Origin of the sequence: Arthrobacter sp. CAN_A1, assembly GCF_015751665.1 — a bacterium.
Lineage (GTDB): Bacteria > Actinomycetota > Actinomycetes > Actinomycetales > Micrococcaceae > Arthrobacter_D.
Genome location: NZ_JADOUR010000003.1, coordinates 226,248 through 283,918, shown reverse-complemented (window position 1 = coordinate 283,918; position 57,671 = coordinate 226,248). Strand labels below are relative to the sequence as shown.

Below are 57,671 nucleotides of genomic sequence, written 5' to 3'. Positions count from 1 at the left end.
TCCTACGACAACATCTTCCACCTGAACTCGCTGCGCTACATTCTCGATACAGGATCCGGTTCGTCCCTCACGCTGGGCAACCTCACCAATGGCGGAACGGGGTTGAGCTTCTACCCAGCGGCGTGGCATGACCTCATCACCCTGGTTGCCCTCACCACCGGTGCTCCGATCGCTGGGGCAGTGAATGCCGCAAACATCGCTATCGGCGCCGTCGTCTGGCCACTGTCCGCCTTGTTCATGGTCACCCGTATTGCCGGGGAGAAGCCCCTGCCGATCCTGTTGACCGGGGCTCTGGCGGCCGCGTACCCCACCTTCCCCTACCTGATGGTGGACTTCGGCGTTCTGTACCCGTATCTCCTCTCCATTGCTCTTCTTCCCGTCGGGATAGGACTCGCGGGCACCATGCTGGGTGTGGTCCAGGATCCGCTGAATGGCCGTTTGCTGGCGGGGATGGGTTTGTTGGCTGTCCTGCCGGCGATAGCCCTGTCACACCCGAGCACCATGATCGCCCTCTTCCTCTTCGTCGTCCCGCTGGCCGCTCTCGTGTTGTGGCGCACCACCCGGCATCTGGTCCGCCAGGGCGCCCCGTGGTACCGCCACCTCACTCCCCCGGCCATGTTTATCGCCTATCTGGCGTTTACCTACTACTTCTGGACTGCTTTTCGCCCGTCGCTGCAGAACTCGCTGTGGGCACCCTTCCTGAGCACCACGCACGCCGTCGGAGAGGCGCTCGCCGTCGCACCGATGCGTGGTGAGATCAACTGGATCATGCTGGTGCTCACCCTCGTGGGCCTCGCGGCGACCATCAACGCCCGCAGATACTGGTGGGTGCTCGGTATCTACGCAGCCAGCGCCCTGCTCTATGTGAACGTTGCGAGCGCTGAGCAAGGCGAGCTGCGCCACTTCTTTACCGGCCTCTGGTACAACGACAGCAACCGGCTGGCTGCCCTGCTGCCCGTGGCGGCCATCCCTCTTGCGGTCCTGGGCGGAACCGCCATTCTCTCGGCGTTCGTCCGCCGGACCACCAACTGGCGGACCCAACAGGTGGCCACCTGGCTGGTGATCATCGTCGGTTGTACAACTGTCGGGTTCCTTGGTCAGGCGCAGGCCGTCGAGAATGCGCAGGCGAAAGCCCGGGGCGAGTACGTTCTTGACCGTACCTCGGAGCTGATTACCAGCGACGAACTGACCCTCATCGAGCGGCTGGACCAGTCAGTTCCCGAGGGCGCCGTGGTGGTGGGCAACCCCTGGACCGGCGCCTCCTTGGCGTACGCGCTGGGTGACCGAAATGTTCTGCTGACCCACGCATCGAGCCGTGCTACTGGCGACGCCGAGCTGCTGATGAACCAGTTGGATGAGGCGGCAGCGTCACCCGAGGTGTGCCGGGCGGTACAGGAACTGGGCGCCTTCTATGCCCTCGACTTCGGCGACAATGAGCTGCACGACGGATCCCACCCGTACCCGGGGCTGGACAACCTTGCCACTGCACCCGGGGTCGAGTTGATCGACCAGGAGGGACAGGCAAGGCTCTACGAGATCACTGCCTGCCGGTAGGCGCCGGTAGGCGCTGGTAAGCCTGACGACCGTAGTTAGGCGCGCATCCTCGACACCACGTCCGCGACGGGGGCGTCCATGACGATGCGACCGTGTTCGAGCAGCACACCGCGCTCACAGACCTGCGCGACGAGGTCCAGGTCATGACTGACCACCACGAGGGTCTTGCCCGCTGCGGCGAGCTCCATGATCTTGGCAATGCACTTCTTCTGGAAAGGCTCGTCCCCCACCGCGAGGATCTCATCCACCAGGAAGACCTCGGGATTGGTATGTACGGCCACCGAGAAGGCCAACCGCAAATACATGCCCGAGGAGTAGAACTTCACCTCGGTGTCAATGAATTGGCCGATCTCGGAGAACTCGACGATCGATTCGAACAGGTCGTTGATCTGCTGTTCGGTCATGCCGAGGATCGCACCGTTGAGGTACACGTTGTCGCGTCCACTGAGGTCAGGATGGAAGCCGGCACCCACCTCGATGAGGCCGGCCACCCGCCCCCTGGTCCGTACTGTGCCGCTATCCGGCAGCATGACCCCCGAGATGTGCTTCAGCAGGGTCGATTTTCCCGAACCGTTCAGGCCCAGCAGCGCCACCGACTCACCCTGGCGGACGTCGAGCGTGACGTTATCCAGGGCATGGAACTTCTGGGACAGATCGCCCTTGCGTCCCTTGACCAGCCAGACGAAGGCCTCCTTGATGGAGCGCGTGTGGCGGAGCACGAACTGCTTGGAGATTCCACGTACTTCAATAGCGGTTGTCACGGGTTACAACTCCTGGGCAAAGCGGCCCTCGAGCCGCCGGAAGGTCCACTGGCCCAGAACGGTCACCAGCAGGGCGGTCACCAGTCCGATGGGGAGCCACATGTCGAGCAGGTTCGGAGGAGCAGCGATCGCGGGGTCGGTGAGCTCGGAGGTGGTGGGGAGCCAGAACGCGAAGTGGAACAACTCCACCGCAATGGTGAGCGGGTTTGCCTGGTAGATCACCAGGAGGACTGACGCGGTCCCCGCCGAAAATGCCGTCGCCAGCCCATCCCGGACCATGGTCCAGGTATAGAGCACTGGTGAGGCCCAGGTGGCGATCATCAACAGCATGTCGACGAAGTTCTCGCTGTCCCTGAAATACACGTTCGCAGCGCCGAAGAACAGGCCAAGTCCCGTGGCCAACAACGCCACAATCGTGAAACCCGCCACCGCGGCGAAGATCTGGAACACCCCGGGGGTCCAGCCAGCGAAAAGGCACGCCACCAGGAGCACCAGGAGTTGCGGCAGGAAGTGCACCGCGGACACCCACACCGAGGCCACGGGGAAGAGCTCCCGGGGCAGGTAGATCTTCTTGATCAGCCCTCCGTTGCCCACCACTGAGCGGGAGGCATTGCCGAGCGCCTCGTTAAAGAAGTTGATGAGAACAATCCCGGAGAACAGGTAAATCGCATAGTTCTCGGTGTTCCGGTTCATCCCCAGGAAGACTCCCAGCGCAAACCAGAACACCAGGAATTGCACTCCCGGTTTGACGTAGGACCAGAGGATCCCGAGCACCGAGCCGCGATACCTGACCTTGAGTTCCTTGGCGACCAGGAGCTTCAGGAGGAAGCGGGACCGCAGGACATCGCGGAGACCGGCACCCAGACCGGGTGTGGTGAGTTCGCTGGTGCTCAACCGCTATCCGCTCTTCTCGGAGTTTTCTTCGAAGGTCTTCTTCCACGCTTCAAAGGAGGTGATCTCCTCGGCTGCTGCCTTGTACCTGGCGCTCAGCTGCGGCCAGTTCCGGAGAATCTCGGCGTTCAGACGCCCAGCTTCGGTGAGCATCGCACGCAGCTTCTTGGGATCCCGCTGGTACCAGGATGCCCCGCTGCCCTCGGCGTTGGACACCACGGCACTGTCGTACTGCGACATCCGCCACCATTTGTTGTCCTGGTGGGCGACAAAAGCCTGCGGGCGTTCCCGGCTGGAGTCCTGCACCGGTTTGCTCAGCTGTCGGACGATGGTCTTCGCGGCCCAGGGCACCAGGGTGGCGTAGGACGGCGCGCGGAAGCCCTGCCCCTGCCGTGGCGGCTTGTCCATCCGTGCTCCCGGGAAAGCATCCGGGTCGGTCTTGAACTGGGAGTCGGGGAAGTCCTTGGTCATGCCGCGGATGTCGGTGAGCTTGGTTGGCAGGATCTCGTGGAGCTGCTCCGGGCCCTTGAGGATGTCCTGGAGGGCCATGATCCTGCCGCGGGCTGTGAAGTACTGCATGGAGATCAAGTGCTTGATGTCCATGTACCCTGATTCGCGCACCACGCGACCACCATGCTCATACGGGCTGTGGATCAGCGCAGCGATCATCCGGTTGCGGGTATGGAAGTAGGCCTGCCAGCCCACCAGGTCGTCCTTGTCGATCCAGGAGACGTGCCAGACCGCTGAACCGGGCATCGAGACCGTTGGGTAGCCTGCGGCCTTGGCGCGCAGACCGTATTCGGCGTCGTCCCACTTGATGAACACGGGCAGGGACAGGCCGATGTCCCTGATGACTGCTGTGGGAATCAGGCACATCCACCAGCCGTTGTAGTCGACGTCGACGCGTCGGTGCAGCCATGGGGTGTGGCGAAGGTTCGACCTGACGAAGTCGTGGCCCAGCACCTGGCCGGCCACCGGCTGGTCCGGCTGGAACCGCCACGGGTTTACCGTCTCGCCGAAGGTGTGCAGGACGGTCCTGTTGTACAGGTCAAACATGTGGCCGCCGACGATGGTCGGGGTTTTGCAGTGATCGGCAAACGTCAGCAGCCGGGCAATGCTTTCGGGCTCGATGACGACGTCGTCGTCTAGCAGCAATGCATAGTCGCTGCCGTTTTCAACTGCCTCGTACATGCCGCGGGCGAACCCGCCCGAGCCGCCCAGATTGGCCTGGTTGATGACCCGCAGCTTGCCGTGCAGTGCTGCCTCCACCTCGGCGAATCCCGGTTGGTCCGCGACCTTCTGGGTGCCCTGATCTACGACGAGGATTTCCTTGAGGGGAGCGAGCGACTCGGGGTGGTCGGCGAGGATAGCGAGGTTGTTCAGGCAGAAGTCGGGTTTGTTCAGGGTGGTGATCTCAAGGGTGATCGACCCCTGGTTCTCGACTGAGTGAGGCGCCTGCCACTCGGCCTCATCCAGGACCAGGCTGCCGGAGCCGGCGACCAGGTCGAACCAGTACCAGCCACCGTCGCCGAATGGCGCGAGGGACAGGTCGAAGGTGGTCACAGCCGACTCGGTGACTCGCTTGGTTTCGACGTGCTGCAGGGAACCCCGCGCGTTCGACTTGTACACGCTGATGCCACCGTCGCCCGTGGTGGCAACGCTGAGCCTGACGGACTGGACGGTGGTCCAGCGGCGCCAGTAACTGGCAGGAAAAGCGTTGAAGTAGGTGCCGAAGGACACCCGCTCGCCAGCCCTGACCAGGGTGGAGCGCCGGGACTTGAAGTCCTCTGCGTGGATCTCCTTGGCGTCGCCGCCGCGGGAGGATCCGCCGCCCTGGGTGGAGACGCTGCCGTCCATGGTGTTGAGCTGCACGCTGAGTGCACTTCCCGTATCCATGTAGAGCGGGGCAGTGTCCAGATCGCTCTGGTTGGGCAGGACAACGCGCTGCAGGGTTTGCCAGGCAGCTTCACTGGTGTGGGCTGTTGGTGTGGTGGCGGGGTTGCTCATGCGTCCACTCCTCCGCTTTCGAGCTTGGCGCCGGCAGTGAAGTGCGGCTTGAGTTTGTTGTCATACATCGACAGGGCCGACCCGATGGCCATGTGCATGTCAAGGTACTTGTAGGTGCCGAGGCGACCGCCGAACAGGACCGACTTCTCGCCCTTCGCCAAGTCGCGGTAGGCGCTCAGCTTGGACCGGTCCTCGCTGGTGTTGACCGGGTAATACGGTTCGTCCTCCTTCTCCGCGAACCGGGAGAACTCACGCATGATCACCGTGGCATCCTTGGTGTAGTCCCGTTCAGGGTGGAAGTGGCGGAATTCGTGGATCCGGGTGTAGGCGGCGTCCTCATCGGGGTAGTTCATGACTGAACAGCCCTGGAAGTCCTCAACGGGGAGAACTTCCTCCTCCAGGTCGATCGTCCGCCAGGACAGGTCACCCTCGGCGTAGTCGAAGTAGCGGTCCACCGGCCCCGTGTACACGACGGGGACCTGGCCCAGAGTGGCGGCGCGGGAGAACTCGTGGTTGTCGTCAAAGAAGTCGGTGTTGAGCTGCACGGTGATGTTGGGATGGTCGGCCATCCGCTCGATCCAGGCCGTGTACCCGTCCACGGGCAGACCCTCGTACTTGTCGTTGAAGTACCGGTTGTCGTAGGTGTAGCGGACGGGGAGCCGGGAGATAATCTCGGCCGGCAGGTCACGGGGATCGGTCTGCCACTGCTTGCCCGTGTAGTGCTTGATGAAGGCCTCATAGAGCGGCCGGCCAATGAGCTGAATGCCCTTGTCGTTGAGGTTCTGCGGGTCGGTTCCCGCGAGCTCCCCGGCCTGCTCCTGGATCAGGGCGCGTGCCTCGGCGGGACCGTAGGAGGCCCTGAAGAACTGGTTGATCGTACCCAGGTTGATGGGCATCGGGTACACCTCGCCCTTGTGGCTCGAGTACACCTTGTGGACGTAATTGGTGAACTCGGTGAACCGGCTGACGTAGTCCCAGACCCGCTCGTTAGAGGTGTGGAACAGGTGCGCACCGTAGCGGTGCACTTCGATGCCCGTCTGCGCTTCCTTCTCGCTGTAGGCGTTACCCCCAATATGGTGGCGACGGTCAAGGACCGCCACCTTCAGGCCGAGCTCGGTGGCCGCCCGTTCAGCAATGGTCAGGCCAAAGAAGCCCGACCCTACGACAACGAGGTCAACGTTCACAAACACTCCTGAATTGTTGGGGGCAGCGCCAGCTACTCGGCGCTCTGCCTGCACAAGATTACCGGAGAATCGGGGTGCGGCTTGTATTTGAGGCTGCGCGGGACGCGAACTGTTGAGCTAACTGCGGTCGACGCACCCGGTAAGGGTCAGTTGCCGCCGGCAGCTTCGATAGCCGTTGCGGCCTTCGCCCCCACGCTGGTCAGCGAGTAGTTGTTCTCAACCCATTGGGAGATGCGACGGCGTTCCGTGCTGTCCCGCGGCCACGCCAGCGCTGCCCTCATCGCTGAGGCGACCGCGGCAGCGTCCCAGTCGACGCTCAAGCCGAGCTTTTCCCCGGAGATGATGTCCCTCAGCGGTCCTACCCCCGCATAGATGACTGGTGTACCGCAGCTGAGGCTGACCAGGGCTTTCGTGGCGAAGGCGAAGTCGTAGCCGCGCGACGGACGCACCGAGGCCAGGCCGGCGACACTCCCCCGCAGCGCGGCGGACACCTGCCCGCCGTCGACATTTCCCCTGAATTCGATGGGGGCTGATGCCTCCTGGGCGCGGGTCCGCAAGGCTTCGAGTTCGACACCCTGGCCCAGCATCACCAGCCGGACGTCGGGGAATTCGTCGGCAATCCTGATGAATCCGTCGACAAACACGCCGGCGCCCTGAATCTCGGACATGGTTCCCGCGTAGACGAAGTAGCGGCCCGTGTCGCGGCCGGTCGGCCCGTCCAGGGTGAACTGGCCGGTGTCGACGCCGGTTCCCACATTCACAATCCGGTCGGACGGGCCCACGAGGGAGGCGACAGCGACTGAAACACCCTCGGACACCGTCAGGATTCGGCGTGCCTTGGACAGGGTCCAGCGTTCAATAGCGCGAAGCACCCGCACAACCGCCGGCGAGACGCCGATCCCTTCGGCGGCTACCGAGCTGACGTCGGCGGCAAAGTAGACGAAGGGCTTGCGCCGCAGGGCCGTAGCTACCCGGACGACGACGCCAGTAGTCGGCGGCGGCTCCACGACCACCAGGTCGAAGGCTGGGGCCGTCAGCAGCCTGAAGAACAGGGGAATGTCAAAGCTGGCGTACTGCACATAGCCGCGCACAGCTCCCGCCTTGTCCCGCAGGACCGGCCAGCGACGGACAGTCGGCGACGACTTTTTGCCGCCCGGCGACGAGGTGGTCAGCACGGTGACATGGTGGCCACGTCCTTCCAGGGCTTTCACCATGGCTGCCAACCGGAAAGCCGCTGCCCCCGTCTCCGGGGCATAGATACGCGTAGCGACGAGGATTCGAAGCGGCATACCTAGAGCTTTATCGTTGAGCCGGCGCGGGCGGATTCGATGATGGCTTCTGCGACGCGGAGGGTGTTGAGGCCTTCGCGCATGGTGACGATGGTGTTGGAGAGTCCGAGGACGGCGTCCCTGAAGGCCTCGTGCTCGGACCTCAACGGTTCGCGTTTGGTGAGGGCGAGACGGGTGATGTTTCCTTCGGAGACTCCCCTGAAGTTGGAGACCGCTTCCCATTCGGTGGTGATGGTGCCGTTCTCGAAGAACGTGAGATCGGCGGTGAGGGTGTCAGCGACGAACGCACCCTTTTCGCCGGTGACGACGGTGAGGCGTTCCTTCATGGGTGAGAGCCAGTTCACCAGGTGGGAGGTGATGACCCCGTTCTCCAGCTGGCAGGACGCGGTGACCATGTCCTCGTGCGGGCGGCCGGACCGGGTGCTGGTCAGCGCCGAGACGGAAGCGAAGGGTGACTGCGCCAGCCAGGCCGTCAGGTCAATGTCGTGGGTGCCGAGGTCCTTCACGACGCCGACGTCGGCAATCCGGGAGGGGAACGGGCCCTGACGGCGGGTGGCTATCTGGTAGACGTCGCCGAGGTCCCCGTTCTCAATTCTGGCCCGCAGGGACTGCAGGGCCGGGTTGAACCGTTCGATGTGCCCCACGGCACCGACCAGGTTTGCTTCCTCGAACGCATCGACAAGGCGCTGCCCGCCGTCGATAGTGGACGCGATGGGCTTCTCGACCATGGTGTGGATGCCCGCCGCAGCCAGGGCCAGACCGACTTCTTCGTGCAAGCCGGTCGGGACGGCGCACACGGCCATGTCGATGCCCTGGTCGATGAGTTCCTCGACCGAGCCGCAGACCGGGAGGGACCCGGCGACACCGTGCGGGTCCCCGAACGCGTCAGCGACAGCGACGAGTTCCAGGCCGTCGACTTCCCGGATCACCCGGGCGTGATGACGGCCCATCATGCCGAGCCCGATCAAGCCGACTTTCAGATCCGCCATGCTCAGGCCCCCGCCGTGGTCAACGCATTGACCGCTTCGACGATGCGTTCCAGGTCTTCCTGGTCCAGCGAGGGGTGCACCGGCAGCGACAGGACTTCCTGCGCGGCGATTTCCGTGTTGGGGAGGTCTTCTTCGCGCCTGAAGGACGGCAGACGGTGGTTCGGGATGGGGTAATAGACTCCCGAACCGATCTGGTAGTCCTCCTTCAATGCCGAGGCAAGCTTGTCCCGGGCGGAGGCGCCGCCGTCGACCCTTACCGTGTACTGGTGGTAAACGTGGTCGGCGCCCGGAGCGACGACCGGTGTGCCGACCCCGGTGAGGTGCTCGTCGAGGAACGACGCGTTGGCCTTCCGCTGAGCCGTCCAGCCCATCACCTTGGTCAGCTGGACCCGCCCGATCGCTGCGTGCAGGTTCGTCATGCGGGAGTTGAAGCCCACCAGCTCGTTCTCGTACTGGCGTTCCATCCCCTGGTTGCGCAGCAGGCGAAGATTACGTTCAATGGTCGCGTCACCGGTGGACACCATGCCGCCCTCGCCGGACGTCATGTTCTTCGTCGGATACAGCGAGAACATGGCGAAGTCCCCGAACGTGCCCACCTTGCGGCCGTCCAATCCCGCCCCATGCGCCTGCGCGGCGTCTTCGAACAGACCAAGGGAGTGCTTGTCGGCCAGGGTACGGAACGCAGCAATGTTGGCTGGGTGACCGTAGAGGTGCACCGGCATGATGCCCTTGGTCCGGTCGGTGATCAGCGACTCCACATGCGAGATGTCCAGGCAGTAGTGATCGAGCTCAATGTCAGCGAAGACCGGTGTCGCGCCGGTCAGGGCCACAGAGTTCGCAGTCGCGGCGAACGTGAACGACGGCACAATCACCTCGTCGCCGGGGCCGACCCCGGCAGCGAGCAGGCCCAGGTGAAGCCCGGAAGTCCCCGAGTTCACCGCTACCGCAGCCCGACCATCGAGCAGGACGTCGGAGAACTCTGTCTCGAAGGACGCCACTTCTGCGCCCTGCGCGAGCATTCCCGAGAGCAGCACTGCGTCCACTGCAGCCCGTTCGTCGTCCCCTACAATCGGCTTCGCTGCCGGAATGAACCCTTTACTCATGCCTTTACCCCTACTGGTTTCAGTGTTGAAATCACTGCTGTTGAAATCACTGCTGTTGAATCCGCTGCTGTCGAATCCGCTGCTGTCGTTTCTTCATACTTTTCCCCGGTGGCCGGGCACACCCAGGTGCCAGCCTCGTTGCGCAACGGGTGACCGGCCTTCCCGACCCAGCCGACCCGTTTCGCCGGGACCCCCACCATGAGGGCATACGCAGGGACGTCCTTGGTCACCACGGCACCGGCGGCCACGGTGGCCCACTCCCCGATCGTCACCGGGGCCACGCACACCGCGCGGGCACCAATGGAGGCGCCATCGCCGATCGTGACACCGACCGGTGTCCAGTCGTGGGCACTCTTGAGCTCACCATCGGGTGACACCGACCGCGGGTACGTGTCATTGGTCAGCACCACCGCGGGGCCGATGAACACACCGCGGCCCAGCGACGCCGGTTCGTAGACGAGAGCGTAATTCTGGATCTTGGAATTTGCGCCGATCCGGACCCCGGTACCGATATAGGCTCCCCGGCCCACGATGCAGTTCTCGCCCAGGACCGCGTCCTCACGCACTTGCGCCAGGTGCCACACCTTGGTTCCCTCGCCCAAGGTGGCCTGCGCCGAGACGTCAGCGCCGTCCGCTATGAAACTCATCGAGTCCTTCTTCCGTCGTGGAGCGCGTGTCGCAAGAGATCAGGCCTTGCCGATGACCCGGTACAGAACACCCTCCCAGTGTTCGGCCGAACTCACCCGACGCCCATCAATGAACGCCTTCACCCCGGGAAGGTCAGCAGGACCCAGAGCCGCGTACGACTTGTGGTTGGCCTGCACCACTGCGGCATCGATCGGCTCGCCCAGGTGGTACGCCTCGAAACCCAGCCGCTGCAGTTCCTCATCCGTGTACATCGGATCGTGGACCAACGCGGTGGCACCGCGGGCCTTCAGCGCGTCAACCGCGGCGAACACCCCCGAGAACGCTGTCTCCTTCACCTCACCGCGATATGCGGCGCCGAGCACCACCACCCGCGCACCCTGAAGGTCTCCGTACGCGCCCTCCAGGAGCCCGATCGTGTAATCCGGCATGCCCGCGTTCGCCTCACGCGCAGCACGGACCACCGTCGCGTCAGGGTCATTCCACAGGTACAACCGCGGGTACACCGGGATGCAGTGACCGCCCACCGCGATACCTGGCTGGTGGATGTGGCTGTAAGGCTGCGAGTTGGACGCATCGATGACCTGATAAATGTCAATGCCGGTCGCCGCTGCGAACCGGGCGAACTGGTTAGCCAAGCCAATGTTCACGTCGCGGTACGTCGTTTCAGCCAACTTGGACAGCTCCGACGCCTCAGCTGAACCCAAATCCCAGACGCCATTGCCCCGGGCCAGATCGGGCCGCTCGTCAAAGTCCAGGACGGCCTCGTAGAACTCGACGGCCGTCGCGGCGCCGGCCGGGGACAACCCACCCACCAGCTTCGGGTACTTCCTCAAATCCTCAAAAACCCGGCCCGTCAGCACCCGTTCCGGGGAGAACACCAGATGGAAGTCCTCGCCCTCAACCAGTCCGGAACCCGCCTCAAGCATCGGCTTCCACCGCGTCCGGGTGGTACCCACCGGAAGCGTCGTCTCGAATGACACCAGGGTGCCGGGTGTCAGGTGCTTCGCCAGCTCAGTCGTTGCGGCATCCATCCAGCCAAAATCGGGCTTGGCATCCTCGTCGACAAACAACGGAACCACCAACACCACAGCGTCAGCACCAGGGACTGCGTCACCATAGTCGGTGGTAGCCCGCAGCTTCCCCGCCGGGATCAGTTCCGAAAGCTTTTCCTGCAGATGAGCCTCACCGGGGAACGGCTCAACCCCCTGATTCACCAGTTCAACCACCTGCGCGTTGACATCCACGCCGACCACCTCGTGGCCCTTGGACGCGAACTGCACGGCGAGCGGAAGCCCGATTTTCCCAAGGGCAATAACAGCAATCTTCACGAAACAGTGACCTTCTCTAGTGGCAGGTAATGAACATGTCCAGCCGGACCCAGTAGTCAAGCCTATAGGCAGTCGGGGAAAAACGCCTGATCTGGGATTGTCCACATTCCCGTTCCCGACGGCGACCAGCGGGGCCGCTGGCGGATAGCCTCGGTCGCACCGATAGCAGATCTATCACCAAAGGATCACCGCATGCTACTCCATCTGACCCTGGTCGGGGGCCCTGGCAGTCCGCTGAAACCCACCGGACCGCCAGTTGAGCTGGTCGTTGATACCTCACTCGTCAGTTCACCCCAGGAGCTGATGGATGCTTTGCACAGTGACTTCGGCGTCGGGGAGTACACGGTGGCCGGTGAGCCGCTGGACTCGCTCACGTTCGGCGTGGCGCCGCTGGTGAACGGCTCGGTGGTTGTTGCGGGCGGGACGGGACCTCGCCAACGGGAGCGCGGCCCTAGCCGCTACGCCGGGCTGACCTTCGTCGTCTGCTCAGGACCGGACGCGGGGCAGTTGGTGGCCCTCCGGCGCGGCACGTTCTCGATCGGCAGGTCGGGCACCGACCTGGTGCTCGATGATCCCGAGGTCTCCAAGGTTCATGCCTACCTGACAGTTGAAAAGAACAGTGTCACGCTTCGCGACAACACCTCAGCCAACGGGACCTGGGTCGATGGTGTGCGGATTACCACCGTGCGGATTACCTTCCTTTCCGCCATCCAGGTCGGCGGAAGCCGTTGCCGCCTCGCCCTGCTGGACCAGCCTTCCTGTTCCAGCCCGGTCCCACACTTTACTGATCCGCTCGAGGTGGTGCGGCCGACTCCCCCCATGGCCACGACGCCGATGCTGGCTGCGGCACTATTTCCGTTGGCCCTCGGCATCGGGCTTGCCCTGTCCACCGGAATGTGGGGCTATCTGGGGTTCAGCCTGCTGTCAGCGTGGGCAGGCCTGGCCTCCCTGGCAGCGAGGCGGCGGGCCCTCCGCCTTTTCACGACCGCGGTTGCCGCAGCCTCTGACGAAGACCGCAGCCGAAGGATCGGTGCTGTGCGCGACACTGGGTCGTTGGCACTGTCAGCCTTCGCTTCGCCAGGTCCCGACCACCCCGACCACCCCGACCACCCCGACCACCCCGACCACCCCGACCACCCCGAGGCGGATGCTACCCACAGGTACCTGAGGCTCGGAGAGGGAGTGCAACCCGCTCATCTTGTGGTCAAACCACCCGATCCCACTTGGGCCCGCCCTCTCCTGGACGCCGTCCCGGTGATCATCGAACTCGCGACTGGCAGCACCGCGTCAGCGCCGCCCGAGGTCTATGTGTCGGGTTCCGATGCGGCAGTCCTCGGTCTCGCTCGAATGGTGCTCCTGCAACTCTGCGACACGCGGGGTGGGGTCGTGTGCGTAGGCTCGCCCGGCGAGTTGCCCCCCGAAGCCCGGTTCCTGCCGGGGATCACGCTGACGGGGACGCCGGCAGTGCTGGCTGCACCTTCCTCCGTCTCCTACCCGGTGGCAGTACTGCTCTTTAAATCTTGTGCACTAGGTACTGTGCCGTCGACGGGAACCGCAGGCATTTTCCGGTTTGGGTGCGGCCCCGCGGCCGATCTCCCCCCGCGCCAGCGCGGGGTGCAGCTAATTGTCGACCTTCACGGCAGCCGGGCCGAGCTTCGGGGCGGCGGGCAGGACATCAGCTTCCGACCGGATCTGGTGAGCAGCCGAACCTTCGGACGGATCGCCCGGGCCCTGGGCGGCCGATCAACCCTTTCCGCGAGCGCGGGTGACTCCGGGAATGGTGGAGATTCCGCCATGGTGGGGCGGATCAGTCTCGCCCAGTTGGTCCCGTCGTCGCCCACGCTCGTGGGGCAGGCCTGGGCCCATCCTGAGGCAGGTCTCCGCGCACCCATCGGTCGGGGCACGAACGGCACAGTGCTGTTCGATCTGGTCGCAGACGGCCCCCACCTCGTCATTGCCGGCACCACAGGCTCGGGCAAGTCGGAGCTCCTCCGCACCCTGATCCTGTCCATGGCCCTCCACCACGGTCCGGCCGACGTGAATTTCCTCCTCATTGATTTCAAGGGGGGTTCTGCGCTCCGGCCACTCATCGGCCTGCCGCATTCGGTTGGTCTGCTGACTGACCTCTCCCCGGCAGCAGTTGCCCGGGCGCTCGTGTCACTTCTCGCTGAGGTACGGCGGCGGGAAAACCTCTTCGCCCGGCATCTGGTCACCGATATTGCCGAGTGGCAGGCACATCAGGCGCAGGCACTGCCCCGCCTCGTTGTGGTGATCGACGAGTTCCGGATACTGCTGGAGGATGTCCCCGGTGCCGCACGGGACCTGATCCGCCTTGCCACCCTGGGACGCTCACTGGGCATCCATCTCGTCATGGCTACCCAGCGACCGCAGGGTGCGCTCGGACCTGACATCCGTGCGAATGTGACAGCAAGCATCGCCCTTCGGGTGGGATCGGCGCTGGAGTCCCAGGACATCATCGGATCGGCGGCGGCCGCTGCCATTCCCGTGGATGCGCCCGGGCGTGCCTTCCTGCGGGTGGGCACCGGGCCGACCGCCGAGTTCCAGGTGGCGTCGCCCGGCCCCGAGGAGCACGATGTCGTGGCGGGCGCGGGTATCAGCGACCTGCCCGCTCATCTGGGTCGACCGGTGCGCTCCACCGGGCGCGCGGCGGACCAGGGCCACCCGACGGACGGCATCGAACTGGTTGAGCGGTTGGCGGCTGCAGCAGTCGCCACCGCCGGAGTTGAGGTCACCGGGCCTGTGCACTACCCGGTTCTCCCGCCGCTCCCGGCGACGCTTACTTTGCCTTCCGACGTTGTCTGCCCACGGGGGGCGGTCCAGTTAGGGCTCCTCGACCTTCCCGCAGAGCAGTCCCAGCGCCCGCTTCTCTGGTGTCCTGAGGAGCAGTCCCATCTTGCGCTGATCGGCAACCCGGCCGGTGGCACTGCTGACGCCCTTGCCTCTGTGGTCGATCAGCTGCTGCGGCGGCAGCCTGACCGGCATCTCTACCTGCTGGACGGCGATGGCAGTCTCGGCTGGGCGGCCTCAGCACCCCAGGTGGGCGCCTTTGTGGGGGCGCATGAGCTCAAACGGGCGGCCCGTGTGCTCGGCCGCCTGGCCGAGCAGATCACCATCCGGCTCTCCGGGGCTCAGGACCGCGGTGACCGGAGCGCGGCCACCCCTGCGGTGACAGTTGTCATTTCCGGGTGGGGACGCTGGGTGAGCGCACTCCGAATCAGCCGTTGGGCATGGGCGGAAGGGCTGGTCCAGGATCTTGCCCGGGATGGCGCGCCAGCATCAATCACCCTGCTGATGTCTGGTGCACGCGAGCTGGCCGCGGGACAGGTGTTCCCCCTCCTGCCGAACCGCCTGTACCTGCCGCTGGGCGTAGGTCACGAGTTGCTGCTGGCGTGGCCAGCGCTCCCGCCCCTGGAGGCACTCCCGGGGCGCTGCGTGGCCTACGGCCCAGTCAGCAGCGCTTCGGGCACGGCGGGTGCTGTGGGCCAACTGGTTCTGGGCCCCGACCGGGCAACGGGCGCCAGCCCGGCCAGTGTGAGCCGGCCAGCCCAAGCACCCTTCAGAGTCTCGGCGCTCCCCGCGATAGTCAATGGCTCCGACGTCGCCGACGCTGCGACGCGGGGCCCGCCTCTGCGGGTGCCCATCGGTGTGGGCGGGGACGATCTGAAGGTGGTGTTTCTTGAGCTTCCCGGACGCTCGGTCTTCCTGGCGCTGGGGGGCCCGGGCTCGGGCCGCACCACCTTGATCGAACGGATCGCTGCCGCTGTACCCGATGGCATCGTGTGTCTCCGCCCGGGTGTGGAAGACCCCCCTGACGCCTATTGGAGGGAGATGGCGAGTGGTGGCTTGACCGGAGTATCGCCCGCCGATGCCGTGGTGCTGGTGGATGACGCGGATCAGCTCACCGTGGAAACCCAGCGCCACCTCGACGCATTGTTCGCTGCGGGTCACCGCCTCGTCCTTACTGCGATGGGCGGCTCGTCAATCCAGGCCAGGGTTCCGTTGGCGGCGCATGCCCGCTCGGCCCGGACGGGCATGGTACTCGCCCCGCACCAGCCCACCGACGGCGAGTTTTTCGGCGTTCGGCTGGACTGCGATCCCCGGCCCCACCCCGGCCGCGGGTTCCTGCTGGGCACCCGCGAGCCGCTTGAACTGCAGGTTGCGGTCGGGGGCTAGCCCCGGGGAGCCTGCCCGCGGTCAGTGGCTGAGGGGTAGCTACTAGAGGACGGGCGCGCTGTCAGCGGTGCGTGAGGTGTGGGCAAGGACCGGCTTCGTAAAGAGCAGCAGCACCACTACCGCGGCCGGCAGCAGCAAGGCAAAACCGATTCCCACGATGCCGGCGGACAGGGTGGGTACGGCAATCACCACCATGAACAGCTGGAACACCAGCGCCGCGGACCGGGTCCAGCGGTATCCCGCACTTAGCTTGAGGCCGACCAGGAGCAGCCAGACCGCCAACACCACGAGGAAGACCATGGTGAAAATGGCCCCGCCCAGGGAGGTGGGGGTGCTGTTCAACAGGCCGTAGAGATACCATCCAGCTGCGGAGAGCAGGCCAAGGGCTTCGAGCAGCAGAATGGCGGCGATAACTGTGGCGCCGGGGGGACGGGCACCACCGCTTACGGGTTCCGGTGCCTGGTGGCTCGCTGAGGCATTCACCGGCTCAGCGCCCCTTGGCTATGGTTTGGTTCATTGGGGCGCATTTGCTGCATCACACCATCCGTATCGTTCAATCGCCTGCCTGGACCGGGTACTGCACCAGAGCGTCTTTCCAGTCTCTCGTCCGGAACCCGGATGACTCCAGCTTAGTCAGGTCAAGCACGCTGTTCTCCGGCCGGGGAGCGGCCGTCCGGTCCTTGAAGTAGTCAGCGGCTGACACGTCAACGACCAGGCCGGGGTCCTTCCCCACCCGTTCAAAGACAGCGCGGGCGAGGTCTGCCCAGGTAGTGGGAGTTCCTGAATTGGTCACGTTGTACGTTCCGAAGGGCGCGCGGGATTCGACGAGATGAAGGATCGCCGCTGCCAGGTCATCGGCAAGAGTCAGGCGCCCGGTCTGGTCCTTGACGACGGTTGGGGCACTCCCTCGGGCGGCCAGAGCAGCCATGGTCGCGACGAAGTTCTTCCCTTGACCGATCACCCAGCTGGTGCGAATGATGTAGAAACGACCCGCGGCGGCGGTTACCGCCAGGTCCCCTGCCGCTTTGGACTGGCCATACACGCCGAGTGGACTGAGCGGGGCACCCTCGTCGTAAGGCGCTCCGGCGCCGTCAAAGACGTAGTCGGTGGACACGTGCACCAGGGTGATCCGATGCGCTGCCGCAATCTCCGCCAGCCGGGCCGGCCCGGTAGCGTTGACGGCCCAGGCCAGCCGGCGACCTGCTGCGGTCTCCGCACCGTCAACATCGGTGTACGCAGCAGCGTTGATGATGACCGAGTAGTTGCTCCAGTCTCTGAGGTAGGAAGCGTCGTCAGCCAGGTCGAAGGTCTGCCGGGTAGCAAATTCGGCGTTGGGCAGGGCAGCTCGCAGGGCGCGACCAAGCTGGCCGTCAGCGCCGAGCACCAGAACAGTAGTCGGTGGCATGGGCGTAACGTCCGCCAGTCCGGGGTGGCCACGGTCTTTTGCTGATACCTCGGCCTCCACGAGGGGAATGGGCCAGCCAATGTCCAGCGTCTCGTCGGCAAGGTTCAGCAGCACATACTGGTCAGTGGCATGCGGGCTCCAGTGGTCATTCACCAGATAGCTGTACACGGTTCCGGGGTCGAGTGTCTGGAACGCATTTCCGACCCCGCGTGGTACGAAGACTGCCTGCCCCACATCGATTTCGGCGGTGAAGACCGTCCCGAATCCTGCACCTTCGCGAAGGTCGACCCACGCACCGAAGACCCTTCCGGACGCCACGGTGATGTATTTGTCCCATGGTTCGGCGTGAATCCCCCGGGTGGTGCCAACTGCCGCGTTGAAGGAGATATTGTTCTGCACCGGACCAAAGTCGGGCAGTCCCATCCCGACCATCTTCTCCCGCTGCCAGTTCTCCTTGAACCAGCCACGGGCATCCCCATGCACGGGCAACGAGACAAGCAGCAGACCGGGAATGCGGGTGCCGACGATGCGCGGCCCAGTCATTGGCCTGCGGCCCCGTAGAGAGCCTCCACCGACGCTTTCCCTGGCCGCCACCACGCGGCATGGTCTTTGTACCACTCGACCGTGTCAGCGAGGCCCGCCTCTAGGTCAACGAACCGTGGAGTCCACCCCAACTCTGACTGGATCCTCGATGAATCGATCGCGTACCGGCGGTCGTGTCCCACCCGATCACGCACCAGGTCAAACGAGGTTTCCGGCTGGTCCAGGAGCCGGAGCAGGATCCGGACAATGTCAATATTGCTGCGCTCGCCGTCGGCCCCCACCAGGTAGGTCTCCCCTATTTCCCCGCGTTCGATGACCGCGAGCACTGCTGACGAATGGTCCTCGGTATGGATCCAGTCGCGAACGTTTTGCCCATCCCCGTATAACCGGGGGCGCCGCCCCGAAAGGACATTGGTGATTTGTCGGGGGATGAACTTCTCAACGTGCTGGTACGGGCCGTAGTTGTTCGAACAGTTACTGATGGTGGCACGCACGCCAAAGGACCTAACCCAGGCCCGTACCAAAAGGTCAGAGGCCGCCTTGGTCGACGAGTAGGGGCTTGACGGGTTGTAGGCCGTTTTTTCGGTGAACCGGCTGGGGTCATCCAGTTCCAGATCCCCGTACACCTCATCGGTCGAGACGTGATGGAACCTGGTCTCATGTTTCCGGACTGCTTCCAGCAGTGTGTAGGTGCCCACGATGTTGCTGTGCACAAAGGGGGCAGGGTCTCTCAACGAGTTGTCGTTATGAGTCTCCGCGGCAAAATGCACCACCAGATCATGGTCCCTGACCAGTCCATCAACCAGGGATGCATCGGCGATGTCTCCCCTGACGACCGACACCCGCCGTGGGTCGAGTCCCTCCACCGTTGCCTGACTTCCCGCGTACGTCAGCTTGTCCAACACGGTGACCGAGTCATCGGTCATCGAGAGAAGGTGGCGGACAAAGTTGGACCCTATGAAACCGGCGCCCCCGGTCACCAATGATCTGCGCATAGGGACAATGTAGCCGCAAGCCGCGCCGATATCCTAAGGTTCGGTGCCAACCTGCTCCCGCTGCGGTTACCATTCGGTCATGAAGGGAATCATTCTGGCAGGCGGCACAGGATCACGGCTTCACCCCATCACGCTGGGGGTCAGCAAGCAGTTGGTTCCTGTCTACGACAAACCGATGATCTACTACCCGCTCTCCACGCTGATCCTTGCCGGCATCCAGGACATCCTCGTGGTGACAACCCCCCATGATGCCGAACACTTCAGGAATCTGCTCGGCGACGGTTCACGGTTCGGGATCTCACTGACCTACGTCCAGCAACCCCGTCCCGAGGGTCTGGCGCAGGCGTTCATCCTTGGCGCGGATCATGTGGGGACGGAATCAGTGGCCCTGGTGTTGGGCGACAACATCTTCTACGGCCCGGGCATGGGTACCCAGCTCCAGCGGTTCAAGGACATCGATGGTGGGGCGGTCTTCGGCTACTGGGTGGCGAACCCTTCCGATTACGGCGTCATCGAGTTCGACGACGACCGGCGCGCCGTTTCACTCGAGGAAAAACCCCTCCACCCCAAGAGCAACTATGCGGTCCCCGGCCTGTACTTCTACGACAACTCGGTAGTGGAGATCGCGGCATCGCTCCGGCCATCAGCCCGGGGAGAACTCGAAATCACCGACGTCAATATGGAGTACCTTTCGCGGGGCAAATTGCATGTCGAAATTCTGCCCCGCGGAACCGCCTGGCTGGATACGGGGACCTTTGATTCCCTGACCGACGCATCGGATTTCATCCGTACTGTCCAGAAGCGCCAGGGTCTGTCAATCGGGTGCCCTGAAGAAACCGCCTGGCGGCAGGGCTTCCTCTCCGACGAGGAGCTGAAAAACTGCGCTACGTCCTATCTCAAGAGCGGCTACGGACAGTATCTCCTCGGACTCCTGGACGCCTGACCTGATCTGCGGGCAGGGTCTTGACACTGTGCCGGGTACCCGACATAGTCAAATAACAGTCGTGCAGCATGGATCATGCTCCAGCTGAATATTCTTGTGATGTATAACTCACCACATTGCACAATCTACAGCTTGTTACCTCTTGTTTGCGTTCATTTATCGTGACAGCCTTGAGGAAGAAGAAATCGGGGGCCGTACGGGCCCCTTTACTATGTGGCTGTTCGTGAATGTTTTCACAATCACGGTGAGCCGAAGGAGAAAGTGATCGTACATGGATTGGCGTAGCCGCGCTGCATGCCTGGACAAGGACCCGGAGCTGTTTTTCCCGGTCGGGAATACCGGGCCTGCCCTTCTTCAGATCGAGGAAGCCAAAAGCGTCTGCCGTCGCTGCCAGGTGGTTGACACCTGCCTTCAGTGGGCAATCGAATCAGGCCAGGATGCCGGAGTGTGGGGCGGTTTGAGCGAAGACGAACGCCGTGCCCTCAAGCGCCGCGCCGCCCGTGCGCGTCGTGCTTCCTAGCTGAGCGCACCGGTACCGGGCCCTCTGGGCCTGGCCAGCATCACGCACTAAACCAGCGGATCGCTACCCCCGGGTGGCGATCCGCTGCTATGAGCGGTTATCGTGAAGGCCCAGTTCGATGGTCACAGCCGTGCCGCCGCCCTCGCGGGGTGTCCACTCGATAGTGCCATCCAACTCGCTCATCACCAAGGTCCTGACGATCTGGAGCCCCAGGCCCTCCTGGTGTTTTCCGGGAGGAAGCCCGACGCCGTCGTCGGCCACGGTTACGTTGAGGATCTCGTCGCCGTCGTCGCCCTTCCGCCGATTGGCAAGCAGCCACACGGTGCCGGTCCGTTCCGACAACCCATGCTCGACGGCGTTGGTCACCAGTTCGTTGATCACCAGGGCCAACGGTGTGGCGAAATCGCTGGGCAGTTCGCCGAAGGACCCTGAGCGTTCGGTACGCACCACGTGCGTCGGCGACGCCACCTCCGCCGACAGCCGGAACTGCCGGGCAATGAGCTCGTCAAAGTCGACACTCTGGGACAGCCCCTGTGACAGGGTCTCGTGCACCAGGGCTATGGTGCCAACCCGGCGCATTGCCTGCTCCAAACCCTGCTTGGCTTCGTCGCTGACCATACGGCGCGACTGCATCCGCAGCAGTGCAGCAACGGTCTGCAGGTTGTTCTTCACGCGGTGGTGAATTTCGCGGATGGTGGCGTCCTTGGACACCAACTCCATCTCTCTGCGCCGCAGTTCAGAGACGTCACGGCACAACACCAGTGCCCCGAACCGGTCCTTCTCATCGCGCAGCGGGATGGCCCGCAGGGAAAGGCTGACGCCCCGGGACTCGATTTCCGTCCGCCAGGGCATCCTGCCGGTGACCACCAGTGGAAGCGTCTCGTCGACCATCCGCCGATCCGTCAGCAACGAGGTGACCACCTCAGCAAGTGATCTTCCCTCCAGCGTTTCGACGTCGCCCAACCGCCTGAACGCTGACACGCCGTTGGGGCTTGCGTACTGGATGGCACCCTCAACGTCCAGCCGGATCAATCCGTCGCCAACCCTTGGCGCCCCGCGGCGGGACCCCGTGGGGGTGGCAAAGTCTGGCCAGAGCCCCAGCGTGCCCATCCGGAGCAAGTCATGGGCACACTGGCGATAGGTCAGCTCCAGCCGGGAAGGCATCCGTGAACTGGAGAGATCCATGTGCGACGTCACCACGGCCAGGGTCCGGCCGTTGCGCACCATGGGAACGGCTTCCACCCGCATGGCCATCTCGGTGGTCCAGTTCGTGTCCCCCGAACGTTCCATCTGCTGGCTGCCCCACGCCTTGTCGACGAGCGGAAGCAGATCCGCCCGGATCCGCTCCCCCACAAAGTCGGTGTGGAAGACGGTGTGGGAGGTGGACGGACGGACATGGGCCAACGCCACGTACCCGCCGTCGTCGAGCGGGAACCAGAGGGCCAGGTCGGCGAACGCGAGGTCGGCGACCATTTGCCAGTCCCCGACCAGGAGGTGCAACCATTCAGCATCGCCCGGTCCGAAGTGGGCGTACTCGCGGATCGGATCGGTGAAGATTGCCACGTGCTCCCTGTCCTACCGTCGCACGATTGAACGAAGCAGCCGCAGCGCGACCGACAGGGACGCCATATCGTCGCGTTCCAGGCGGTTGACCTCAATGAACATGTGCCGGGCGCGGTCCAGCATTTCAGCGTTTTGCTGCTCCCAGGCGTGCAACCGCTCTCCTGCCTCGGCCCCGTTCAGAGTGGCCGAGGCTTTCATGACCGAGACGGTCATATCGGCGATCGTTGAGTACAGGTCATCGCGCAACGCCGCCCGGGCGAGCGCCTGCCACCTGTCCCTGCGCGGGAGGGTGGTGATCCGCTCCAACAGGTTGTCCACGGCGAACCGGTCGTAGACGGCGTAGTAGACCTCAGCAATGCGCTCGACCGGCTCGTCGATTTGCTGCGTGATCAGTGCGATGTCCAACAACCCGAAGGACTCGAACTGTTCAGCCCAGTGACGGGCAATATCGTCAGGCAGGCCCCACTCTTCGGCGCGCGCAAACCATTCCTGGACCCGTTCCCTGTCCCTGCCGCGCACGTAGTCCACGAGGTGGGTACGCAGCGGATCCATCAATGGCTTGAACGTCGCAACGTCCTCCGCCACCGAGGTTCCCTGGCCCACATTGTTGACGAACCAGCGGACCGCCCGGTCCAGCAGGCGGCGCATGTCGAGGTGAACCGCCGACCACCGGTCCGTGGGGAAACTCGCGGGGAGGTCACCGAGCGCAGCGACCAGTTCATCGAGGTCGTAGATCTCCCGCAGCGCGACAAAGGCGCGGGCAATCAGGGGGCCGGAGACCGATGTTTCCTCCATCACCCGGAACGCGAAGGTGATGCCACCCATGTTGATCATGTCGTTGGCGATCACTGTCGAGATGATTTCCCGGCGCAGCGGATGGGTGTCGAGCTGGGCATCGAAACGCTCGGCCAGTTGCCGCGGGAAGTACTCCCTGAGCGTCCTGCCAAACCATGGGTCGTCGGCAAGGTCACTGCTGGTCAGAGCCTTGGTCAGTTCGATCTTGACGTAGGCCGCCAGCACCGACAGTTCCGGTGACGTGAGTCCCTGGCCGGACTCGACCCGGGCCCGCAGCACCTCGGTGGTGGGCAGGGCCTCGAGCTCCCGGTTCAGGTCGGCGTTGGTCTCGAGCCAGTCCATCAGCCGTTCAAAACTGGGACTCCATTCGAGCACACGCTGACGGTCATTCAGGAGCAGCACGTTCTGGTCGACGTTGTCCTTCAGCACGAGCCGGCCGACCTCATCGGTCATCGAGTGGAGGAATTCGGCGCGCTCCCCGGCGGGAAGAGCTCCGGTCCTGACCATCCGGTCAACGAAGATCTTGATATTGACCTCGTGGTCGGAGCAGTCGACGCCCGCCGAGTTGTCAATCGCGTCGGTATTGAGAATGACGCCGCCCAGGGCCGCCTCGATGCGGCCCAGCTGGGTCATCCCCAGGTTTCCGCCTTCGCCGACCACCTTGGCGCGCAGCTGGTCACCGTTGACCCGGATGGCGTCATTGGCTTTGTCCCCCACCTCGGCATGGGTCTCGGAGGATGCCTTGATGTAGGTACCGATGCCACCGTTGTACAGCAGGTCCACTGGCGCGGACAGGATGGCGCGGAGCAACTCGGGCGGGCTGAGGGTGGTGACACCCTCGCAAAGGCCGAGGGCCACCCGAACCTGCGCGGAAATGGGGACGGTTTTTGCCTGCCGCGGGTAGATTCCGCCGCCTGCGCTGATCAGGGAGGCGTCGTAGTCTTCCCAGCTTGACCGTGGCAGGTCAAACAGCCGGCGTCGTTCGGCATAGGATGCTGCCGCCTCGGGGGTCGGATCGAGGAAGATGTGCCGGTGGTCAAACGCTGCGACAAGACGGATGTGCTCGGACAACAGCATGCCGTTACCGAAGACGTCGCCGCTCATATCGCCGACGCCCACCACGGTGAAGTCCTCGGACTGGGTGTCGACGCCAAACTCGCTGAAGTGCCGTTTCACCGACTCCCACGCGCCGCGGGCGGTAATGCCCATCGCCTTGTGATCATAGCCGACCGACCCGCCCGAGGCGAAGGCATCCCCCAGCCAGAAGCCATACTCGGCCGACAGTTCGTTGGCAATGTCGGAGAACGCCGCGGTGCCCTTGTCGGCGGCCACCACCAGGTAGCTGTCGTCGCCGTCATGGCGCACCACACGGGGCGGCGGGACGACTGTTTCGCCGTCGTCGCCGGTCACCAGGTTGTCAGTGATGTCGAGGAGTGCCCTGATGAAGGTGCGGTAGCTCGCCTGCCCCTCGGCAAGCCAGGCGGCACGGTCCACCGTGGGGTTGGGGAGTTGCTTGGCGAAAAAGCCACCCTTCGCGCCCGTCGGGACGATGACGGCGTTCTTCACCGTTTGCGCCTTGACCAGTCCAAGCACTTCGGTCCTGAAGTCCTCCCGGCGGTCCGACCAGCGGAGCCCGCCGCGGGCAACCTTGCCGAAACGCAGGTGGACACCCTCGACCTGCGGTGAGTACACCCAGATTTCGTACTTGGGGCGCGGGTAGGGTGCCCCGTCGATGGCTGACGTGTCGAGCTTGAAACTCACGTGACGCTTGTCCTGGAAGTAGTTGGTCCTCAGGGTGGCCCCGATCAGGTTGCCGAACGTGCGCAGCACACGATCGGCGTCAAGGGTCGGAACCTCCTCCAGCCCGGATTCCAGCGCCAGCCGCGCGTCATCGGTGCGGGACGCGCGGTCGGCCTCGCTGAGATCCGGGTCGAACCGGGCCTCGAAAAGGGTTACGAGGGCGCGGGCCACCATTGCGTTCGCCAGCAGCGTGTCGGCGACGAACCCGTAGGAGTTGGTGTTGCCCATTTGCCGCATGTACTTGGCGTAGCTGCGCAGGATCACCACCTGACGCCACCGCAGGTTCTCCCGAAGCACCAGCCGGTCAAAGGGGTCCGACTCGGAGGACCCGGCGACTGCTGCGGCGAAGGATTCCTCGAGCAGGCGTCCGGTACTGACCGGGTCGATTCCGGCCGGGTACTTCAGGCCCAGGTCGTAGAGGAAAAACTCCTTGCCGTCGGACCGCTCAATCTCAAAGGGCCGCTCGTCCAGCACCTCCAGTCCCAGGTTGTGGAGGAAAGGGAGGATCTGGCTGAGGCTTTTGGGTTCAGTCAGGTACAGCTTCAGCCGTGCGTCTTCCTCAAGATGTTCGCCAGCGCCTTCGGGGACGTAGACATGCATGACCGGGGCGGCCGGTGAATTCTTTTCGCAACGCTCAAACCGCTCAATATCCTTGAGCGCATCCTCGACCTCGTAATCGACCCGGTAGCTGGCGGGGAACGCTTCAGCCCACAGACCCGACACTGCTTCGGCCGTCTGCCGGTCAAAGCGGCCACGCACTACCTCGTCGATCCCCTCGGACCACGATCGGGCAGCACCGACGAGACGCTGTTCGAGCTCGGCGGGTTCTACCTGGGCCACCTCGACGCCTCGAGGGAGCCTGATGCGGAAGAATAGTCGCGCCAAAGCCGACTCGCTGATCCTCGCCTCGTAGTCGATCGACTCGGCTTTGAAGGTCTGCCGGAGCTCCTGCTCGATCCGAAGCCGCACCCCGGTGGTGTAGCGGTCCCGGGGGAGGAAGACGAGCGCTGACATGAAGCGTCCGTAGATGTCTGGTCGCAGGAACAACCGCGTCCGGCGTCGCTCCTGGAGCCGCAGGATGCCCATGGCCGTGTCGATCAGGTCCTGGACTTCGATCTGGAACAGTTCATCACGGGGGTAGGTCTCAAGGATGGATAGCAGATCCTTGCCCGAATGCGAGTCGGAGGGGAATCCGCACTGCAGGAGCACAGCGTTGACCTTGTCACGCACGATCGGCACTCCCCGCACCGATCCGGTGTAGGCGCTTGTCGCGAACAGTCCGATGAACCGACGCTCACCGTTCACGTTTCCCTGCGCGTCGAAACGCTTCACACCGATGTAGTCGAGGTAGGCGGCACGGTGAACCGTGGATCGGGAGTTCGCCTTCGTGATGACGAGGGCGCGCTTCTCGCGGGCCTTGGCCTTCCCCGCGCTGGTTAGTTGCTGGACCTGGCGGCCGCCCACGGGGTGGCGCAGCAGGCCCAGGCCGTTCCCGTCGGCAATCCTGAGCACATCCTGGCCGTCGTCGTCGGTCATCAGGTCGTATTCCTTGAACCCCAGGAACGTGAAATTGCCCGCGTCGAGCCAGGAGAGCAGCTCCCGCGCCTGATCCAGGTCGGGTATGTCGGCGCCGCCCGGAACGGTGTCAAGGGACGCCGCGATTTCCCTGACTTTGCTCCGCATGGCCGGCCAGTCCTCCACGGCGGCGCGGACGTCGCCGAGAATACTGCCCAGGCCCGCGATGATTTCCTGGCGCCGGGTGTCGTCGAGGATCCGCCCCACCTCGACGGCGATCCAGGACTCGATATGGGTTGCCACGTCGCCGTCGGCAATGAGGTGCGAGATGTTGGGGAGGGCTGCCGTGTCGCCGCTTGACACCCCTGCCGTGGACGGCACCCGCCGCAGTTGATGGAGCGCGGAGCTCTCCCGGTCGCGGGTGGCGATGAAGGTGGGGTGCATGACTAGGCGGATCGCCACCTGGTGGCGGACGAGCTCGGCTATCACCGAGTCCACCAGGAAAGGCATGTCGTCGGTAACGATCATGATGACACTGGCGTCGGACTGGTCGAAAATGTCCACCGCTGCCTTGCCGGCCGGGCGGTTTTCAGCGAGCCCCCGATGCCTCAGAGCACGCTCGTTGAGCGCGTCAGCGGTGTGTGCCCTGGCGTCCTCTTCAGCGAGATGTTCATAATAGTGATTGATGAACTCACCGGTTGAAGTGTCGGAACTTGACTGGTCCGTCATGCTGGATCCAGACGACATGAAAACGCCTCCATAAACGAAATTAAAGGCCGCTCCTTTGCGGCCCCTTACCCAAGAGCCTAACGCCGTTGCGGGAAAACTTCACTTCGTTGTGGCCTGCTCCAACGCGGCGGCGCCGCAGTTGTTCAATCGGTACACCGGCCAGTGTGGCGATGGCGGTGCGCAGTGGTGAACGGGGTGCTGTCTCCAGCAGCACCGATCCTCCGAGCAGGGCCGAATCGGCCGCCGCGAAGTCGGCCGGCAGGAACGCCTCAACCGGCACTGACGGGCCAAACCGGTCCCATGCTTCGCTGAGCTGACGCTCGGGGCCGCGCCCTACCGCGGCCGCCCGGACCTTGTTCAGAACCACGCGGGGTGTGACTGCTGGAACGGCCGTCTGAAGGTCGGCGAGTGCACGGATCAGACGGGGCAGCCCGACGGCGTCGGCCGCTCCAACGGCAAAGACCGTGTCTGCCGCGTCCAGGCAGCACAGTGTTGCAGCGTTCCGGCGCGGCGCCACGGTGTCAAAGCTCAACTCTTCGTCGACTTCAAGGCAAAATCCACAATCAACCACTGTCACGTCGACGAGTTGGCGGGACAGCTCAAGCACCCGGGTCAGGGCCGCGGGTCGCAGCTCGGTCCACCGGTCGGACCGGGTCACGCCGGTCAGGACTCCCAGGCGGACGCCCCTGACCGCGACCATGGCGATGGTGCGGTGCAGCCCAGCGAGGTCGAGTGTGCCCTGATCGGCCAGCCGGCAGGCATGTGCCAGCCCGGCCGATTCGTCGAGGAGCCCCAGGAATGCCGCCACGCTGGCGCCGTAGGTGTCAGCGTCGATGAGCAGCACAGACCGGCCATCAGCTGCGAGTTCGGCGGCGAGATTAACGGCAACGGTGGTTCGCCCTGGCGATCCGGTGGGCCCCCAGACCGCTGTGATCTCCCCCATCCCCGGGGGCAGCGGCCCTGTCTCGCCGGGTTCGTCCGGGTCAAGCAGTGCAGCGTCGAGCGCGAGCGCAGGGTCAGCATAGCCCGCCCCACCCGCTGTCGGATTCAGTGAGAGCCGCCGCCGCTCCGCAGCCACCTCCACGGCCGTCTCGACGAGTGACGCGAGGGTGAGGGCATCGACGTCGACCGACGCGTATCGCACGCCGAGCGCGTCGAGACGCTGGCGGCTCTCGTCGTCGTTCGCCAGGGCCACTACTGCGACGTCGGCCATCCTGAACCGCTCCACCAGGGCTGCGGTGAGCTCCCCCGCGTCTGCCGACAGGATGGCAGCGCGGGCCAGTCCGGTCTGGCACACCGCGAGCACTTCGGCGAGGTCGGCGCACCAGCGAACCACAGTGACGGGTCCCCGCAGTCTCTCCAACCGCGTGATGCAGTCGCGGGCCGCTTGCCCACCGGTCACTACCGGCAGGCTCACTCCGAGCCACCGGGGTTGAGGACGATGGCAATCCGCGCTTCGTTCAAAAGCGCATCAAGGAGTTCGGGCAACCGTTCATCGTCGACGAGAACATGGACCAGGGTTGACCCGCTGCCCCCACCCAGCGCCGATTCGGACACCCTCAGTTCGGATATTTCGGCGGCCGCGAGCAGCTGGGTGGGCGGCTCGAAGGTACCGTCGTCCCCCTCCAGGGAAACCCAGACATCGACCCTTGATCCGGTGCTGGTCCCGGTGGGCAGCGGGTCGTCCACCGTGAGACCGACCGGTTTCCGGTCGAGCGCGTCGGCGGCGCCCAACGATGACCGGGGAACCAGTTCGCCAGCCCGCAGGAGGCTGGTTGCCACCAGGTCCTCCGGTATGCCGTCAGCGACCCGGAGGTAGGCCGACTGGAGCTCGTCGAGCCGGACTGCAGCGACAGTGAGGTCTTCGGGGGTGACCTCACGTCCGATGGGGACTTCCACCCTGGCCGCATAGACATCGGTGGTCTGGTCGGCGTTCCCGACCAGCGCCGTCACTCCCGCAACCGAAGCCAGGACAAGCAGCAGTCCCACCAGGAGCCGTGGGTCCTTCCACGTGGGTTTCCTGAGCCGAACCGGTGGCTCGGCTTTCCCTGGGGTGGCAGCCAATGAACTCATGCGGCCCTCCTACGCACTCCGCGGCAACCCAGCCGTCAGGACGTGGATTGTTTTGACGTTGCTCTGCAATTCTCGTGTACGACAGCAACAAATGACATCCCTCCTCACCAAATGGCACCCAACCTGTGGATAATCCGGCTAAACCCCATCAGGTAATGGCAAGATTGGAGAAGATGATCCGGTAGGTGAATGGGTTCCGCGAACAGCGGAACGGAAGGCGGAAGAACGTGGCCGATAAGCGGTTCCTGACCCTCGCAGATGTCGGCGAGGTGCTGAATATTTCGTCGTCGCAAACCTACGCCCTGGTCCGATCGGGTGAATTGCCGGCCATCCAGATCGGCGGGCGCGGGCAGTGGCGGGTGGAATCGCAGGTGCTTGAGGAGTTCATCGCCCGTGCCTACGAAAAGTCGGCCGCCGCGGTACGGGATGGATCGTTCGGCACTGCCCGGGAAAGTAGCACTCCCTGACGTTCACCACCGGGAGAGCACTGCTTCCACCCCGGTAAAAGGAATCAGGATCATCCCGGCGACGTTGCCGGGCCGGCGTTGTTCACCCAACGGCACCGCCGCGACCTCCAGGAAGTCCTTTCCCACCCGGTCAATAGTGCCGTCGATCCGGGCACCGCTGTCGGCCAATTGAATGGTGACCAGGGTGCGGTCCCTGCCGAAGGCACGAAACACCGACCCCAACCCGAGCCGGGTGGTCACCGCTGATGGCTCGACCGTCGCCCGCCGCCCCATTCCCTCGACGGCGCTCAGGGCACCGGCGGGAATCAAGGCCGCCCCTGGCCCGGTTTCCAGCACCAGCCACTCCGATCCGACCTGGCACAGGCTCCCAGCGAAGAGAGCTCCGCTGCTCACCCGGATCCGGAGCACTGCTCCCACCTGCCCACGCAGGCGGTCGAGCACAGTCACGGCTGCCAGTTCCACTCGGGCCTGTTCGGCGATCTGGCTCTCCATCGCCAATAAGTCGGCCGCAGCGAACTGGGCCTCAAGGTCCCTGAACAGAGCATCCCACCGCACCGGGCCAGCCTAAACGCGTCCGGATAGCCGGTCAAGGATAGACACCAAAGAGTCTCAAGGTGTACAAATGAGATTGAACTATATTAAATGAGGTTAAACGAGCTTCTAACTGACAAACGACCCCTCTTTGGAGATGTAATGAACGGCTTACGCGCACCCTCGCTGGCAGTATCGATCGCCTTGCTGGGAATCCTGCTTCTGGTGTCCGGCCAGGTCATTCTCGCCGGAGCGGGGCCGCTCACCGGCTACCAGCGGCTGGAGGGACTGCTCGGCCTGTGCGCCTCGGCGGCAGGCCTTGCCGTGGTCGGATGGTGGTTGGCGGCCCTCGTTCTGGCCTTCACCAGCGAAGCACTCACCCGGGCGGGCTGGCAACAAGCCGCGCGGATCACCGCGATCCTCACCCCAGCGTTCATGAAACAGCTTGCTGCGGCGGTCGTGGGACTCCAGCTCGTCAGCGGAATCCCGGTGACCATGGCCCACGGACTATCAGGCCACCCGGTCACAGCTGCGGCCCGGACAACTCACGAGGACATCGCCGACACAGCCAACACCTCGACGGCTGCGCCCGGTCAGGATCGCCGTATGGTCAGCCCCCAGTGGAAACCTGTCCCCGCACCGGCAGACGGCGGGCCTCTCCTCCCGGGTCAACACCGGTCCGCCGCAGGCGCCTCCACGGATACCGGTCCAGGACTGGTGGTGGTGACCCCGGGCGATTCACTGTGGACCATCGCGGCCCACCACCTCGGACCCTTCGCCACCGATGTCGAGATCGCTGCGTCGTGGCCCAGCTGGTACCGCGCGAACCGCCAGGTGATCGGCGACGACCCCCACCTGCTGCTTCCCGGGCAGCTGCTGCAGGTACCTCCCACCACCCGCTAACACACCGAGGATCATCATGACCGTCCAGATCGAGCTCCCTCGCCCGGCTCCTCCCACGCCCAACCCCCCAGGGAGTCCGCCCGGTGAGGAAGCGGCTACTACAGCCCAGGTGCAGCGGATTGTCCGCGCGGTAGTGCAGGCGTCGCTGGAGGTGCTCGGCGGATCCCGTCCGCTGCAGCAGCTGGCTGATTGGCTTGACCCTCCCAGCTACGAACGTCTCCACCTTCGCGCCAATCTCACCCGCAGCCTCGATCGCAGCCCGGCAACCAGCACCCATCCGGGCCGCCTGTTGCATCGCAACGTCACAGTGCTGTCGGTCCGAACCTGCCGGGTGAGCGCCAGGGTGTATGAAGCGTCAGCGGTGACCTGCGAAAACAACAGAGCCCGCGCCGTCGCCCTCAGATTGGAGCATCGGCGCGGGCACTGGAAGGTCACCGCGTTGGAGATTGGCTAGTAGCTACTTCTTCTTGCGTTTTGCGGCGGCACGCGCCTCAGCACGGGTCGTTCCGTTCGCCTCGGCCTTGGCCGCGGCTGCGCTGCGTTCCACCCGGGTTTCAACCTCGCCCTGGGCATTGGGCGCCGAGAAGTTCAGGGTTGCTGGCCGCTCCGGTGCATCCAGGCCAGCGGCCTTGATGGTCGGGCGCTGGACCAGCCCGCGCCCATCGGCTACCCCGGGAAGTCCGGTGGGCGCCGGGGCGGCCACCTCAACCTCGAGGTTGAACAGGAAGCCCACGCTCTCCTCCCGGATCGCCTCCATCATGGCCTGGAACAGGATGAATCCTTCGCGCTGGTATTCGACCAGCGGGTCGCGCTGGGCCATCGCCCGCAGCCCGATGCCTTCCTTGAGATAGTCCATCTCGTACAGGTGTTCCTGCCACTTCCGCCCAATGACTGAGAGGACTACCCGGCGTTCCAGCTCGCGCATGGTTTGCTCGCCGAGGGCCAGCTCACGGGTCTGATAGGCGAGCTTCGCATCGGAGAGAATCTCTGCGTGCAGGAACTCCCTGGTGACCTTTGATGGGCCACCGGCTTCCTCAAGGACCTCATCGATGGTCAGGCTGATCGGATACAGCGTGCGGAGGTTGGTCCACAGCTGCTCGTAGTCCCAGTCGTCGCCATGCCCCTGGGCCGTGGCTTCGTCGACCATCGCTGTCACCACGTCCTCAAGGAAGAAGCTGACCTTCTCGTGGAGGTCGCCGCCTTCGAGGATGCGGCGACGATCACCGTAGATAGCCTCGCGCTGTCGGTTGAGGACGTCGTCGTACTTCAGGACGTTCTTGCGCTGCTCGGCGTTGCGGCCCTCAACCTGGCCCTGGGCACTCTCGATGGCCTTGGACACGAGCTTCGACTCCAGCGCGACGTCGTCGGGCATGGTTGACGAGTTCATGATGCGTTCGGCGGCGCCCGAATTGAAGAGCCGCATCAGGTCATCGGTCAGGGAGAGGTAGAAACGGGAGCGGCCGGGGTCGCCCTGCCGGCCGGAACGGCCGCGGAGCTGATTGTCGATCCGGCGGGACTCATGCCGTTCGGTGCCGAGGACATAGAGTCCGCCGAGCTCCCTGACCTCGTTGTGCTCGGATTCCACCGAGTTCCGCGCGGCGCTCAGGGCGTCGGGCCACTGGCTCTCGTACTCGTCGGGGTTGTCGGCGGGGCTGAGGCCCCGCTTCTCCAACTCGACGATGGCATTGAATTCGGCGTTGCCGCCGAGCATGATGTCAGTGCCTCGACCGGCCATGTTGGTGGCAACTGTGACAGCACCCTTGCGCCCGGCCTGGGCAACGATCGCCGCCTCACGTGAGTGATTTTTGGCGTTGAGCACCTCATGGCGGATTCCTGCCTTGGCCAACTGCTTCGAGAGGTACTCGCTCTTCTCCACGCTGGTGGTACCTACCAGGACCGGCTGGCCGGTTTCGTGACGTTCAACGATGTCCTTCACGACGGCGTCGAACTTGGCAATCTCGTTCTTGTAGATCAGGTCAGACAGGTCGGCACGCACCATGGGGCGGTTGGTGGGGATCGGCACGACGCCGAGCTTGTACGTCGCCATGAACTCGGCGGCTTCCGTCTCGGCGGTACCCGTCATGCCGGACAGCTTTTCGTACAGCCTGAAATAGTTCTGCAGGGTGACCGTGGCGAGGGTCTGGTTCTCGGCCTTGATCTCGACAGCCTCTTTCGCCTCGATGGCCTGGTGCATACCTTCGTTGTAGCGGCGGCCAGCGAGGATACGGCCGGTGTGTTCGTCGACGATCATGACCTCGCCGTTGAGGACCACATAGTCCTTGTCCTTCTTGAACAGTTCCTTGGCTTTGATGGCGTTGTTCAGGAATCCGATCAGCGGGGTGTTGGCTGATTCGTAGAGGTTCTGGATACCGAGGTAGTCCTCTACCTTCTCGATGCCGTCCTCGAGCACTCCGACGGTGCGCTTCTTTTCGTCAACCTCATAGTCAACGTCGATCGTGAGCTTCTTGACCACCTTGGAGAATTCGGTGTACCACCGGTTGACGTCGCCGGAAGCCTGCCCTGAAATGATCAGCGGGGTGCGCGCCTCATCGATGAGGATGGAGTCCACCTCATCAACGATCGCAAAGTTGTGGCCACGCTGCACCAGTTCAGCGGCGCTCCACGCCATGTTGTCGCGGAGGTAGTCGAACCCGAACTCGTTGTTCGTGCCGTAGGTGACATCGGCGTTGTACTGCTCACGCCGTACGGAAGGGTCCTGCTTGGAGAGGATGCACCCGCAGGTCATGCCCAGGAACCGGAAAACCCGTCCCATCAGTTCAGACTGATACTCAGCGAGGTAATCGTTGGTGGTGACAATGTGGACGCCTTTGCCGGACAGGGCGTTAAGGAACGCTGGTGCCACGGCTACCAGGGTCTTGCCCTCGCCAGTCTTCATTTCAGCGATGTTGCCCAGGTGCAGCGCAGCGCCGCCCATCAGTTGCACGTCGAACTGCCTCAGCTTCAGGGTGCGGCTGGACGCCTCCCTCACCGCCGCGAAAGCCTCAGGCAGCAAATCGTCGAGGGTCTCCCCCTCAGCGAAACGCTGCTTCAGTTTGTCGGCCTCACCCCGGAGGTCGTCGTCGCTCATCTCGCGAAACTCGTCTTCGAGGACGTTGATGGCGTCAGCGTAGTTTCGGAGTTTCTTGAGTGTCTTCTTATCGCCGGTGCGGAGGACTCGTTCAAGAAGTGATGGCACTGGTATTTGCTCCCAATCTAAGGTGCGCCGAAATCTGGCGTGTTCAGTCTACGGGAGAGACCTCTTGTCCTGTCTAACCTGCAGCAGCAGCGCCCACTATTGGAGGGAAACTGCCAGCTTCAGGGCCTCCGCCAGATCTCCGTTTTCGTCGACGACCACAGCGTCGAGGCCCAGCCAGGACGCCATCAGCCGCAGCTCGGCAGCCAGTTCGGTAGCGGTGTCGGTCGGTGCGCCGGGCTCACTGTGGCTGCCACGCACCAACAGCCGTCCGGTTGCCCGATCCGCTTTGAGGTCCACCCGGGCGGCCATCGTCTCGCGCAACAGGAAGGGGAGCACATAGTAGCCATAGCGCCGCTTCGCGGCCGGAGTATAGATCTCCAGCCGGTAGTCGAACCCGAACAACTCCGACAGCCTGCGGCGCTCAAAGACCATCGAATCGAAGGGGCTAAGCAACGCCCTTCCCTCGGCCTTCCGCGGCAGCACCGAGGCCACGTGGCGGAAGGTGGGCCGGTTCCATCCCGTGACGGTGACGGGCTCAAGGGTGCCGCCGGCAACCAGGGATTCGATCGCCGTCGACGTCGAGGTGAGGGACAGGCGGAAGTAGTCGGCGAAGCACCTCACGGTCCCCACGCCCAGCGCGCGGGCCGACAGGTCGGTCAGGTGAAGCCGTGCCTCGTCTGGATCCACGTTCAGCGACGCGGCTGAGGCGTCGGGGAGCACACGCTCTGTCAGTGCGTAGCGGCGTTCAAAGGACGCGGTGCGCCCCGCCGCTGACACCTGACCCCGTTCGAACATGTCCTCCAGGACGCGTTTCACCGAGTTCCAGTTCCAACCCCACTGGTCGGTGTTCCGCACCTCCGTGTGACCGATCCTGAGCTGCAGTTGGGGCGCAGTCAGCGGACGGCTGACGGCCAGCACCTCACGGATCCGGTAACGGAGCGACTCCCTGAGATCTACCGGCACCGACGTGGCACCTACCCATCGCCGCTCTTGCAGCGGGCGGAGGAAGGGAAACAGGTCCGGTCTGATGAAACTTGCTTCGTGGGCCCAGTACTCGACCATCCGGCGCGGCGGGGTGCTGGCCAGCCGATCAAGGATGGCACGGTCATAGGGTCCCAGCCTGGCGAATAGCGGAAGGTAATGGCTGCGCGCCAACACGTTCACCGAATCAATCTGCAGCAAGTGAAGGCGGTCAAAGGTAAGGCCCACCCGCCTCGCCGTAGCGGGGCCGGTGGGCCTTGCCCGAGCCAATCCCTGGGCCTCCAGCGCAAGACGCCGGGCCTGGGACAGGGTGAGGACTGTGGTCATCCTCTGACCCTACTGGGCGTGAACCCCGTGCGGGCTACCTGGACGCGGCAGCCTCCCGGGCCCGGTACGCGAGAAGTTCCTCGCGCGGGTCTTCGGTCCCTTCAGCACACCGGGCATCGAGGGTGATGACGCCATAGGTCCACCCTTGCCGGCGGTAGGCAACCGAGGGCGCGCCTGTCGCTGAATCGACGAAGAGGTAGAAGTCGTGTCCCACCAGTTCCATGTTGTCGACCGCGTCCTCCAGTGCCATCGGTGTGCCGGAGAAAACTTTCCGGCGGATCAGCACTGGCGAGTCGCCGGCTGGAATGTCATTTTCGATCTCGTAGTTGTCGACGACGCTTCCGCTGGCTTCTGGTGGTGCCTCGGTGGATTGCACTTCGAGGTACAACGGGGCGGTGGTGCTGGCGGGTTCGAGATCAGCTGTGGCTTCGCGGACGGCCATAGGGGTGTGGCGTCCGTGGTGGACCTTCCGCCGGTCTCTGGCACGGCGGAGTCTTTCCAAAAGTTTGCTATAGGCAAGATCGAAGGCCGCAAATTTATCTGCCGCTGACGCTTCAGCCCGGATCACTGGGCCCTTCGCCAGAACGGTGAGTTCGACGGTGAGTGAGCTGTCAGCATTACGCGCGCTGGGCTCCTTGGTGACTTTCGCCTCCAGCCGCTGCACCTTGTCGCCAAGCTGCTCGATCTTATCGATCTTCTCCTCGGCGTACTCCCGAAAACGGTCCGAAACTGACAGATTTCGACCACTGATCAAAAACTCCATGGTGTCCTCCAAAATCGCTTAGGTGACACAACAGCGGCCGGGGAGTCGTGCTTCCAGCCGCTGTCGACGGATATCTAATTTCGTCGAGATATCCATACCTCACGTTAGTTCACCCACCCCTGATATTCATCCTTCGGTGGTTGTTTTTTTCCGGGAATTTCATTCAGCGTGCGACGGCGGCTCGGTGGCGGCGACTACTGCCGCCCCCGCCACGCGCGCACCATGAAGCCGCAGGACCCGCGTCACCTCGGAGATGGTGGCCCCGGTGGTCAGGACGTCGTCGACCACGAGGCACACCGCCCCTGAGATACTGTGGCGGGTCCGCCGCACCGTCATGGCGAACCGGACGTTGGCGCGTCGCTGGGCGCGCCCCAATCCCTTCTGCTGCTGCGGACGATGACTGCCCGTCAGGGCCAGACGCGCCGAACGGGTGGCGCCCCGGTACCCCACCAGGCGGGCGGGACGGCACCCAGCGGGCAGCTCACCGCGTCGGGCCAACCCGTCAAGGAGCAAGTCGAGCGGGTCGTAGCCGCGCCGGCGCACCGACGATGCCTTGGCGGGCACTGGCACCAGAAGGATCTGGGTTGCTGCGCCGCGCTCGCCCACCTCTCCGACGGCAGCGTGCAAGGACCGGGCGAGCGCCGCCTGCAGCGGCCGTGCCACAGCCGTTCGGTTGTGATTCTTGTAGGCGAGGATCAACCGTGCCAGCGCCGACCTGTACTGGCCTGCCGCGGTCACCGGCAGCGGGTCACCGAAGCCGGTCGCCAGCTGCCCGGTACCGGTGGCAGTCCGCTCGGGCAGAGCAGGGGCTCCTCCTTCAGCCCTGAAGGGCTGAACGGTGGCGTTCCTGACCTCCCGGAGACACCCGCGACATAGCGGGACTGCTAACGATCCGCACACGGCGCAATCGGTAGGAAACAGCAGGGACCAGAAGTCCATGACAGCGCCGGTGGCTCTGTGCACTGCCGGATGGAGCCGGGCAGCATCGAGGTAGTCGGCGATGCAAGCCCAGGACGAGATGGTTCGGGATCCGTTCACCCCCTGACACTGCCAGTTCGTTGCTCCATCCGGGGAGCCACTTCAGGCGAATGTGGACAACGCCAGTCGGCAATCCGAGGTGGTCAGCGTTTCAAGGTGGGGCGGGCGTCAGCCGGGGAACGCCGGATCCTGAACGCCTTCCACGGGTTCATCCGACCAGGTGTCCCCCACCCTGTTCCTGACACCGTCAGGCGTGGCTGCGAAGACGGCGGTGGGACCGGTGCCCGCACTGAGATGGATGATGCCGGGGAGCGGCGCCAGGGCCTCGGCACTTCCGTCGAGGCCGAGGAACTCAGGGGTTACCTCGCCCTCCGTCGAGGTCTCAGCGACAATCACCGTGTCCTCGCTCACCCACTTTGCCGTGTTGACCGGTCCGCTCGCGAAAAGCTCCCGCGGGGTGCTCAGGCTTTGCGGCGTCCGGTCATTGTTGCGCACAATACCGGCCAGCAGTACCCGGCTGACGCCGTCCTGTTCTGTCACCACCAGCACCCGCGAACCGTCTCTTGACACCCTCAATTCCAGCACTTCAGCGTCGGCAAGCCACGGGGCGGTCACGGGTACTGCCCTGTCCTGGGTGCCACCGGGCGGAACCGCTGACACGGTGGAGGCCTGGCCGTCGGCAAGGGTGCTGGCCGTCCAGATCCAGTTGTTCGGATCGAAGCTCGGCGCTGTCAGATTCCTCCCGGTCCCCGCGAGAAGGATTTCCTCATCGGCTCCGGTGGTGTACAGCCGGGTGCGGTTCCCGTTGAGGAAGGCAAAGTCTGCCTCATTCCTGGACATGGCAGGATCCTGGGGATCCAGGGCTGCCACCGAGGGCATTCCCTCGATCGGAACGGTTTGGTCGGCCTGGTAAAGGAACAGTTCGCTCCCGGAGACCACCACCTGCTCGTTACCGACCGGCGGGTCAGCCACCGGGACGATGAGGTTGGGATTGGGTATCTCGTCGCCCAGGAAGACCGGTTGGCCCACGGTCATCTGCACCGAGTTGACGGTGTTCAGCCCTGCCAGGTTGACGCGCAACTGTTGCTGCATCTGCTGTCGGATCAGGTCGCTGGTGTCCTGAAGAATGTCGGCTGACAGGTCAACCGTTGCCGTGCCATTGACGATCGGCACCGACTCAACGCCGAGGGTGGTGCCCTCGGGGAAGGCGCTGGTCACCGATCCTTGCAAGTAGGGGGCCGGGCCCTCAAGCATCGCCTCGACGATGTTCGCGGCAATGGCTGCCCTGTTGACGAACCATCTGACGTCCGGCACCCAGTGCTCGAAGGAACTGCTGTAGAAGTACAGGCTGTAGGTCTCCAGCAGCAGGTCGGCAGTGGGAGAGGAGATCATGATGCCGTTGGGGATCGCAGCGATCCGCCACTGGCCGTCAACGTTCTGCACCAGCTCAGCGGTAATGCTTTCCGTGGTGGTGGCTTCGGCACCGGTCCGGATTCCTTCGGCGTTGATGGTGCCCTCAACTTCGAGCTGGATCTGGAACACCCCCGCGGTGGGTGTTGCCGAAATCTGCGGATCCGAACTGTAGATGATGATCCGCTCTTCGGGCTGCCACTCCTGCGCAAACTCTTCGGTGAGGTAGTCGCGGGCAACTCCGTAGTCCCCCGCGGCCCCAATCCCCGCGTCGATGAAAGAGTTCAGAAGCGATTCCGGGTCGGCATCCTGGCGGGGGCCCAGCGGGTTGAAGATCAGCGGATCGGAGGTGCCGGACCCGGGTTCGACGGTGATGACTCCCACTGGCCCCGAGACGGGTATCGAGGAACATCCGCTGATGACGAGCAGCAACGGGAGGAGGAGCAGGGTCAGATACTGGCCCGCTGATCGGCGCCTAGCGGCCATCGTGGGCCTCCTTCACCATCGTGGTGAACTGCGGCAACGCCGCCGGGGACGTCCCGACGGACGGCCGCTCGGGCAGTCCACCCTTGCGTGGGGGCAGTGGCAGCGGCGACACCTTGAGCACCGATTCCCTCACCTTCGGGAGGGTCAGGCGGAAGCAGGCGCCTTTGCCGGGGGACCCCCAGGCCTGCAGCCACGCTCCGTGCAGGTGCGCATCCTCGGTAGCGATTGACAGACCGAGCCCGCTGCCACCGGTGGTGCGCGCCCTCGCCGGGTCCGCCCGCCAGAACCGGTCGAAGACCCGTGAGGCCTCAAGGGGTGTCATCCCGATGCCATAGTCGCGGACGGCCACAGCAACAGCGTCGGGGTTAGAAGCGATGTAAATCGTGACCGGATTCCCCTCCCCATGCTCCAGAGCGTTCACCACCAGGTTCCTCAGGATGCGGTCGATCCGGCGGGGGTCCGCCTCGACCAGGCATTCAGTCTCACGCGACACGATCGACAGCTCCGAACCGCAGGCGTCCGCCAGCGGTTGAGCTCCGTCGATCACGTGCCGGACCACCTGGAAGATGTCGACCGATTCGGAATCAAGCACTGCCGCGCCGGCGTCGAACCGCGAGATTTCCAGCAGGTCAGCGAGGAGGGCCTGGAACCGCTCCACCTGGTTATAGAGGATCTCCGCCGAGCGGCGGTTGATCGGATCAAAGGTGGCCCGGGCGTCATGCAGGACCTCGGCTGCCATGCGCACGGTGGTCAGCGGGGTGCGCAGCTCATGGGAGACGTCCGACACGAAGCGTTGCTGCATCTGCGATAGCTGGGCAAGCTGGGTGATCTGGTCCTGCAGGTTCTCGGCCATATGGTTGAAAGAAGCGCCCAGCCGGGCCACCTCGTCCTCGCCCTTGACGTCCATCCGTTCCTGCAGCTGGCCTGACGCCAGCTTCTCGGAAACCACCGCCGCGTGGCTCACCGGTCCCACCACGCTGCGGGTCACGAACCACGCGATGGCCCCGATAATCGCCAGCAGCAGAGTGCCGGCAATCCAGATCACCCCGTGGATGTAGTCGAGGGTCGCCTGCATGGATGACAGGTCATAAATCAGGTAGAGCGCGTACTCGGTCTGGGCTGGTGGCAGGGTGACCTTAGTGCCGAACGCGAGGCCAGGCACGCGCTCGCCGGAGTCGACGAACGAGGTGGCAGACCAGTACTGGTCATCCCCGGACCGGACAGCCTCGACCATGGCCGGCGGGATCGCGCTGGACTCGGTCAGGTTGTCGCTGCCGACCGGGAACACGTAGATTTCGGTGGACTGCTCAGGGACGATCGCCAAAATGAATCGGCGGGGCGCGTCGGCGCCCCCACCTTCAAGACTGGGCAGGGTATCGCCCACCAACTGAACTGTTGATTCGCGGTCAGTCGTCGACGCACTGCTGAAGATTGCCTCTACCTCGGTCAGCCCATTGCTTGACTCGGCTCTGAACTGTTCAAAGCGTTCCTCGTAGAGTCCGCTGGCAATCTGGTTGGACAGGAAAGCGCCCACGGCGGCGAAGGCCAGCGCGGTGAGCAGCAGAGTGGAGACTACCGTCCTGAATTGCAGCGAACGGCGCCATTGACGCGCCGTGCGGGACAGCATCGTCCGGATCCAGGACCAGGCCCGCGACGTCAGATCGCTGAGCCTGCCCCGGGCCTTCGCTGAAGCGTGCTCCAACTTACCCCTGTCCTGCCTTGTATCCGACGCCGCGGACCGTCAGCACAATCTCTGGCGCTTCAGGGTCCCGCTCGATTTTTGACCTCAACCGCTGCACATGCACATTAACGAGCCGGGTGTCGGCTGCGTGCCGGTAACCCCACACCTGTTCGAGCAGCAGCTCCCGGGTGAAGACCTGCCACGGTTTGCGCGCCAATGCCACCAACAGATCAAACTCCAGCGGGGTCAGCGAGATACGGTCGCCGGAACGAACCACAGAATGCCCGGCCACATCGATAGTGACCTCACCAATCCGCAGGGTCTCAGGCGCCTTCTGATCCCCCGGACGGAGCCGTGCCCTGACCCGTGCGACCAGCTCTGCCGGTTTGAACGGCTTGGGCACATAGTCGTCGGCCCCGGATTCAAGCCCCCGCACAATGTCGGAAGTGTCTGACTTCGCGGTCAACATCACGATGGGAAGATCTGACTCGTTGCGGATCTGCCGGCACACTTCAATACCGTCGATACCGGGCAGCATCAGATCGAGCAACACCAGGTCGGGTTTGGAGCTCCTGAAGATTTCCAGGGCCTGGGAGCCGTCTGCGCAGAACACGGGATCGAATCCGTCGTTGCGCAATACGATGCCGATCATCTCGGCCAGAGCTTCGTCGTCGTCAACGACCAGAATGCGTGCCTTCATATCTCCATAGTGTCTTATTGCTGCGGCAATGTTGTACTGGGGCGCATGCTCCGCGCGCCCCACCACGGGCAGGTTCCCGGAAAACCCTCGCGGTAACTATAGTTCTAGGAGACGGGTTCATGAGTGGAACTACGGTTCCGGGGGGACAGGATGACTAACAATCCGCACGAAGGTGAACCAACAGATCAGCCGCGGGACGACGCGCCCGGCCCATCCGCCCAGCCACCCCTAAATTCCCAGTGGGGCCAGCAGGCACAGTGGGGTCAACAGCCTCAGTGGGGTCAACAGCCTCAGTGGGGTCAGCAGCAACCGCCAGCACCGGCACCCCAGTGGGGGGCGCAGCCTGGCTGGCAGGGCGTGCCACACGGACAGTTCCGCGGCTACCAGGCTCCACCCAAACCAGGAATCATCCCGCTCAGGCCCCTGGGTCTGGGCGAGATTCTCGACGGCGCATTCCAGGCCTGTCGGAAAAACCCGCTGGCCACCTTCGGCACGGCCATCCTGTTCCAGGTGCTGATTTCGGTGCTGACACTGCTCCTCACCGTCGGCCTGGTCGGCTCGATCGCACAGCTTGACCCCAACAACCCTTCCCTGGACCAGGTCACCGGACTCGCTGCATCGGCCATTTCCGTCGGCACAGCGATTGTGGTGCTCAGCAGCGTGGGAGTCCTCGTCCTCCAGGGCGTGCTGGTCATCCCGATTGCCCGCGCGGTGCTCAACGAGCGCACCAGTTTCGTGCAACTGTGGAAGCTTGCCGTCCGGCGGATCCTGCCCCTGTTGGGACTGGGATTCCTCCTGCTGCTCATGATCATCGCCGGCCTCGTGATCCTGGTGTTGATCGCCGTGCTCCTCGCCACGGTGCTGGGTCAGGACTCCATCTGGCTGATCGTCCTGGGATTCCTCGCCTCGCTGGCGCTGATCATCTGGCTCAGCATCAAGTTTGTCCTCGCTCCGGCGGTGCTCATGCTGGAGGGTGCCGGACCGCTCACGTCCCTGCGCAGGTCCTGGACCCTCACTACCCGCAACTGGTGGCGGACCTTCGGGATCCTCATCCTGACCAGCATCATCGTGTCGATTATTACCTCGGTGATTTCCACCCCACTGAGCCTGCTTGCCACCCAGTTCGTGTCCTTCAGCGACTCCCCGGCGGCCCTGGGCGAGGAGCTGATGGATTCGCTTCCCATTCTTCTTGTCGCCCAGCTGATCACTGCTGTCTTCGGCGCCATCGGCTATGCCTTCCAGGCCGGGGTGACGGCGCTGTTGTATGTCGACCTACGGATCCGGCGGGAGGGGTTCGACGTCGTTCTGCTGCGCGAACACGAAGAAGCACACTCCGGTCGGTTCACTCCCATCCCCGGCCAGTCAGCCAACCCCGGCGGGCAGCAGTTTGGCCACCACCCCGGCGGACCGCCGGCTCCGCCCACCACCGGAACCTGAGCCGGGTGCTGCCCCCACCATGCTGACCCGATCGATTCCCGCCACTGTGCCGTTTGCCAGCAACAGCGCCGTGACGCCCGACGATGACGAAGCGCGCCGGTGGCTCCTGGACGAACTCGCCAGAGGCCAGTATCAGGAAGCCGAACCCAACTTCCTGGAGCGTATCGCCACGGCCGTCCTCGAATGGCTGGGGTCCGTCTTCGCCGGGCTCCGGCCACTGGAGGCAGGTCCCGGCACGCTGGTGCTGGCCCTCGGTGCGGTGGTGCTGGTGGCCGCGGCGGTGTGGCTGATCAAGCCCCGACTCAATGCCCGCCAGGCTCGAACGGTGCCAGGAGTGTTCGCCGGGACGTCGGTGCGCACCGCGAGTGAGCACCGGCAGCTCGCTACCGCCGCCGCAGGGTCCACCGACTGGGACGTTGCTCTCACCGAACGGTTAAGGGCTGTCATCAGATCGGCCGAGGAGCGGGGAATCATTGACCGCCAGCCGGGACGCACCGCCGGAGAAACCGGGGTCCAGCTACGGGCTGCCTTCGGCCCGCCGGGCGACGGGACAACGTGGCTGGCCGATAGGTTCAACGAGGTGCACTACGGCAACCGGTCCGCCGACGAATCCGACTATCTGCGGGCCACCGCCATCGACGACGCACTGGCGGGCGCCCGCCCCGCTGCGCGGCAGTCGCCCCCGGATCTGGTGGCGCCGCGCTGATGGCTGACATGATTACCCCGGGGGTTTCCCGGAACACCGATACCGGCGTCACCGGGGCCGGGGTCAGCACCGGCGAGGTGATGGGTGACGGCGGAAGCGCGGGTCAAACCGCTGCGGCGAGGCTGCGCCGCACCGGTCCCTGGCTGATCCTTGGAATCCTGCTGATCGGTGTGGTGCTGGTGGGGTTCCTGGGCCGGTCAGGACAGGACGGCGGCGTGCTGTCCCCCATCAACCCCGCGCCGGTGGGGGCCATGGCCCTCGCCGAGGTCTTGGGGGAACAGGGTGTCGAGGTGATTCGGGCCGAGTCCCTTGAATCCGCTGCGGCAGCAACAGCGGGCGGCGCCACCCTGCTGCTGCATGATCCCGATTCATGGCTGGACGCCGACCAGTTGGGTTCCCTGGACGGGTTGGCTGACCGGTTGGTACTGGTCGAACCGAACAGCCTCGTCCTCGGAGCACTGGCGCGGGACATCCGGCAGGCAGGACTGATTCCCGATGCCGAGGACGGGCCGCTGCCGGCTGCCTGCCAGGTTGCCGATGCTGTCGCCGCGGGAAGCATCACCGCCGGTGGACTCGCCTACCGTGCCGACGACATCTGCTTCCCGTCGGCCACCGCGCAGGGCGGCCCGCCATCGGGGTCCTATGCGGCGACCGCGGACCGGACTGTCGTGGCCTTGGGCAACGGGAGCATCCTCAGCAACGAGACGATCGACGAGGACGGCAACGCGGCGCTGGCCCTGCGCACCCTGGGCAGCACCCCTGTCCTGGTCTGGTATCAGCCGACTGCGGCCGATCTTGCGCTCGGCGACACACCGGTCGACCCGCTCACTCTGCTGCCCGACTGGGTGAACCCGGTGATGCTGTGGCTCCTCGGTACCGCGGTGCTGGCAGTGCTGTGGCGGGGACGCCGGCTGGGTGCCCTGGTGGAGGAACCGCTCCCCGTGGTGGTCCGCGCCGCTGAGACCGCCGAAGGACGGGCCCGGCTCTATCAGGATTCATCGTCAGTCGACCGGGCCGCAGCGAACCTCCGCGCCGCCACCCTCCTCCGCCTCGCGGCCCGGCTTCGCCTGCCGGCCACCAGTTCGGTAAGCGCGGTGGTGGACGCCGCCGCACGCCACACCACCCGGCCAGCCGCCGACCTGGACCGGCTCCTGCGCACCGATTCACCCACCTCCGACGCCCACCTCGTGCGGTGGAGCCAAGACCTTGACGCCCTAGAGAAAGAGATCGACGCGAAATGAGCCACCAGTTCCCGACGCACCAAGACTCAGCGGTATCAGCCGACGGCCCCGGCCCGGAACGCCAGGCCCTCCTGAACGTCCGTTCGGAGGTGGCCAAGGTCATCGTGGGACAGGACGCGGCGGTGACCGGCATGCTGATTGCCCTGCTCGCTCAGGGGCATGTACTGCTGGAGGGTGTTCCCGGGGTGGCGAAGACTCTGATGGTACGCACTCTCTCCGCCGCCTTGAGCCTTGACACCAAAAGGGTCCAGTTCACCCCGGATCTGATGCCCGGCGATGTGACAGGATCCCTCATCTACGAGGCGCCGAGGTCGGAGTTCACCTTCAGGGAGGGACCTGTCTTCACGAATATCCTGTTGGCAGACGAGATCAACCGGACCCCGCCCAAGACGCAGGCGTCTCTGTTGGAGGCGATGGAGGAACGGCAGGTGTCGGTCGACGGCGTGTCCCGTACCCTTCCCGATCCGTTCATTGTCGCTGCCACCCAGAATCCGGTGGAGTATGAGGGGACCTATCCCCTGCCGGAAGCCCAGCTTGACCGTTTCCTCCTGAAACTCACCCTGTCGGTGCCGGACCGCGACGACGAAATTGAAGTGATCCGGCGTCACAGCACCGGCTTCGACCCACGGAACCTCGCTGCTGCGGGAGTCCGCCCGGTGGCCTCGGCACAGGACCTGGCCGACGCCCGCCGCTCGGTGGCGTCGGTAGCCATTGCGCCCGAGGTGATTGCCTACATCGTTGACGTGGTGCGGGCCACCCGCACCGCACCATCGTTCCAGCTGGGGGTATCTCCGCGAGGCGCCACGGCGCTGCTGAACACCGCGCGGGCCTGGGCCTGGCTCTCCGGGCGCACCTTCGTCACACCCGACGATGTGAAAGCCCTCACCCTCCCCGCGCTCCGCCATCGGGTGTCAATGCGGCCCGAAGCCGAAATGGACGGCGTCGACGTGGATGATGTGCTGCTGGGCATCCTCGCGACCGTTCCCGTCCCCCGCTAGGGCCAGCCTGGATGACCATCACCGGACGGTTCGTGATCGCGGCGCTACTTGGAGTACTTCCCGTCGCGCTATACCCCGGCGCGGTCTCCATCATGATCTGGGTGGCCGCGCTGCTCACGGCCGCCGGGCTGGATCTCGCCCTTGCCGCGTCTCCACGGAAAGCCGGCCTGAGCCGGACCCTGCCGGATAGCGTCCGCCTCACCGAGACCTGCACCAGCACACTGACCGTCAGGAACTACTCACCACGCCGTTTGCGGGCCGACGTCCGTGAAGCGTGGCAGCCCTCGGCGGGGGCCGTCGATGCTGTCCAGCACGTCTCGGTGCCCGCAGGTGAGTCCCGGCAGCTCGTGATCACACTGGTCCCCGAACGGCGCGGGCATCTCCGCGTTGAGCACGTGACGCTCCGCAGTTTCGGGCCCCTGGGGCTGGCGGCACGGCAGGTCAGCATCCCCGCGCCGGGCCTGCTCCGGGTGCTCCCCCCGTTTCATTCCAAGCGGCACCTGCCCTCCAAACTCCGCCGGCTGCGTGAGCTCGATGGCCGGGCTGCGGTGCAGATCCGCGGGGCCGGCACCGAGTTCGATTCCCTGCGCGACTATGTCAGGGGCGACGACGTGCGCTCCATCGACTGGCGTGCCACGGCCCGCCGCCGCGACACGGTGGTGCGCACCTGGCGCCCCGAACGCGACCGGCGGGTGGTCATCGTGATGGACACCTCACGTACGTCGGCGGCCAGAATCAACGACGAACCCCGCCTGGACACCAGCATGGAAGCCGCCCTGCTGCTCGCCGTCCTGGCGCAGCGCGGCGGTGACCGGGTGGACTTTCTGGCCTTCGACCGCCGGGCACGCGCCCGGGTCGACTCCGCGGCGAAGGGAAACCTGCTGAACTCCCTCGTCAAGGCCATGGCACCGCTGGAAGCCGAGCTGATCGAAGCCGACTGGTCGCGGGTACCGGGTCAGGTGCGTTCCATCTCCTCCCATCGATCACTGGTCGTCCTGCTGACCTCACTGGATTCCGGGTCGGTCGAGGAGGGCCTGCTCCCGGTTCTCGCCGGGCTGACCTCCCAGCACGTGGTGGTGGTGGCCTCGGTCAACGATCCGCGGCTGGAAGAGATGCGCGGGGAGCGCCAGTCGGCGGCCGACGTGTACCGGGCGGCGGCGGCCGAACGGGCACTGCTGGACCGGGCAGCAGTCACGGCGCAACTCCGGCAGCTCGGCGCCGAAGTCGTTGACGCCAGCCCGTCTGAGCTTCCACCCCTGCTGGCTGACATGTATATCCGTCTCAAAGCTGGGGGGCGGCTCTGATGCTGCCGCCACCCGGGGTGGATTACACTCGGACGGCGCGCCGCCTGCCCTGGACGGCGCTGCCCGCCGCGGTCCGCCACCGCTTCGCCGCGGTGCTCCGCGCACCGGTGGAATCCGCGGCACCGGCCGGCGGCGGATTCACCCATGGTTTCGCTGCGGTCCTCTCCGGCGCGGGCCGATCCCTGTTCGCTAAAGCGGCGCCCTCCACCGACAGCAATATCTTTGCTGCCTATGTGCGGGAGGCGGAGGTTCTCTCGGCGCTTCCTGCGGGCCTTCCGATCCCTGTGCTGCACTCAGCCGACCGGATCACCCATGAGGGAACCCAGTGGCAGCTGCTCAGTTTTGAAGCAGTCGACGGGTACATGCCGGGTCAGCCGTGGACAGCCGCTGACCTTCGCGCCGTCCACGACTCGCTGCTCGCGGTCCAGTCTGCGCTGCGACACCTTCCTGCCAGCCTGTCCGGCGGGTCCATGGTCGACGAGTTTTTCGGCGACCGGGCCGTCACCGACGTCTTCGGGCAGTTCGCCCTGAACGGCGGGCCTCCCGCCTACCTGCCCCGGCTGACGACGGCACATCTGGCTGACCTCCGGGAGCTGGGGTCACTCGGCCGGGAAGCCCTCGCCGGTGACTCGGTCCTGCACAATGACCTCCGCGCCGACAACATCATCATCAGCGCGGCCAGCTCCATCCCCGCCCAGGCCCTCTTCTGCGACTGGAACTTTCTGTCCACCGGACCCGCCTGGGCCGACTGGGTGGCGCTGCTGGTGTATCCGCGCCACGCAGGGATCGACGTCGACCCCTGGCTGGCGGAGTCGCCGCTGAGCGCCGCTGCCAACCCCGACCACATCGACGCCTGGCTCGCGGCTCTCGCCGCCTACATGATCACCAGCGGAGCGCAGGCAGAGCTGGTCACCAGCCCGCACCTGCGCACCCACCAGAAATTTACCGCACACCTCCTGATTGACTGGCTCAGTGAACGACGAAAGTGGGACCTCTAACATGCAGTCCATCTACCAGCGCGCCCTGGGCGCCGACTTCGCCCGGCTGCAACCCGAACTCCAGGCCTACTTCGGCCTGCACGCCGGCGCAGGCCAGGCCGGCGTGGGCAGCGGCACCTTCGATGTGGCAGGCTGCCCCGCCTGGTTCATCCGCCCGTTCTTCAGGCTGGCCGCCGCCGAAAACTCGTTCTTCCCCGAGTACGGCACCAACATCCGGTTCTCGATCACCAACTACCCGCACACCGACCCATTCGGCCGGCCGTCGCTGACCGCCCGCCGGGTGCTGCACTTTCCCGGGGTGGACCGGGTCTTCGAGGACACCACCTCTGACGACCAGGGCCAGCTCCTCGACTACGTGGGCGCGCACCGGATGACACTGACGGACCTCACGTGCTCAGTGACGCCCACGGGCCGGATGCGGATGGTCTCGACCCGGACCCGCGTCTTCGCTGGGCCGGTGCGGTTGCCGGTGCCCGACGTCGTCGGCGCCCAGGCCTACATGGAGCAGTGGTGGGATGAGGAGGCCGGCCGGTTCAGGATCCAGACCAGGGTGATCCACCGGCAGCTCGGAACCCTCCTGGTGTACGCCGGAGCGTTTGACTACCAGCTGGTCGACTTCGACGGCGTGCTGCCCGCCGTCGCCACACCGCTGGGCTGGGAGAAGCGCAGCTAGGCGCCGGCCATCTCCTGGTTCAGCGCGTCGGCCGCCTGCGTGAGCCGGCGCAGGATGGCGGCCGCCGTTGAGGGTGACACACCGTCCAACCCGGTATCCGGGGTGAGCCGGAGCTGAGCCAGCCGGTTTAGGGGTAGGCCCAGCATCCGCCACGGCGTCAGCACCGCGGCTGCGAGCGCCGAGACTCCGGGAACGGCACCTGGCCGCGGCACGATACCCGCCCACAGTTCACCGCCCGCCTCAAGATGCCCGGCCAGCTGCTCCCACTGCGCCATGGACAAGCCCGCCACCGGCAGCGCCGCGGCGGTGACAGTGCTGGTGGCGAGCACGTCCAGCGGAGCGCTGTCGGCGGGGAAGGACACCGCAACGGTTTCCGCCCCGGCGGCACGCACTGCCGTGGCGACAGCGTCCCAGGCGTCCGCTGCCTCCTGGTCCGCGACGGCACGCAGGGTCCGGTAGCCACTCGCTGTGGGCACGCCACCCGCCAGGATGTCAGCGATCTCCGGCTCGTCCAGTTGAACCTGCACCAGGGCGCCCGGCGCCACCGCGCCAATCCTGGTGATGAGACCGGCTGCACCTGCCGCCAGGGAGTCCCTGATGTCGCGGCGTGCCCCCACATCGAGCAGGGCGCGTTCACCACTGTGAAGGTGCAGATTGGCGGCGAGGGAAAGCGGACCCCGCAGGTGGATCTTTAGCGCCGGGGCCGGAGCGGATTCTGCGCCGATCAGGTCTCCCAGCACGTTCAGGTCAGTCGACAGCGCCGACACCGCCCGACGGTGGTCTTTGCCTGGCCGGTCGACCAGGCGCCAGCCGTGCGGCTGCAGATCTACCGGCAGTTCCACCAGGATGGCGGCGGTGCGCCCGACAGCGTCGCTGCCCACCCCGCGCTGCGGCAGGGAGACCAGGTGGGGCAGGTGAGGGTCACCGAGTTCGCCGCGGACCACCCGCGCTGCTTCCAGCGGGTCGGTTCCCGGCCAGTCCCCGAGGCCTGTTGCGGTGACCTGGCCGGCGCTACGCTCCACCGGTCTCCCCGGGTGTCCGCCGGTTCTCGGACAGCGCCTGATGGTGGCGGATCACCTCGGAAATGATGAAGTTCAGGAACTTCTCAGCGAAGGCCGGGTCAAGGTTCGCCTCTTCGGCCAGCGCCCGGAGCCGGGTGATCTGGGCTGCCTCACGGTCAGGATCCCCGGCCGGCAACTGGTGCTCGGCCTTCAGCACTCCTACCCGCTGCGTGGCTTTAAACCGCTCGGCCAGAAGATAGACGAGGGTCGCATCAATATTGTCGATGCTGCTCCGCACTGACAGCAGTTCAGCCATGACCCCAGGCTGGACCTGCCCGGCGAGTGAGCTTGCCGCCGGGTTGTAGCCGCTACTCGATTCAGTCATGCACCAAGTCAAACACCAGTAGCGGAGAGCCGACTAATCCGGCGTCGACACATTCACGGTGCTGGCTGAAGTTCGGGGCGTTCCAGCGAGCGTGCCGAGTCGAGAGTCGCCTGACCGAGGACCCGGCTCCCCTGGTACAGGACCACCGTCTGGCCGGGTGCCACGCCGCGCATCGGCTCGGTCAACCGGACCACAAGTTCGGCCTTGCCCTCGGCGTCGTCCTCCATCCAGGCCACAGCGTCCACCGGATCGCCGTGGGCCCGTACCTGCGCCATGCAGTCGAACTGCACGCCGTTGACGACGGCGTCGATCGGCAGTCCGGCCCAGGACACCTTGATGCCGCGAAGCTGGTCCACGGCCAGCATGCGCTCGGGGCCGACCACCACGGTGTTCTCCTTCGGCCGGATTTCCAGCACGAAGCGGGGCTTGCCGTCGTCGGCGGGGGTGCCCAGTTTCAGGCCGCGGCGCTGGCCCACGGTAAACGCATTGGCGCCGGGGTGCGTGCCGACCTGCTCACCATTGGTGTCGACGATCGCCCCGTCGGTCATCTCGATCCGCTCGGCCAGCCAGCCCCGGGTGTCGCCGTCGGGAATGAAGCAGATGTCGTGGCTGTCCGGCTTGTTCGCCACCGACAGGCCGCGGCGCTCCGCCTCGGCACGGACCTCAGCCTTCGACGGGGTTTCGGCCAGCGGGAACATTGAGTGCTTCAGCTGCTCGTGGGTGAGGACACCGAGCACGTAGGACTGGTCCTTGGCCCAATCGGCGGCGCGGTGCAGTTCACGGTTGCCGTCGCTGTCCTCGATGACCTTCGCGTAGTGGCCGGTACAGACGGCGTCGAAGCCCAACGCCAGCGCCTTCTCCAGCAGCGCCGCGAACTTGATCCGCTCGTTGCATCGCATGCAGGGGTTGGGGGTGCGTCCGGCGGCGTACTCGGCGATGAAGTCGTCAACCACATCCTCCTTGAACCGCTCCGAGAAATCCCACACGTAATAGGGGATGCCCAGGATGTCGCAGGCCCGCCAGGCGTCCCTCGAATCCTCGATGGTGCAACACCCGCGGCTACCGGTCCGCAGGGTTCCCGGCATCCGGGACAGTGCCAGGTGGACGCCGACGACGTCATGTCCCGCCTCGACGGCGCGTGCTGCGGCGACGGCGGAGTCCACTCCACCGCTCATTGCTGCGAGTACCTTCATGAGTTGTCCTTCACGATCGAAAACCTGTTCCAGCTGTCTGAATAGTTGAGGCATGGCCGGCCATGCCGGCTTGCCGTGCCCGGTGGTAGGCCTCGGGCAGGGACGCGCCAAGAGCGTCAACGTCCGCGGTGGTCGAGGTATGCCCGAGGGAGAAACGCTGGGCTCCCCTCGCCTCGGCTTCGGTGAGCCCCATGGCCAGCAGCACGTGGGATGGCCGTGGCACGCCGGCGGTGCAGGCCGACCCGGTGGAGCACTCAACGCCGGCCAGGTCCAGGAGGAACAGCAGCGAATCCCCTTCGCAGCCGGGGAAGGTGAAGTGGGCGTTCCCCGGCAGTCTCAGGGTCCGGTGCCCGCGCAGGACCGCCTCCGGCACCGCCGCCCCGACGACGTCGATCAGATGATCCCGCAGGGCGGCAATGCGGGTGGCTTCCTCGGCGAGGGTACCGGTGACGTGGCCGGCGGCGGCCGCGAACGCGGCGATCCCGGCCGTGTCGAGGGTCCCCGACCGGATATCGCGCTCCTGCCCCCCGCCGTGCTGCACGGGGGTGAGCGCGACGGCGCGCCCCACGAAAAGCGCCCCCACCCCTACCGGCCCGCCGATCTTGTGGCCGCTGACCGCCATGGTGGCCAGGCCCGAGCGGGCAAACGAGACAGGGAGGGAGCCGAAGGCCTGGACGGCATCCGAGTGCACGGGGATCCCCTGTCTGGCCGCCGCAGCGGTGACCGCCTCGATGGGCTGGATGGATCCCACCTCATTGTTGGCCCACATCACGGTGATCAGCGCAATGCTGTCGGGATCGTCGTCGAGTTCGGCCTGCAACGCGTCGAGGGAGAGAATTCCGTCGGCGTCGACGGGGAGCCAGGTGACGAGCGCTTCCTCATGCCTGGCCAGCCACTCGACGGTGTCCTGCACCGCCGGGTGTTCGACGGCGGAACACAGGATTCTCCGCCGGCGCGGATCCGCTGCGCGGCGGGCCCAGTACAGGCCCTTCACGGCCAGATTGTCCCCCTCGGTGCCGCCGGAAGTGAAGATCACCTCTGAGGGGTGTGCGCCGGCAGCGGCAGCGAGCAACTCCCTCGAGTCCTCAACCACCCGGCGGGCACGACGACCGGAGCCGTGCAGCGACGAAGGGTTGCCGCTGCGGCTGAGTTCAGTGGTGAGTGCGGCGAGCGCGGGCGCCGAAAGAGGCGTGGTCGCCGCGTGGTCCAGGTACACGGGCATCAGCCAATTCTAGCGGCTTCGGCGTGCCACGACACATTCCCCCGTTCTGCTCACCGCTCACGCCTGGACAGGGCAGCCGGGGCCAGTACTCCCAAGGCACCGGGAACGACGTCGATCTGCAGGGGCGCGGCGCCCACCGGCTCACCGTCAGCAAACGCTGTCACCCCTTCCACCCCCACCGTGACCGACCGGACCCTTTCGATCCGCACCGCCGGGTGCGTCACGTGGGTGCCGGCGAAGAGGCGGGGCAGCATCGCTATCAACCTGACGCGTGAAATCGCCGCCACTACCAGCAGGTCAAGCGCTCCGTCGTCGCACAGGGCATCAGGGGTGATGGTCATCCCTCCGCCGATGGACCGCCCGTTGGCGACTGACACCAGCATGGCGGTGGTCGACTCCGCTGCCCCGTCAACCACCAGCCGGTAGCTGAGGGGCCTGAAGACCGCCAGTTCCCTCAGGAGCGCCAGCGTGTACCGGCTTTTCCCTTTCGGCCAGGACCAGGAGTTGGCCCTGGCATTCACCACGGCGTCGAAACCTGCCGAGCAGGCGCCGGCGAACCAGTGGACCTCACCGAACCCCGCACCCCGGCGGATTCGCCCCAGATCGATGCGTTGCGGCGGTGCCAGCAGCGCGTGGTCAATGAGTTGGGCGGCGGCCAGCGGGTCTTTCAGCGGCAGCCCCAGCATCCGGGCCACATCGTTTCCGGTGCCGGTGGCCACGATTCCCAGGGGCACCGCCGCTCCCGCCAGCACGGTGGCGCCCAGCCGCACCATTCCGTCACCACCCACCACGATCAGGGCGTCGACCCCGACGCTGGACACCGCCGACCGGGCCAGCTCAAGGAGCTGCCCGTAGGACGATTCCAGCAGAACGACGACGTCGTGGCCGCGGTCGCGGAGCGCTTCCACAGCGATCGTTCCTGCCTGCTGCGCGGATCCGGCGCCCGCCGCCGGGTTGATCGCAACCGCCAGTTTCACTGGATCACGGCACCCAGGGCCTCGGCAATGGTCATGGCCTGCGCGACGTCGATCACCGCGCCCCGCAACTGCACGTTATCCATCGATAGTTCGCCCAGTTCGCTGCCGCGCAGGTCGGCATCGCGCAACCGGGCGCCGCCCCACTCCACATTGGAGAGCCGGCAGTTCCTCAGCGCTGCTTTGGTGAGATTCGCTCCCGTGAAGTCGGCCTCGGTCAGGACGACGTCCGAGAATTCCGCCGATGTCAGGTCAGCGCGCACGAAGGACACGTAGGACCAGTTGCCGGCGCTGACCTTCAACGGCACCAGCGTTGAGTTGACGAAGGTGCTGCCGGTCAACCGGCACCCGATGAAGGTGGAGTCGAAAAAGCTGCAGGACTCGAACCGGCAGCCGTCGAACGCGCCATCGGTGTGGGTCGACACATTGAACTTGACGTTCCTGAACACACATTTACTGAAGGTGGACCCGGTGGTCTGCAGTTCGGTGAAGTCACAGTCAACGAACTGCGACCCAGCGTAGTCCTCCCGGTCGAGGGCTTTGCCGTACCAATCTCCGCCGCTGATCATCATGGTGAAGATGCTACCGAACGGTTTGGCCTCTTCCGCCGTTGAAGGTACAGCGGCCATTTGGTCGCCAGCCGGGAGACCGTCTACAGTCTTGCCCTGACGCGCCACCGCCTGTCAGCCGCACCTGCACTATCCTGCACGCTTGCCCGTCGACACTGAAAGGCCCCCATGGCGAACCCGTCCGACCGGACCTATTACGGCGTCCTGGGGTTGTCTCCGGAGGCGACTGCCAAACAGGTGAAGGATGCCTATCGCCGGGCCGCCCGGTCGACCCACCCGGATGCCGGCGGCACCGCTGAACTGTTTCACGAGGTGGCGGTCGCCTACGAAACACTGGCCGACCCCGAACGACGCCGCCGCTACGATCAGGGCATCGGTGGAGGCACCGCGCGGCGCGCACCAGAGGCCGCGCGAGCCCCCTCCCGATCGGCCACCCCCACCCCCGACCGGACCTCCGACGATGAGGCCTTCGCCCGGCAGCCGGTCTATGAGCCTCCGTTCTCCCCGCAAAGTCCGCCGATCATCCCGCTGACACTGGCAGGCAGCCAGCTCCACGGCACCGCCCGACAGCCCGGATTCTTCGCACGGATGGGGGCCGGCAGTGGTGCACGGTACGACGGCGAGCGTCGCACCGCAGCCCTGCTTGAGCACCGCTTCCTGGCCGGGTTTCCCGCGGCCCGGCTCGTCAACGGGCTCCAGGTCGGCGACGACGCGGGCACCGAAGCTGGCCACGCGGTGCTGGCTGGCTACCGTCTGGCGGTGATCGACTCCCTCCAGGCCCCACCAGGAAACTACCGGTGGGATGGTCAAGCGCTGCGGCGCAACGGCCGGATCGCCGGCGACGTGCGCATCATCGAGTCGGTCCGGCGGGTGCAGGACCTCTTCCCCGAATGCAACGTCCAGGGCTGGCTCGTCCTGCATGGCGGGGAGGGGAACCCGTTTGAGCCGATCGTCGACTACCCGCCGTCGCTGGACAAATCAGCGTTGACCAGTGTCCATGTGGCGAACCCCGGCACTCTGCTCCGCGAGCTGAAAAAGTTCCTCGCCAGCGGACCCCAGCCGTATGTGGTGCAGCTGCCCGTGCTGGGCCGGTTGCTGCACTACGCCGAACGATAGGATTGACCCGTGTTCCGCATCCTGTTCTATACCCCCGAGATTCCCGGCAATACGGGCAACGCCATCCGCCTGGCTGCGGTCACCGGAGCCGAACTTCACCTGGTTGAACCGCTCGGGTTCAGTTTCGACGACGCGAAGCTCCGTCGCGCCGGACTCGACTACCACGATCTGGCGGTGCTGCGGGTCCACCAGGACCTTGCGAGCGCCTGGGCTGCCCTTGCACCGGAACGGGTGTTCGCGTTCACTTCGGATGGCGAGGAATCCTACGCCGACGTCAGCTACCAGCCCTCCGATGTGCTGCTGTTCGGGCCCGAGTCGGTCGGTCTCCCCCAGACGGTCAAGCAGGACCCGCACGTCACTGCACGGGTCAGGTTGCCCATGCTCCCCTCGCGCCGCTCACTGAATCTCGCCAATGCTGCATCGATTGTGCTCTACGAAGCCTGGCGGCAGCACAGCTTCGACGGCGCCGCCCTCTAATGTCATCCCCCCAAGGAGCCTCCATGCCAGCACGCCCCACCGAAAAAGTGTTTCCCCCCGGTGCCACGGATTTCGAACGCCTGGCTCCTGCGCTCTGGAATCCGATGGGGAACGCTGTCGCCGCGGCAGCCGATATCGCGCTCGGCGACCGTGTCCTTGACGTGTATTGCGGCAGTGGCGCCAGTACCGTCCCTGCGGCCCAGTCGGTGGGGCCAGAGGGACTGGTGGACGCCCTCGACCCGTCCGCTGAGCTGCTTGATCTGGCCCGGGCGAAGGCCGACGCGATGTCCTTGACCACCATTCGGTTCGACACGGCGCCGGTGTCCGGGTGGGCCACCGACACCCCCTATGACGTGGTCCTGTGCTGTTACGGCCTGGCCCATTTCAGTGACCTGGCGGCGGGCACCGCGGGCTTAGCCCACCAGTTGCGTCCCGGCGGGCGGATTGCCCTGAGCACCTGGGATGATGGCGCGCACGCCGGGTTCCGGCAGCTGCTTCAGGACGCCTGTTCCACCGAGGCACCCGGCCCGGGCGTACCCCGGTTCGAGCAGGAAACCGCCAATATCGACCGGTTGGCGTCAGCCGGAAAGCTTGGCGACTGGTTGCTCGGCAACGGGTTCAGCACCGCCGGAGTCGATGCCATTCCGATTGACGTCCCCCTGGACCGTGAGACCGCGTGGTCGGTGGTACTCGGCACCGTGTTCCGCCACCTGCTTCCCGCCGACCCAGCCGCCGTCGAGCGGGTGCGGGGCCAATTCGTCGACCGGATCGGCGACGGGTTCGTCCTCGACGGACGCTCCCTGGTGGCTGTTGCGGAGACCGCCGCCTAACGGCCCGGCCGGAACTTTCAGCACCCGCTCCCATCCCCGGCACCGCCTGCTCCGAATGATAAGTGACAGCACAACCTGATCTGTCGATGTTGCTGAGTCAGCAGCGTCGGCGGCGGGGGCCCTGTCGTCGGAACACAGATCAGGACGGTGATAGGGATGAGCAGGCACGCAGGAGGCACTGACCAATTGATCCGCGCCGGGCGGTCGCATGCACAGGTTCGCACTCGGGGCGCTTTATGCTTGGAGTATATGGAAACGCCACGAGCCAGCAGAATTACCTCAGCCGGTTCAGCAGCGAGTGGATTCGCCGTTGAACCCGACGCCGCTGCAACCCTGACCGACCTCCTGCTCCGAGTTGCAGCGAAGGACCAGGAAGCGTTTGCCGCGTTCTACGCGCAAACCTCCCGACGTGTGTACGGCCTGGCACGTCGGGTCCTGATCGATCCTGAACTCAGCGAGGACACCACTCAGGAGGTTTACCTCCAGGTGTGGAATATTGCCGACCGGTTCCGCCCCGAGATGGGATCACCGATGGCCTGGCTGATGACCCTGACCCACCGGCGGGCTGTCGACAAGGTTCGGTCGGAACAAAGCTCAACGGACCGTGAGGCACGGTACGGCGCCGCCATGCAGGACATCGATCACGACGACGTCGTCGACACGGTGACCCAGCGTCTGGAGGCGGAGACGGTCATCAAATGTCTTGGCACGCTCACCGATACCCAGCAGGAATCGGTGAAACTCGCCTACTACGGCGGCTTGACCTACCGCGAGGTCGCCGAGAAGCTCGGCGTTGCAGTACCAACCATCAAATCGAGAATCCGTGACGGATTGCTCCGACTTAAAACCTGTTTGGGGGTGAACTGAGATGCAGGACCACAGCACGTTTGACGAATTGTCCGACGATCTTGAGCAGGACCTAGCCAACGGCCGGGTACTGGATTGGGCAGAAATGTATGCCCTGAACGCGTTGGGTGACGCGGAGCAGACCGCGCTGGAGAACTTCATCTCGGGCGCCGATCCGGCACAGCGGGAAGCCTTTGACGAACGCGTTCGCGGCGCCCGGGAGACTCTTGCCCGGACCTACGTGGTCGATGACATCGCACCGCCGCCAGCCCTCCTCCACCGCATCCTTGCCCAACTGCCAGCCGAACTGGCGGCGTCAGGCTCACCTGCCGCGACCGTCGATAGCGGCGAGCCGGCTGCCCTCAACGAACTGGACGAACGGCGCAACAAACGCCGCCGGACCACGCCCGTAGGGCGCTGGCTGGTCGCTGCAGCGGCAGCGGTGGTGA

The 57,671-nt window shown here is 65.2% G+C and carries 49 protein-coding genes (2 of these 49 cut by a window edge); 19 read left to right on the top strand and 30 right to left on the bottom strand.

Features of this window, described 5'->3' with window-relative positions; genetic code table 11:
- On the top strand, positions 1-1,554 hold the 3' portion of the coding sequence (locus IWX62_RS05705) for a DUF6541 family protein (RefSeq protein ID WP_196840400.1). The gene continues 408 nt to the left of window position 1, outside the view; the window shows 1,554 of its 1,962 coding nt (coding positions 409-1,962); its start codon lies beyond the left edge, outside the window; the stop codon is at positions 1,552-1,554.
- A 35-nt stretch (positions 1,555-1,589) separates the two neighbouring features.
- On the opposite strand, the gene IWX62_RS05700 is transcribed toward IWX62_RS05705, so the two are convergent.
- The 9 genes from IWX62_RS05700 to IWX62_RS05660 form a co-directional block, all read right to left on the bottom strand.
- Positions 1,590-2,315, bottom strand: coding sequence for an ABC transporter ATP-binding protein (locus tag IWX62_RS05700; protein ID WP_196840399.1), 726 nt, complete (start codon positions 2,313-2,315; stop codon positions 1,590-1,592).
- Positions 2,316-2,318: 3 nt separating this feature from the next.
- Positions 2,319-3,209: an ABC transporter permease gene (locus tag IWX62_RS05695; RefSeq protein ID WP_196840398.1), complete on the bottom strand. Its 891-nt coding sequence runs from the start codon at positions 3,207-3,209 to the stop codon at positions 2,319-2,321.
- 3 nt (positions 3,210-3,212) lie between these two features.
- Entirely contained in the window at positions 3,213-5,213 is a 2,001-nt protein-coding gene (locus IWX62_RS05690; RefSeq protein ID WP_196840397.1) for a glycosyltransferase, read from the bottom strand.
- Positions 5,210-6,397, bottom strand: coding sequence for a UDP-galactopyranose mutase (glf, locus tag IWX62_RS05685; RefSeq protein WP_196840396.1), 1,188 nt, complete (start codon positions 6,395-6,397; stop codon positions 5,210-5,212). The genes IWX62_RS05690 and glf overlap by 4 nt, the downstream gene beginning before the upstream one ends.
- A 146-nt stretch (positions 6,398-6,543) precedes the next feature.
- Complete coding sequence (locus IWX62_RS05680) at positions 6,544-7,686, bottom strand: glycosyltransferase (RefSeq protein WP_196840395.1); 1,143 nt, start codon at positions 7,684-7,686, stop codon at positions 6,544-6,546.
- Between the two features lie 2 nt (positions 7,687-7,688).
- Positions 7,689-8,675, bottom strand: coding sequence for a Gfo/Idh/MocA family oxidoreductase (locus IWX62_RS05675; protein WP_196840394.1), 987 nt, complete (start codon positions 8,673-8,675; stop codon positions 7,689-7,691).
- Between the two features lie 2 nt (positions 8,676-8,677).
- The gene (locus tag IWX62_RS05670) at positions 8,678-9,778 is read right to left on the bottom strand and encodes a DegT/DnrJ/EryC1/StrS family aminotransferase (protein ID WP_196840393.1); all 1,101 of its coding nucleotides are present in this window, start codon (positions 9,776-9,778) and stop codon (positions 8,678-8,680) included.
- Positions 9,775-10,425: an acyltransferase gene (locus IWX62_RS05665; protein WP_196840392.1), complete on the bottom strand. Its 651-nt coding sequence runs from the start codon at positions 10,423-10,425 to the stop codon at positions 9,775-9,777. The genes IWX62_RS05670 and IWX62_RS05665 overlap by 4 nt, the downstream gene beginning before the upstream one ends.
- A 39-nt stretch (positions 10,426-10,464) precedes the next feature.
- Positions 10,465-11,754, bottom strand: coding sequence for a nucleotide sugar dehydrogenase (locus tag IWX62_RS05660; protein WP_196840391.1), 1,290 nt, complete (start codon positions 11,752-11,754; stop codon positions 10,465-10,467).
- Between the two features lie 192 nt (positions 11,755-11,946).
- Between IWX62_RS05660 and IWX62_RS05655 the strand changes: the two genes are divergently transcribed.
- Positions 11,947-15,948 (top strand): FtsK/SpoIIIE domain-containing protein, encoded by a 4,002-nt coding sequence (locus IWX62_RS05655; RefSeq protein ID WP_196840390.1) that lies wholly within the window; start codon positions 11,947-11,949, stop codon positions 15,946-15,948.
- Positions 15,949-15,990: 42 nt separating this feature from the next.
- Here IWX62_RS05655 and IWX62_RS05650 read toward each other — a convergent pair whose 3' ends face one another.
- The 3 genes from IWX62_RS05650 to rfbB form a co-directional block, all read right to left on the bottom strand.
- Positions 15,991-16,431 (bottom strand): hypothetical protein, encoded by a 441-nt coding sequence (locus IWX62_RS05650; protein ID WP_196840389.1) that lies wholly within the window; start codon positions 16,429-16,431, stop codon positions 15,991-15,993.
- 70 nt (positions 16,432-16,501) lie between these two features.
- Positions 16,502-17,896 (bottom strand): dTDP-4-dehydrorhamnose reductase, encoded by a 1,395-nt coding sequence (gene rfbD, locus IWX62_RS05645; protein ID WP_196840388.1) that lies wholly within the window; start codon positions 17,894-17,896, stop codon positions 16,502-16,504.
- On the bottom strand, positions 17,893-18,891 hold the full coding sequence (gene rfbB / locus IWX62_RS05640) for a dTDP-glucose 4,6-dehydratase (RefSeq protein ID WP_196840387.1): 999 nt from the start codon (positions 18,889-18,891) through the stop codon (positions 17,893-17,895). The genes rfbD and rfbB overlap by 4 nt, the downstream gene beginning before the upstream one ends.
- Positions 18,892-18,970: 79 nt before the next feature.
- On the opposite strand from rfbB, the gene rfbA reads away from it, so the two are divergent.
- Both rfbA and IWX62_RS05630 read left to right on the top strand, forming a co-directional pair.
- A complete protein-coding gene (rfbA, locus tag IWX62_RS05635; protein WP_196840386.1) occupies positions 18,971-19,834 on the top strand; it encodes a glucose-1-phosphate thymidylyltransferase RfbA in 864 nt (287 codons plus the stop codon).
- A 271-nt stretch (positions 19,835-20,105) separates the two neighbouring features.
- A complete protein-coding gene (locus IWX62_RS05630; RefSeq protein WP_019483052.1) occupies positions 20,106-20,354 on the top strand; it encodes a WhiB family transcriptional regulator in 249 nt (82 codons plus the stop codon).
- Between the two features lie 87 nt (positions 20,355-20,441).
- Here the strand turns inward: IWX62_RS05630 and IWX62_RS05625 are convergent, their stop codons facing one another.
- From IWX62_RS05625 to IWX62_RS05610, 4 genes are read right to left on the bottom strand one after another with little or no spacing between them, the layout of a single operon-like run.
- Positions 20,442-21,917 carry a sensor histidine kinase gene (locus IWX62_RS05625; RefSeq protein ID WP_196840385.1) on the bottom strand — a complete coding sequence of 492 codons (1,476 nt, stop codon included), beginning with the start codon at positions 21,915-21,917 and terminating at the stop codon, positions 20,442-20,444.
- Positions 21,918-21,929: 12 nt separating this feature from the next.
- Positions 21,930-26,774: an NAD-glutamate dehydrogenase gene (locus tag IWX62_RS05620; protein ID WP_196840384.1), complete on the bottom strand. Its 4,845-nt coding sequence runs from the start codon at positions 26,772-26,774 to the stop codon at positions 21,930-21,932.
- Between the two features lie 22 nt (positions 26,775-26,796).
- Positions 26,797-28,158 carry an AAA family ATPase gene (locus IWX62_RS05615; protein ID WP_333483231.1) on the bottom strand — a complete coding sequence of 454 codons (1,362 nt, stop codon included), beginning with the start codon at positions 28,156-28,158 and terminating at the stop codon, positions 26,797-26,799.
- An 11-nt stretch (positions 28,159-28,169) separates the two neighbouring features.
- Positions 28,170-28,829 (bottom strand): hypothetical protein, encoded by a 660-nt coding sequence (locus IWX62_RS05610; protein WP_196840382.1) that lies wholly within the window; start codon positions 28,827-28,829, stop codon positions 28,170-28,172.
- Between the two features lie 227 nt (positions 28,830-29,056).
- Here IWX62_RS05610 and IWX62_RS05605 point away from each other — a divergent pair, with 227 nt between their 5' ends.
- A complete protein-coding gene (locus tag IWX62_RS05605) occupies positions 29,057-29,296 on the top strand; it encodes a helix-turn-helix domain-containing protein (RefSeq protein ID WP_196840381.1) in 240 nt (79 codons plus the stop codon).
- A gap of 3 nt (positions 29,297-29,299) precedes the next feature.
- Here the strand turns inward: IWX62_RS05605 and IWX62_RS05600 are convergent, their stop codons facing one another.
- Positions 29,300-29,851: a hypothetical protein gene (locus tag IWX62_RS05600; RefSeq protein WP_196840380.1), complete on the bottom strand. Its 552-nt coding sequence runs from the start codon at positions 29,849-29,851 to the stop codon at positions 29,300-29,302.
- Positions 29,852-29,989: 138 nt separating this feature from the next.
- On the opposite strand from IWX62_RS05600, the gene IWX62_RS05595 reads away from it, so the two are divergent.
- Positions 29,990-30,730 (top strand): LysM peptidoglycan-binding domain-containing protein, encoded by a 741-nt coding sequence (locus IWX62_RS05595; RefSeq protein ID WP_196840379.1) that lies wholly within the window; start codon positions 29,990-29,992, stop codon positions 30,728-30,730.
- Between the two features lie 16 nt (positions 30,731-30,746).
- On the top strand, positions 30,747-31,184 hold the full coding sequence (locus IWX62_RS05590; RefSeq protein WP_333483230.1) for an Rv3235 family protein: 438 nt from the start codon (positions 30,747-30,749) through the stop codon (positions 31,182-31,184).
- 3 nt (positions 31,185-31,187) lie between these two features.
- Here IWX62_RS05590 and secA read toward each other — a convergent pair whose 3' ends face one another.
- The 7 genes from secA to mtrA form a co-directional block, all read right to left on the bottom strand.
- Positions 31,188-33,926 (bottom strand): preprotein translocase subunit SecA, encoded by a 2,739-nt coding sequence (gene secA, locus IWX62_RS05585; protein ID WP_196840378.1) that lies wholly within the window; start codon positions 33,924-33,926, stop codon positions 31,188-31,190.
- A 96-nt stretch (positions 33,927-34,022) separates the two neighbouring features.
- On the bottom strand, positions 34,023-35,234 hold the full coding sequence (locus IWX62_RS05580; protein WP_196840377.1) for a winged helix-turn-helix domain-containing protein: 1,212 nt from the start codon (positions 35,232-35,234) through the stop codon (positions 34,023-34,025).
- 34 nt (positions 35,235-35,268) lie between these two features.
- Entirely contained in the window at positions 35,269-35,997 is a 729-nt protein-coding gene (hpf, locus tag IWX62_RS05575) for a ribosome hibernation-promoting factor, HPF/YfiA family (RefSeq protein WP_196840376.1), read from the bottom strand.
- A gap of 159 nt (positions 35,998-36,156) precedes the next feature.
- On the bottom strand, positions 36,157-37,035 hold the full coding sequence (locus IWX62_RS05570) for a ComF family protein (RefSeq protein ID WP_196840375.1): 879 nt from the start codon (positions 37,033-37,035) through the stop codon (positions 36,157-36,159).
- Positions 37,036-37,143: 108 nt separating this feature from the next.
- Positions 37,144-38,871 carry an LpqB family beta-propeller domain-containing protein gene (locus tag IWX62_RS05565; RefSeq protein WP_196840374.1) on the bottom strand — a complete coding sequence of 576 codons (1,728 nt, stop codon included), beginning with the start codon at positions 38,869-38,871 and terminating at the stop codon, positions 37,144-37,146.
- The gene (mtrB, locus tag IWX62_RS05560; protein ID WP_333483236.1) at positions 38,861-40,498 is read right to left on the bottom strand and encodes an MtrAB system histidine kinase MtrB; all 1,638 of its coding nucleotides are present in this window, start codon (positions 40,496-40,498) and stop codon (positions 38,861-38,863) included. The genes IWX62_RS05565 and mtrB overlap by 11 nt, the downstream gene beginning before the upstream one ends.
- A gap of 76 nt (positions 40,499-40,574) precedes the next feature.
- Positions 40,575-41,252 (bottom strand): MtrAB system response regulator MtrA, encoded by a 678-nt coding sequence (gene mtrA, locus IWX62_RS05555; RefSeq protein WP_196840373.1) that lies wholly within the window; start codon positions 41,250-41,252, stop codon positions 40,575-40,577.
- Between the two features lie 357 nt (positions 41,253-41,609).
- On the opposite strand from mtrA, the gene IWX62_RS05550 reads away from it, so the two are divergent.
- The 7 genes from IWX62_RS05550 to IWX62_RS05520 are packed head-to-tail and all read left to right on the top strand — an operon-like array spanning position 41,610 to position 48,609.
- Positions 41,610-42,689: a hypothetical protein gene (locus IWX62_RS05550; RefSeq protein WP_196840372.1), complete on the top strand. Its 1,080-nt coding sequence runs from the start codon at positions 41,610-41,612 to the stop codon at positions 42,687-42,689.
- A gap of 19 nt (positions 42,690-42,708) precedes the next feature.
- Positions 42,709-43,395 (top strand): DUF4129 domain-containing protein, encoded by a 687-nt coding sequence (locus IWX62_RS05545; protein ID WP_333483229.1) that lies wholly within the window; start codon positions 42,709-42,711, stop codon positions 43,393-43,395.
- Positions 43,395-44,636, top strand: coding sequence for a DUF4350 domain-containing protein (locus tag IWX62_RS05540; protein ID WP_196840370.1), 1,242 nt, complete (start codon positions 43,395-43,397; stop codon positions 44,634-44,636). Before IWX62_RS05545 ends, IWX62_RS05540 begins: the two co-directional genes overlap by 1 nt.
- Positions 44,633-45,634, top strand: a complete 1,002-nt coding sequence (locus tag IWX62_RS05535) for an AAA family ATPase (protein WP_196840369.1) — start codon at positions 44,633-44,635, stop codon at positions 45,632-45,634. Before IWX62_RS05540 ends, IWX62_RS05535 begins: the two co-directional genes overlap by 4 nt.
- Positions 45,635-45,645: 11 nt before the next feature.
- Positions 45,646-46,938, top strand: a complete 1,293-nt coding sequence (locus IWX62_RS05530; protein ID WP_196840368.1) for a DUF58 domain-containing protein — start codon at positions 45,646-45,648, stop codon at positions 46,936-46,938.
- Entirely contained in the window at positions 46,938-47,936 is a 999-nt protein-coding gene (locus tag IWX62_RS05525; RefSeq protein WP_196840367.1) for a phosphotransferase family protein, read from the top strand. Before IWX62_RS05530 ends, IWX62_RS05525 begins: the two co-directional genes overlap by 1 nt.
- The gene (locus IWX62_RS05520; RefSeq protein ID WP_333483228.1) at positions 47,911-48,609 is read left to right on the top strand and encodes a DUF4166 domain-containing protein; all 699 of its coding nucleotides are present in this window, start codon (positions 47,911-47,913) and stop codon (positions 48,607-48,609) included. The genes IWX62_RS05525 and IWX62_RS05520 overlap by 26 nt, the downstream gene beginning before the upstream one ends.
- On the opposite strand, the gene IWX62_RS05515 is transcribed toward IWX62_RS05520, so the two are convergent.
- From IWX62_RS05515 to IWX62_RS05490, 6 genes are read right to left on the bottom strand one after another with little or no spacing between them, the layout of a single operon-like run.
- Positions 48,606-49,631, bottom strand: a complete 1,026-nt coding sequence (locus IWX62_RS05515; RefSeq protein WP_196840365.1) for a hypothetical protein — start codon at positions 49,629-49,631, stop codon at positions 48,606-48,608. The two genes, IWX62_RS05520 and IWX62_RS05515, sit on opposite strands and share 4 nt — an antisense overlap.
- A complete protein-coding gene (locus IWX62_RS05510) occupies positions 49,621-49,995 on the bottom strand; it encodes a chorismate mutase (protein WP_196840364.1) in 375 nt (124 codons plus the stop codon). The genes IWX62_RS05515 and IWX62_RS05510 overlap by 11 nt, the downstream gene beginning before the upstream one ends.
- Before the next feature lie 53 nt (positions 49,996-50,048).
- Positions 50,049-51,188 carry a tRNA 2-thiouridine(34) synthase MnmA gene (gene mnmA / locus IWX62_RS05505; RefSeq protein ID WP_196840363.1) on the bottom strand — a complete coding sequence of 380 codons (1,140 nt, stop codon included), beginning with the start codon at positions 51,186-51,188 and terminating at the stop codon, positions 50,049-50,051.
- 10 nt (positions 51,189-51,198) lie between these two features.
- Positions 51,199-52,410 carry a cysteine desulfurase family protein gene (locus IWX62_RS05500; RefSeq protein ID WP_196840362.1) on the bottom strand — a complete coding sequence of 404 codons (1,212 nt, stop codon included), beginning with the start codon at positions 52,408-52,410 and terminating at the stop codon, positions 51,199-51,201.
- A 50-nt stretch (positions 52,411-52,460) separates the two neighbouring features.
- Positions 52,461-53,387, bottom strand: a complete 927-nt coding sequence (locus tag IWX62_RS05495) for a diacylglycerol/lipid kinase family protein (protein ID WP_196840361.1) — start codon at positions 53,385-53,387, stop codon at positions 52,461-52,463.
- Positions 53,384-54,013: a pentapeptide repeat-containing protein gene (locus tag IWX62_RS05490; protein WP_196840360.1), complete on the bottom strand. Its 630-nt coding sequence runs from the start codon at positions 54,011-54,013 to the stop codon at positions 53,384-53,386. The genes IWX62_RS05495 and IWX62_RS05490 overlap by 4 nt, the downstream gene beginning before the upstream one ends.
- A gap of 108 nt (positions 54,014-54,121) precedes the next feature.
- Between IWX62_RS05490 and IWX62_RS05485 the strand changes: the two genes are divergently transcribed.
- The 5 genes from IWX62_RS05485 to IWX62_RS05465 form a co-directional block, all read left to right on the top strand.
- A complete protein-coding gene (locus IWX62_RS05485) occupies positions 54,122-55,069 on the top strand; it encodes a J domain-containing protein (protein WP_196840359.1) in 948 nt (315 codons plus the stop codon).
- A 9-nt stretch (positions 55,070-55,078) separates the two neighbouring features.
- Positions 55,079-55,546: a tRNA (cytidine(34)-2'-O)-methyltransferase gene (locus tag IWX62_RS05480; RefSeq protein WP_196840358.1), complete on the top strand. Its 468-nt coding sequence runs from the start codon at positions 55,079-55,081 to the stop codon at positions 55,544-55,546.
- Positions 55,547-55,569: 23 nt separating this feature from the next.
- A complete protein-coding gene (locus IWX62_RS05475; protein WP_196840357.1) occupies positions 55,570-56,376 on the top strand; it encodes a class I SAM-dependent methyltransferase in 807 nt (268 codons plus the stop codon).
- 249 nt (positions 56,377-56,625) lie between these two features.
- A complete protein-coding gene (gene sigK, locus IWX62_RS05470; protein ID WP_333483227.1) occupies positions 56,626-57,243 on the top strand; it encodes an ECF RNA polymerase sigma factor SigK in 618 nt (205 codons plus the stop codon).
- Position 57,244: 1 nt separating this feature from the next.
- Positions 57,245-57,671, top strand: partial view of an anti-sigma factor gene (locus tag IWX62_RS05465; protein WP_196840356.1) — the 5' portion only. The gene runs 398 nt beyond the window's last position; the window shows 427 of its 825 coding nt (coding positions 1-427); it begins with the start codon at positions 57,245-57,247; its stop codon lies off the right edge, out of view.

What these genes read in the sequence shown, in the direction of transcription:
- IWX62_RS05690 (WP_196840397.1), bottom strand. Translation starts at nt 5,213, where the DNA reads ATGAGCAACCCCGCCACCACACCAACAGCCCACACCAGTGAAGCTGCC.
- IWX62_RS05680 (WP_196840395.1), bottom strand. Translation starts at nt 7,686, where the DNA reads ATGCCGCTTCGAATCCTCGTCGCTACGCGTATCTATGCCCCGGAGACG.
- IWX62_RS05675 (WP_196840394.1), bottom strand. Translation starts at nt 8,675, where the DNA reads ATGGCGGATCTGAAAGTCGGCTTGATCGGGCTCGGCATGATGGGCCGT.
- IWX62_RS05670 (WP_196840393.1), bottom strand. Translation starts at nt 9,778, where the DNA reads ATGAGTAAAGGGTTCATTCCGGCAGCGAAGCCGATTGTAGGGGACGAC.
- IWX62_RS05665 (WP_196840392.1), bottom strand. Translation starts at nt 10,425, where the DNA reads ATGAGTTTCATAGCGGACGGCGCTGACGTCTCGGCGCAGGCCACCTTG.
- IWX62_RS05655 (WP_196840390.1), top strand. Translation starts at nt 11,947, where the DNA reads ATGCTACTCCATCTGACCCTGGTCGGGGGCCCTGGCAGTCCGCTGAAA.
- rfbD (WP_196840388.1), bottom strand. Translation starts at nt 17,896, where the DNA reads ATGACTGGGCCGCGCATCGTCGGCACCCGCATTCCCGGTCTGCTGCTT.
- rfbB (WP_196840387.1), bottom strand. Translation starts at nt 18,891, where the DNA reads ATGCGCAGATCATTGGTGACCGGGGGCGCCGGTTTCATAGGGTCCAAC.
- rfbA (WP_196840386.1), top strand. Translation starts at nt 18,971, where the DNA reads ATGAAGGGAATCATTCTGGCAGGCGGCACAGGATCACGGCTTCACCCC.
- IWX62_RS05630 (WP_019483052.1), top strand. Translation starts at nt 20,106, where the DNA reads ATGGATTGGCGTAGCCGCGCTGCATGCCTGGACAAGGACCCGGAGCTG.
- IWX62_RS05620 (WP_196840384.1), bottom strand. Translation starts at nt 26,774, where the DNA reads ATGTCGTCTGGATCCAGCATGACGGACCAGTCAAGTTCCGACACTTCA.
- IWX62_RS05610 (WP_196840382.1), bottom strand. Translation starts at nt 28,829, where the DNA reads ATGAGTTCATTGGCTGCCACCCCAGGGAAAGCCGAGCCACCGGTTCGG.
- IWX62_RS05595 (WP_196840379.1), top strand. Translation starts at nt 29,990, where the DNA reads ATGAACGGCTTACGCGCACCCTCGCTGGCAGTATCGATCGCCTTGCTG.
- IWX62_RS05590 (WP_333483230.1), top strand. Translation starts at nt 30,747, where the DNA reads ATGACCGTCCAGATCGAGCTCCCTCGCCCGGCTCCTCCCACGCCCAAC.
- IWX62_RS05580 (WP_196840377.1), bottom strand. Translation starts at nt 35,234, where the DNA reads ATGACCACAGTCCTCACCCTGTCCCAGGCCCGGCGTCTTGCGCTGGAG.
- hpf (WP_196840376.1), bottom strand. Translation starts at nt 35,997, where the DNA reads ATGGAGTTTTTGATCAGTGGTCGAAATCTGTCAGTTTCGGACCGTTTT.
- IWX62_RS05565 (WP_196840374.1), bottom strand. Translation starts at nt 38,871, where the DNA reads ATGGCCGCTAGGCGCCGATCAGCGGGCCAGTATCTGACCCTGCTCCTC.
- mtrB (WP_333483236.1), bottom strand. Translation starts at nt 40,498, where the DNA reads ATGCTGTCCCGCACGGCGCGTCAATGGCGCCGTTCGCTGCAATTCAGG.
- mtrA (WP_196840373.1), bottom strand. Translation starts at nt 41,252, where the DNA reads ATGAAGGCACGCATTCTGGTCGTTGACGACGACGAAGCTCTGGCCGAG.
- IWX62_RS05545 (WP_333483229.1), top strand. Translation starts at nt 42,709, where the DNA reads ATGCTGACCCGATCGATTCCCGCCACTGTGCCGTTTGCCAGCAACAGC.
- IWX62_RS05540 (WP_196840370.1), top strand. Translation starts at nt 43,395, where the DNA reads ATGGCTGACATGATTACCCCGGGGGTTTCCCGGAACACCGATACCGGC.
- IWX62_RS05535 (WP_196840369.1), top strand. Translation starts at nt 44,633, where the DNA reads ATGAGCCACCAGTTCCCGACGCACCAAGACTCAGCGGTATCAGCCGAC.
- IWX62_RS05530 (WP_196840368.1), top strand. Translation starts at nt 45,646, where the DNA reads ATGACCATCACCGGACGGTTCGTGATCGCGGCGCTACTTGGAGTACTT.
- IWX62_RS05525 (WP_196840367.1), top strand. Translation starts at nt 46,938, where the DNA reads ATGCTGCCGCCACCCGGGGTGGATTACACTCGGACGGCGCGCCGCCTG.
- IWX62_RS05510 (WP_196840364.1), bottom strand. Translation starts at nt 49,995, where the DNA reads ATGACTGAATCGAGTAGCGGCTACAACCCGGCGGCAAGCTCACTCGCC.
- mnmA (WP_196840363.1), bottom strand. Translation starts at nt 51,188, where the DNA reads ATGAAGGTACTCGCAGCAATGAGCGGTGGAGTGGACTCCGCCGTCGCC.
- IWX62_RS05500 (WP_196840362.1), bottom strand. Translation starts at nt 52,410, where the DNA reads ATGCCCGTGTACCTGGACCACGCGGCGACCACGCCTCTTTCGGCGCCC.
- IWX62_RS05490 (WP_196840360.1), bottom strand. Translation starts at nt 54,013, where the DNA reads ATGGCCGCTGTACCTTCAACGGCGGAAGAGGCCAAACCGTTCGGTAGC.
- IWX62_RS05485 (WP_196840359.1), top strand. Translation starts at nt 54,122, where the DNA reads ATGGCGAACCCGTCCGACCGGACCTATTACGGCGTCCTGGGGTTGTCT.
- IWX62_RS05475 (WP_196840357.1), top strand. Translation starts at nt 55,570, where the DNA reads ATGCCAGCACGCCCCACCGAAAAAGTGTTTCCCCCCGGTGCCACGGAT.
- sigK (WP_333483227.1), top strand. Translation starts at nt 56,626, where the DNA reads ATGGAAACGCCACGAGCCAGCAGAATTACCTCAGCCGGTTCAGCAGCG.